The following is a 56,754-nucleotide window of genomic DNA, read 5'->3' as shown; positions in this document are numbered from 1 at the left end:
GCCCTTCACCTGACCCACGCATCCATCAACGGCGGGGAGATATCTGGCCGCCGTTGGGGACACCCTCATGGCCACCAGCGTGTGAACTATCTGGCCGCCAGCGGGGAGAGCTCAAAGGCCATTGACAGGCATCGCTGATTGGTGCGCGAGGATCGGGAAGGGCGGCCAGCGCGGGCCCGATTGGCGGGAAGATCGGCAGGTGCTCGTTCTCTCGGGGGCCGGGATGTGTTGCAGGACGTTGCGATAGCTACCGCTGGCGATGGGTTCCGCGACAGTTCTCTGCTGGTGTTGCTCTTGTGGCTGTTGTTGCAGTTGTAGGCTTCACAGCCTTTGATCAAGGAGTGACGCATGCAGGTGTTTCCGGTCACGCTGCCGTCGGGCGCCCGGTACTGGACTGTTCTGGACGAGTCGATGGCGGTAGTGCCGACGGTGGACGAGTATCTCCGTCACCTGCGATTCGGGAGAGACGCCGCGGAGCTGACGACGAAGACGTACGCTTCCGGGATCTGCTTGTACTTGCGCTGGTGTCAGCGCACGGGTCGTGCGTGGCAGTCCGCCGCCGCCTTCATCGGATTATTCATGACGTGGTTGCAGCATGCACCGGCGACGGCGACGCAGGCTGAATGGGATCCGCGGGGCGGTGAAGTACGGGTCGGGCCCGGCGCTGACCCCGCCCGCGGAGCGCGACGAGTCAACGTGATCCTGTCCGCTGTTCGCGGGTTCTTACTCCACGCCGCCTCATCCGGGGAGGTGCCGCAGGAGGTCCTTGCACAGTTTTATGAGGTGGCGGACGCCCGCGACCTGCCGATCGAGGCGCGCGGGATTGACGCCCGGTTCCGGCTGCGCGCGCGACACCGCATGCGCGAGGCGAGGTCGGCGATCGATCGTGCCACAAACGAGGAGATCGTGGCACTGTTTCGAGCCTGCCACTCTGCCCGCGACCGGCTGATCGTCGCGTTGATGGCGCGCGTCGGCCTGCGTCGTGGACAGCTGACCGGCCTGCGGCGGGAGGATCTCCACTTTCTGCCCGATTCCACCATGCTGGGGTGTCACGTTGCTGGAGCTCACCTGCATGTGGTGCGACGCGATAACGTCAACGGAGCGTGGTCCAAGTCGAGACCCAGCCGTTGCCTGCCCGTCGATTTCCTCGTGGTCCAGGCTCATGACCAATATGTCCTTGAGCGAGCCGCCTGCCCGCAAGCCGAGGATAGCGACTTCGTGCTGGTCAACCTCTTTCGGCCGCCGTTGGGGGTTCCGATGCCTCCGGACGCGATCAACCGCCTGATTACTGACTTGAGTCGTCGCGCCGGCCTGGACCGGCATCTTCACCCTCACATGCTGCGTCATGCCTTCGGAAGCAATCTCGGCGATGCCGGTGCCGCCCTGGATGAGATCCAGGAGCTGATGGGACACGCCTCTCCTACGTCCTCGCAGCGCTATCTTCATCCCGATCCCGACAGGCTGCGTTCGGCGATCATCCGGGTTCCCAGCCCGCGGCTGAAGGCCGAGGGCTGACCGATGCCGCTCAGGCTGGTCGAAGCACGTCCGTGCCCCGAAGGCACCGGCGGCGACCTCATCACCTTCTTCACGTCTTTGACGGTTCCGCAGTTCCTGGCCGAGGTTGGATGGGACGCCGACCGCGTGGTCTTGTCCATCCCGCGCGAGCATCCGCTGTTGGGCTGGCGCGCCTGCCGTATTGAGGGCTGCACGACCGGCACCCGCACCACGCTGGGATTTTGCTCGTCCTGCGCCAACCGATTCCACGCCAGCGGCCTGAGCATGGAGGACTTCCTCGCCATAGGCCGGGTATCGAGGAGGAGCGAGCTGGGCAGGTGTGCCGTCACCGGGTGCGGCCGCCCTTGGAAGACCGCACGGTCGCAGTTGTGCCGCGCGCACGCCCATCAGCAGCAACAGGTGCTTCGGCTCCCGCTGGACGAGTTCCTCGCTCATCCGAGCGTGTTACCGCTGCTCAGCTATGGTCCCTGCGCGGTTGTCGCATGCTTGCGAGACCGGGACGGCAGCCGCGCACTCTACTGCCACGCCCATTACGAGCGCTGGAAGCTGCGGCAGAAGAGCGGTGTCACCGACGAAGAGCATTGGCGCCGCATCGAGCCGGCGATCCCCGAGGGCGGTGAGATCAGCTTGCGTGGCCTGTCGCAGCTCGTGGTCGCCCAGGTGTTGTTCGGTCTCCAGCAGCGCTGCCGGAAGGGCTCCAAGACCCTGGTCACCGACCTGCGTCGAGTCTGTGATTACCTACGGAAACAGCAGGTCGCCTCGATAGCGGACCTGGACATCGCCACCATGCGGCGCACGGCGGCTGCGACCTGGAAGTCGATGACCCGTTTCGTCCTGCTCGCCACGAAAAGCCCGGAAACCGAACGGACGAAACTGGTCTGGGACGCGAGCGTCTTCGGCCGTCGGGGGAATCTCGACTTCACCGCGATCACTCAACCGTGGCTGCGTGAAGCCGTCATGCGCTGGGCTCTGGAAGAGTTGCCGCGCCGCCGCGGCAACGCCGTCACCAACGTCGTCCAGCAACGCATAAGCTCCATGGCCAGGCTCTCAGAAAGCCTGCGCGCCCACCGCAAGGACAACGGCCTGGTCCTGGCCGCGCTCGAACGCCGCGATATCGAGAGCTTCCTCAACCGGCTGGGCTACCTGGAATCAATCGGCACTCTCAGTTCAGATCAACGGCTGAAGATCTGCCGCGCCGTGAGAAACATGCTGGTACGCATGCGGGCGATGGGACTGACCCGTCCCGACGAGCCCCTGGCCGGGCTTCCAGAGGACTTCATCGTCTTGCCGCACGACATTCCCGCTGAGCCCGTGCGGGGGGAACCTGGCCGTGACGTCCCACCGGAAATCCTGCAGCAGCTCTGCGATGCCCTACCTCGCATTGAGGAAACCAGCGTGCGCGAGACCCGCGTCGCAGTCGAGTTGATGATCGACACAGGGCGCCGGCCCGACGAGATCTGCAGCCTGGACTGGGACTGCCTCCATCGTGACGGTGAGGGCCGGCCCTTGCTGATCTACGACAATGATAAGGAGCAGCGTCTTCGCCGAGAGCTCCCCATCGCCGAGGCAACAGCACAGCTCATCATCGAGCAGAAGGAGCACGTCCAGCGGCGCTTTCCCAGGACGCCGTTGTCGGAGCTGAAGCTCTTTCCTTCGCCAGTGGCCAACCCCGCGGGGCGCAAAGCGATCTCTGAGAGCAGCGTCAGTGAGCGTCACCGCGCGTGGGTCAGATCGCTGCCGCCCCTGATCCTGTCCGACGGCAGCACCCTCGACAAATCCAAGGTCGTGCCCTACAGCTATCGGCACAGCTACGCGCAACGACATGCGGATGCCGGCGTCCCGATCGACGTGCTCAGCAAGCTCCTGGACCACGACTCCCTGAGTTCCACTCAGGTCTACTACCGAGTCGGTGAAAAGCGCCGTCGGCAGGCCGTCGAGAAGGTCACCGCCATGCAGTTCGACCGGCATGGGGCGCGCGTCTGGCGTCAGGCGAAGGCCTTCCAAGACGCCGAGCGGCTGCGCCGTGGCGTTGGGGAAGTAGCGGTCGCCTACGGACTATGCACCGAGCCCAGCAACGTCCAGGCCGCCGGAACCAGCTGCCCGCTGCGATTTCGCTGCCTGGGCTGTGACCACTTCAGCACCGACGTGTCCTACCTGCCTGACCTTGAGGCATACCTCGCCGACCTGCTGCGCAGCCGCGAGCGCATCTTGGCCATGGCCACCGCCGACGAATGGGCGAAGGCCGAGGCACTCCCCTCACAAGAAGAGATCACCCGAGTCCGGCGCCTGATCCACCGTGTCAGACAAGATCTCAACGATCTGACCGATGACGAGCGCGAGCAGATCAGCGAAGCGATCAGCATCGTCCGCAAGACCCGCCAGGTCATGCTCGGCATGCCCCGAGTCCGACAACCCCTCGCCGACCTTCGTCCGGAGCGTCCCGCATGACTACCGAAGAAGCACGACCCTCCACGCTGGCAGCGGGCCGTCGAGCCGATTCGGCCCGTCGCCGCCAACGGGTCGTCAAGGCCATCAACGTCGCATCCACTACCGGCCAGGAGATCAGCGTCGCGGCCATCGCCCGCCGAGCGGGCGTCGATCGCAGCTTTCTCTATCGCCACCGCGACCTGCTTGCTCAGATCCATGTGTTGGCAGCCGAGCCACCCACCGCCCCATCGGGAAGCCCGTCCGTCAGCCGAGCCTCCCTCAAGGCCGACCTGGCTAACAGCCGCGAGCAATGCGTCCGGCTGACCAGAAAGGTCCAAGCCCTGGAACAACGTTTGTCGCAAGCACTCGGCGAGGAGATCTGGCGCGAAGCTGGCATCGGCGGCCCGGACGGCTTTCAGGAGTTGCAGCAACGGGTCGTTGCCTTGGAGGAAGAGAACGCCGACCTCCAACTTCGTCTGGAAGAGCGTGAGCAGGAACTGCAGGCGGCACGCGATTCCAACCGCGAGCTGATGTCCGGGCTCAACAGCCGACGATGACTGTCCGCGTACTTGCGTGAGTGCTCCACCGAGTACGCGGATACGTGCACAGCTCAGGCATCGCGCGCGGCAGGCAGGAAGATCGTCTGCTGGTTCTTGGGGGCGGTGCGTGCGGCCGGGATGCGGGCGGCGGTCGTGGCGGGCAGCTTGGTGGCCGCCTCCTCCCAGGGCCAGAACCGAGCAGCGTCGAGCTCGTCAGTCTGCAACCGGATACGGGAAGGATCGGTGATGATCCCGCCGTCGAAGATGAAGTTCATCATCGGCCGCGGACGATCCCCCATCGGGGGCACCCAGTCGACCACGAGCAGCGCGCCGGGGAGGACTTGCAGGCCGAGCTCCGGCGTTCGGCCTGGGTGAGCGGGTGGCGATCGCCTGCCAGGGGGCGCGCGGCCGGCCCGATGAGTACGGCGATGCCGAGGATGGCGCCCGCCAGGGCGATGCCGGCCAGGGTCCAGCGTCCCCAGTCCGGGATGCCCTGGTCGGTCGCCGCAGCAGCGGCCCCGGCGATCCCCACCAGCAGGGGGATGAGCCACAGCAATCGGCGTGTCTACCGCCGCGCCCAGTGTCCGGGGCGCGACGAGCAACGGAACGAAAAGTCTCGGTTTCCGGCCAGCTCGAGCCGATTCAGGTCCCGCACGGCAACTGATCACATGGGTGGAGTCGCTGCGTTGCTTTACCCCCGGCCGCCCGTTGAGAACCTTAGCTGCGCTTTCAACACTGACCCCATGTCCGGGAGTCGTACCGTCACGGCGAGGCCGCCGCCGGTGCGGGGGACGGCATCGATCGTGCCTCCGTGGACGCGTGTGATGGCGGCCACGATCGACAGGCCGAGGCCCGCGCCGGACACCGACTCGGTACGGTCGCTGGTGAGGCGCCGGAACGGCTCGAACAGCGATGACACCACCTCGTGGGCGATCTCCCGCCCGGTGTTCTCCACGGTGAGGACCGCGCCTCCATCGCCCGTTCCGGTCCGGACGGCGATGAACCTACGCTGGTCGTTGTACTTCTCGGCGTTCTCCACGAGATTCGCGATCAACCGCTCCACCAGAACGGGATCGCCGGAGGTGAGGGCCGGTGACAGGTCCACCGTCGCGCCGGGGTGCTCACAGAGGACACGCCGGGCCAGGTCGGCCAGATCGACGGGCTCTGCGTTGGTCAGCGTGTGTTCTGCCGCGGCCAGCATCAGGAGTCCGTCGATGAGCCGATGCTGGCGGCTGTTGGAGGCGAGGAGTTCATCCCGGGCCTCCAGCAGCTCCTCGGGAAGTTCGCCGAACGCCACCTGCAGCAGCGCCCGGTCCAGCGCCAGGGGTGTCTTGAGCTCATGGGAGGCGTTGGCGGCGAACCGGCGCTGAGCATCGGTCGAGCGCTCGAGCCGGTCGAGCATGTCATCGAAGGTGTCGGCGAGCTCCTTGAGCTCATCGTCGGGGCCCTGCATCGCGATCCGCTGATGGAGGTTGGACAGGGACAGCCGGCGGGCCGTGGAGGTGACGCTGCGAATCGGGCGCAGGACGCGTCCGGCCAGCCACCAGCCCAGGATTACGGAGACCACCGTCAGGACAGCGATGATGATCGCGGTGGCGGCCCATTGGTACCTCAGGAGTTCATACTGCAGCTGAAGGTCGCCTTCGAACACCGCTTCCTGGTCGACTTCGCCCCAGGTCGGCGCCCCGGCGGTCGAGGGCTGAGGTGCTCGGCCCGAGACGGAGACGCTCACCCCAAGCGCGCTGCTGAGCAGCAGGTTCACCGCGAGCAGCATGACCACGGCCATGATGAGGAAGGGGCTGGCATAGAGCGCGGTCAGCCGGACCCTGACGGTGCTCCGTGGCCAGGGTCGACGAGACGGTAGCCCGCTCCGATCACGGTTTGAATTACCGGTGGCGGTCCCAGCTTCTTGCGCAGCGTCGCCACCGTTACCCGCACGGAGTTGGTGAAGTAGTCGACGTTCTCGTCCCATGCCTTCTCCAGCAGATCCTCGACACTGACGACGCTTCCGCCCGACCGCATGAAGACCTCCAGCACCGTGAACTCCTTGGGGCTCAGAGCCACGTAGCGCCCGTTGCGATGCACTTCGTGGTAGGCGGGGTCCAGGGTGATGCCCGCCATCTGCAGAACCGGCTGGAGCCGGGTCGGCACCCGCCGTGCCAGGGCTCGGATCCGGGCGACGAGCTCGGGAAAGTCGAAGGGCTTGGCGAGGTAATCGTCAGAACCCAGGCTCAGCCCCTCCACCTTCGACCACAGGTCACCCGCGGCGGTGAGCATGATGATCCGTGCGGGGACCTGCGCCTCCATCAGCCTCCGGCAGACATCGTCACCGTGGATCTCGGGTAAGTCCCGATCGAGCACGATCACGTCGTATTCATTGGTCATCGCCCGTTCCAGGGCCGCGTCCCCGTCATAGACGACGTCCACGGCCATCCGGGCCTTGCGCAGCCCGGTGCCGATGATGTCGGCCAGGCCTTTCTCATCTTCGGCAACCAGCACGCGCATGTTCGATGCTCCCGGATGTCGGTCGTCATGGTACGTCTCAGGCGGACAGGGCCAGCGTCGGCGACATCCGAGCGGCCCGCATCGCCGGGTAGAGTCCGGCGATGGCGCCGACGGCGAGTGTGGCGCCGAGTCCGCCGCCGATCACCCACGTGGGCACGACCGGCGGCAACCCTTGTGTCAGCGCGAACCCGATGGTGCCGACCACTCCCAACAGCGAGCCGGTGAGCCCGCCCGCCCCTGCCAAAATCAGGGATTCGGCGAGAAACTGGATGCGAACCTGGGCGGTGGTGGCCCCGAGCGCGCGACGCAGGCCGATCTCACGACGCCGCTCCAGTACCGAGATGATCATCGTGTTGGCGATGCCGACCCCGCCCACCAGCAGGGCCACGCCGCCGACACCAAGCAACAGGCTGGTGAATGCCCCCGCCACCGCGGCCCTCGCCTCCAGAGCGTCGGAGGGGCGGCTGACCGTGACCTCTTCTGGATGCTCCGGGTTCGCCGCGTGATTCAGCAACGCCCTGACCTCCGTGACCTTCTCCTCAGCGATCTTCGTGTAGACCAAGGTCGGGTGTCCATCGAAACCGAGGAAGGCATCCGCCGCGGCGAAGCCGACCAGCGCGGCCACGTCGACGTCCTCCGCCAGTGGCGATTCGGCCAGGACCCCGATCACCGTCCACCACTGACCGTTGATCCACACCGAGTCTCCGGCGGTGGCGGCGAGCCGTGTGGCGGCCGTAGATCCCAGCACCACGGTGCGTTGCGCCGCGGTGGCCGCATCGTGCCACCTTCCGCTGTGGACAGGGGTCTGCAGGACCTCCAGCAGATCCAGGGATGTGGCGCGGACCTGAAGGCCACCGGTGCGCGTCGAAGGGATGCGATCGTTGCGGTAGATGGCCTTGCCGGTATCACCGGTCTGACCGGCCATGTCGACATGCTCCACGCCCCGGATCATCCGGCCCGCGTTCTTCGGCAGCCTGGCTTTCTTCTCGGAGAACTGCTTGCCGGGGGCGACGGTCAACATGTTCGTCCCCAGCTCATCCAGGGTCTCCATGACGCGAGCCTGGCTGGAGGAGGAGATGCCCAGCACCGCCACCATGGTCGCGATGCCGATGGCGATCCCCAACGCGGACAGCACGGCCCGCGTGGGCCGGGCCCGTAGCCCCGCCACACCCACCCGCGCCACATCCTCCAGGTTCATCCGGGCCGGGGTCAGCCGTGCTTTGCCGATCCGATCCGTCATCGGAGAGCTCCAATCTCGCCGGCCTCGGAGGCCTCATCCGCGACGACCAGGCCGTCACGGATGTGGATCCGGCGTGGCGCGGCGGCCGCGACCTCCAGGTCGTGCGTGATGATCACCACGGTGGCGCCGGCGGCGTTCAGATTCCGCAACGTCGCAAGAACCTCTGCCCCTGATGCGGTGTCAAGGTTGCCGGTCGGCTCATCGGCCAACACCAGCGATGGCTCCCCGACCACGGCGCGGGCCACGGCGACCCGCTGCCGCTCCCCGCCCGACATCTGATTCGATCGGTGCTCCAGCCGATCCGCCAGGCCGACACGCTCCAATGCCTCACCCGCCCGTCGCCGGCGTTCACGCCGCGCCACCCCGGCATATAGCAAACCGTCAGCGACGTTGTCGAGAGCGGAAACTCCGTCCGCGAGGTGGAACTGCTGGAAGATGAACCCGATGTGCTGGGCACGCAGCGCCGACAGCTCGTGATCGCTCAGCTGCGCCACGTCGTAGCCGGCGATGCGCACCTGGCCCTGCGTTGGCCGGTCCAAGGTACCGATCATGTTGAGCAGGGTCGATTTGCCCGACCCGGAAGGGCCGACCATGGCGAACAGCTCTCCGGTATCCACGCGCAAATCCACTCCTCGCAGCGCCAGAACGCCACCGGGAAACTCCTTGGTCACCTTGGTCAGCTCGACGACGGCGGTCATAGCTTGGGAACCTCGACTCTCACGCCCTCCGACAGGCCGGCACCAGAGATCTCGACACGGCTCCCCGTGAACAGGCCCGTCTCGACCGGCACCACCTGCCGGGTCCCGCTCTGCACCACCCGCACACCGTACTGGCCGCCTTCTCGCGCGATCAGTGCCTCGACCGGCACCGACAGCACGTCCTTGCGGCGCCCGGTTCGTAGCTCGACCGTGACCGGCGCCTGATCCAGCCTGCCCAGTTCGCCGCCGACCTTGACACTGACATCGATCGTTGCCGGACTGTCCGCATCCTTCCCGGGCCGTGCGATGGTCCCGACAGAGGAGATCGTTCCAGCGACCTTCTTGCCGTCCGGTAGTTGCACCCTCACCCTGGCGCCCTTTCGAGCGAATTGCTGGTTGGAGGTCTCCAGTTTGATGGTGATAGCCCGTTCGGTCCTGGTTGTTGTCACCACCGAACCTTCAGCGGCATCCCCCGCCTCCTTGGTGTTCTCCGCGATCCGAAGCGCGCCCCTCGAGAAGAACACTTGGCTCACCTCCGCCCTGCCCGTCGCCACCAGCCCCTTATCGCGCTGCCAGGCCCACACCGCCTGGGCGGTCACAGCGGTAAAGGTCTTGTCGACCGTGCCGGGCTTGTATCCCAGCTTGACCAGGTTCAGCTCCAGCTGCTGGACATCCGGGCCTGTGGTGCCGACACCAAGGCGCCGATACATCGGGACGGCGCCATACATCAGGAACACCGGTTTGCCCTCCACCTTGTACAGCCAGCCGCCCCGACGCACCACCGTTCCCTCGGCGCGGGTGGCCGTGACCACCCCGCTGGCGCGGTTCGGCTGGATGCGGCGGCCCGCGTACCCGAGGGTGCCGCTGACCTGTTTGGTGTCCACCATGTCGGAACGCGTGATCGGCACGGACGACGTCTGCGCACCTTTGGGGCTCGACGCCGGCGCTGCCGTACGACCGGGGAGGTTCATGAACCCCACCACAGCCCCGCTTCCGATCACCGCTACGCCGCTCAGCAGCACCGCCGTGCGCCTCACTCGGAGTTCCCAGGAGCCTGCTCCTTGCACGCCTTCTGCGCCTGCTGAACCACCGGCGTGTCCTCGGTCATCCCGTCCGGCAGCTTTACAGCGACACCGCCGTCAGGATCCTGCTTCGGGTCCGGCATGTCGACTCCCGCCTTGCGCATGCACGCGACGTACTGGAGCGCGGTGTCCATCGCCTGCTTCTTGTCCTCGGGCGACACCTCCTCACCGGCCGGGGCGTACTGCTTACAGGCCGACTTGGCCGCGTTGCTCTTCTCCGGGGAGTCCGCCTTGATGTCCAGCCCGTCGCTCCGCTCCGTGACGGTGAGACCCTGATCCCGCAGGCACGCCGCGTACTTCGCCTGATCACCGGAGTCTCCCTGCGCCCCGGGGTCACCGCCGCATGACACGAGGACCACTGAGGTAGCGAGGAAGGCTGCTCCCATCAGGCCAATCTTTATGTTCGCCATGCCCCGCAGCATGCTGGACAAGGGTTTAAAAGAAGCTAACCAGATTTGCTTAACTCATCTTTAACTCAGGCCGCAATCCGAGCTCGACTTTGGCTATCTTCGCGATCTTGAAAAGTCGGCTGTGTGGGCGAGCGTTGCGGGCGCACTGCCAATCAGGGGGAACGGCAGACACGGCTATCTTGCGCATACAAAAGTCTCCTCAGCGCTTATAGCGTTGTTGGCGCGGGGCGACGCTAACAGGTACCGGTATATCGGTGGTATGTCGACTGGCACCTACCCGTAGGAAGCGACTGACTCTCAGGACGAGTGACTCTCAGAGAAGTACACGGGCAGCGACCGGAGAACTCCTCACACCCAGCGATACGTCTGGTCAGTCAAGGCCGGCAGGAGGACGTTACTGGGCGGCGCGTTCGGGCTGGCCAGGGCCGCCAGTGCGCTTCCGAGCGCGGGATACAGCTGCAAGCTGCTGACGGATCGATAATCCACCCAGACGAACTCGCCCGCCTCCACATCGCCGTTCGGCAACTCGTCATGTTCTACCGTCGCCAGCCCGGACCGCACCCTTGAGTCGACATGGACGCGGAAGACAAAGTGAAGCTTGCGCGGGGGCGCGGTCGGGCCAGGCCGGCTGACCATCTGATCCTGCACCCAGCACAACTGGGGCCAGGTCGCACGATCAAGGTCCAGCTTCAGCTCCTCCCCAAGCTCTCTGCGAAGGGCGTCAATCAGGTCTTCCCCGAAGCTGACATTGCCTCCAGGAATCGAGTAATGGTTGCCGCTCGGCCGTGTTCGTCGAATCAGGACCACCTCGTCCTCGCAGAAGACCAAGCACCCGACTCTGATCTTGGTTCGGGAGAACGGCACCTCGTCGCTGACGTCCTGGTTCATGCGCGCACCACGCCAGAGCTGTTCCCTCGTCCCCGGCTCGCCGAACCACTTGCACCACACCCGTCGCGCTCAATAGGATCATGTTCACAGCCCTTGAGCTGAGGCGATGCGAGGAATCTGTTCCCGCAACATCGAGCGACCCGCAGAGAATGCTCGGTCTTGCGGTAGTCGATCCACTCAATGATGCCGAGCTCGTGGCTGCCGTTGGGGAGTTCGTCGTATTCGCGGTCGGCGAGCGTGGCGCGCACCTGCGCGGTGATGTGCAGCCGGTAGATCATGTGGAGCTTGCGCGGCGGCGGGGTCGGGCCAGGGCGTGAGATGCGCTGGTCGACCGTCCACACCAGTTGTGGTGCGCTGGCCTGGCGGAGGTCGAGGTGGAGTTCCTCGGCTAGTTCCCGGCGCAGCGCGGCAGGCAACGGCTCGCCGGGTTCGACGTTCCCGCCGGGCGGCGTGTAGTGGGTGGAGGTGGCCCGGTCGCGGCGGATCAAGGCGACGTCGTTGTCGCAGAACACCAGGGCGCCGGTGCGGATTTTGAGGCGGGAGAAGGGTGCCGGGTTGGCGATGGTGGACATGCTGGCCAGTATCCCCACACGGCGCGTTCCGGCACCCTTCTGGGTTAGATCGTTTCCGGGGCTAGGTCGTCGCGGCCAGTCCCGGCAACGCGTAGCCGACGCGGCCTTGCTCGAGGGTGAGGTGTTCAAGCGCGCCGTCGGGCAGTGTGAGGGTGTGGCTGCGCAGCCGGCAGCCGGTGGCGCGCATGGTGGGGGATAGGTGGCAGGGGTCGAGTTCCTGTACCAGCAGGCTCGGCGTGGTGGTGGCCGGGTTCTTTTTGCCGGTGACGGCGATCGGCAGGCTGCGGGTGCCGGTCAGGGGCAGCGGGGTGATGCGCCAGATGGGGCCGCGGGCGGAGGACAGGCTGGCGTAGCCGAAGCCGCGTTCCTCGCGGGGGGTCATCGGTTCGCCGTTGGTGGCGGCCAGGCCGCGGAACAGGCCTTGTGCGCGGCCTTGGTTGACGATCTGGCCGGTGTCGATGCTGAAGCGAGGGGAGAAGAACGCTCCGGGGGGCAGGCCGGCGAGTTCGAGGGCGTGGGCGTAGGCGGCCACCTGCGGGTAGATCTGCTCGCGCAGGTGCTCGGCGGCCGCGCGGTCGTAGCCGGATAGCGTGTCGGCCTGGGCCAGCAGGGTGTCCAGGACGGCCTGGACGTCGGCTGGGGTGGCGTCGGGGAACTCGTCGCGGCGCTGCAGGCCGCGGGCGTTTTTGTAGGCGAGCAGGGTGTTGAGGTACCAGCGGGTGGCGTCGGTGTAGCCGCTGGCCTTGCGCTGGTCGGTGCGCGGGTACAAGTGCAGGGCGGTGAAACGGCCGTCGGGGTGGAAGTCGGGGTCGGCGGCGTAGTACGGGCCGTCGCCGTTGCTGAAGCGGTGCAGCCGCACGAGCTGGGCTTGGTGGGGCCGGTGCAGGGTGCCGGCGAGGGCGGCGCTGACGAGCTCGGCGAGGGCGGCCGGTTTGTGGCAGGTGATGTGCAGGTAGTGGGCGCCGGACCGGGAGTAGACGGGCTGGGTGCGCTCGTCCAGATGGTCGATGACGGTTTCGGGCAGCGGCTGCTCGCCAGGCTGGCGGGCGATGAGCAGGTGCGGGCCGCAGGCCAGGACGTGCCGGCCGTCGATGTGGGTGTCGAGCAGATCGTGGATGCCGACGAGCGGGGCGAAACGCAGTTCGCAGGCGGCTGTGGCGGCGCCGTGGCCGAGATGCTCCAGCAGCGGCCGGTAGGTGGCCAGGGCGGCGGCCAGGTCCTGGACGTATTCGTGGCGCGACAGCTCGCCGGTGCCGAGGTAGCCGGCCGTGTAGGGGGTGATGGACAGGCGTACGCCGTCGAAGACGTCGGCGTACTCGGTGACCAGCCGCTGGTGCATCGCGGCCAGGTGGGTGGCGTGGCGGGAGTAGCCGACGGTGGAGATGCGCAGTTTGACGCCCAGCTCCTGGCGGGCCAGGGCGGCGTAGGTGTCCAGGTGGGGGTAGGAGCCGATGTCGTTGTCCAGGTAGGGGAAGATCACCCCGGGGCGGTGGATCCGGGCGCCGGCCACGGCCAGGCCGCGCTCGGCGGCGACCTGGGCGACGGCGGTGAGCACACCGTGCAGGCCTTGCGGGGTGAGCTGCCATACGTCGCGGCCGGCGGACTGGGAGCAGAACGCGCACCGGTTGAAGCAGCCCACCGCAGGGGCCAGGTACTGCAGGCGGGTGAAGGCTTCGTCGGGCAGCGCGCGCAGCTGCTCGCGCAGGCCGGCGTAGGCGTCGCCGGGCGCGGCCGCTGTGGTCTGGGCGAGGGTGGACTGGCTGGTGGGGTTGGTCACGGTCACGGGGTCACCTCTCTGGTGGGTTCGGGGGAGAGCTGAGCCGACAGGGCGGTCAGCAGGCTGCGGCCGAAGGCCGACAGCTCGTGCGGTCCGGCGAACGGGGAGCCGGTACCGCAGGTCATTCCTTCGGCGGTGCCGAGTTCGGCGCCGGGCAGCAGGAGCACGTGCTCGGCGGGCAGGTCGGCGAGCAGCACCTCGCCGGCGTCGGTGTCGGCGTCGGCGTCGGCGGGTGTCGCTCCGGCGCGCAGCCAGCGCAGCCCGGCCGCGCTCAGCTGGTAGACGCCCGGTCCGGCCAGCCCGCGCAGCCGAGCCGGGGCGGCGTGGCGGTGGCGCAGCTTGAGGTAGAACGGGCCGGGCCTGCCGCGGGTGGCGGCCTCCAGGGTGGCGGTGTTGGCGGCCTCGGCGCCGGGGAGCCATTGCACCTGGCCGCCGAGCAGCACGGTCAGGTGCGCGACCAGAAAGGTCGGCAGCCCGGCCAGGTGCTGGTTGACGGCGCTGGTCTCGGTGGTGCCCTGCTTGCGGCAGTTGATCTCGTTCAGCAGCACCCGCCCGTCCGGGGTGAGCAACGCGTCCAGGCCGAACAGGCCGGCCAGGCGGTGCCGGCGCCACAGCCATCGGCCGATCTGAACGGCGGCCTCGATCAGGTCGGTGGCCGCGCGGCCGGGCCAGGGCCGGGACCAGTCGTTGCCGGCGCTCTTGGCCGGGCCGATGCCCGCCTCGGCCACGCCGACGGCCTTGTGGGAGGGCCTGTCGACGAAGACGTCTACGCCGCCGCGCCCGTCCGGCACGTTGAGCACGGTGACGTTGGACGCCCAGCCCTCGATGAAGGCGGCCACCCGGTACGGGCTGGCCAGGTCGGCGCCGGCGCGGTCCAGGTCGGCGGCGGTGCTGACGAAGCGAGTGCCGCGCCCGCCGGAGTCGCATCCGGCCTGGATCACCAGTCGCTCAGCGCCGACCGCGCGCTGCAGGTGGACGAGGGCGGGCAGGCGGCCGTCGACACGGAGGGCGGGGATGCGCATCCGGGCGGGCACACCGGCCGCCGCCAGGAGAGCGTCGAAGCGGGCCTTGTCCTCCACCAGGGCGCGTACCCGCCCGTCGACCGCGGCGACCACGCCGCGGGCTCGTCCGGCCCAGGCGCGGAGCCGGTCGTCGGCGTACCAGGCAGCGATCACGGGCGGGGCAGGCAGGTCGGCCAGCAGCGCCCGGGCCCGCCGGTCGAGGGCATGCATCCAGGTCCGGCGCTGGGCGGGGCCGCGCACGCCCGTGTCCTGCTCGGCGGCCGCCTGCATCGCGGGACCGTCTGCGCGGTGGGTCCAGGCCGGGTAGCAGCCCAGCGCCAGCGTCGGGCGCGCGGCGACGACCGGCCGACTGGAGGCGTAGGTGGTGCGGCCGCTGGCGCAAAACCGTTCGGCCGACACCAAGGGCCGTCCGGCCAGCGCCCGACGCAGCGCCTCATCGGCGGCGGCCACCGCGGCCGTCTCCAGCGTCGGCGGGTTGGTCATGCCGCCCGCTCCAGCCCGGCCCGCGCCGCCGTACCGGTCTGCTGCAGCGCCATGTCGGCCACGGTGGTGGCCATCTGCGCCGGGGTGTGCTGCGAGGTGTCGAAGACCAGCAGCCGGCGATGGCGGCGGCCCATGCCGCGGACCAGCATCGCGGTGAAGGTCTCGGCGAAGACGGGATCCTGCACACCGCGGATGTCGACCGCGTCGGGCTTGCTGCGCACGGCCAGCCGCCGGCGGCGCTCCTCGACCGGCGCGTGCAGATACACCGCGACGTCGAAGGCGGCGAACAGGCCCGTCCAGCGCAGCGCGAGCGCGGCGGCCAGGTATGGCCCGCCGGCCATGCCGAACGCGACGGTGCGGTCGACGTAGCCGTCTTGGATGATGACGGCCTGGCGGGGCTCGGGTGGATCCACCGCCACCAGCAGCGCGTCCAGCGCGTATCCGGCCGTCAGGAACGCGGTGGTGATGAAGGCGCTGTCGGGCTGGCGCACTAGCGGCAGCCGCTTCAGCAGCGGCTCCAACGGATGATGCTGAGCCAGCATGCCGCGATGTCGCACCGCCGCATGCCCGCGTTTCTGCAGCTCCTGGGCCAGCGCGGCAACCAGCGTGGTCTTGCCAGACAGGTCGAGACCGTCGATGAGGATCCGCATCCACAATCCTTCTCTACGATGGGGTATGGGCCGCTCACCCACCGTTTCCTGAGTCGGCACGCGCCGAGCCCCGGCGGGTAGAGACGACATGGCCAGCACAGCCGCAGCACCCCGAATGAGGGCAGGGTGAATCCCTCGTCACTCGCGGATCACGCCCTGGACCCTCCACCCCCCTACTCGGGAGATGAGCAAGGTGGATGTCCCTATGGACGGGCAAGCCGATGTCGCCAACGACGTCGCCGTGCAGCAGGCCGTGGCCGCGTTCGCCGCCGAAATCACGAACTGGCGGCAGGTTCGCGGCATGTCTAAGAAGCAACTCGCCCAGCGGATGAGTTTCGATCCCTCCTACATCAGCCACATCGAGTGCGGCCGCGCGCGCCCCAGCGAGGAGTTCGCCCGCCTAGCAGAGGCGATCTTGAACGCGGGCAAGGAGATCTGGCGCCGCTACCAGGATTTCGCCGCCTGCGCTCGCCGCGGCCGTCCCGCGCCCGTCCTCGCCGCACCAGAGCCGTACACGGCCGGGGCCGCGCTCCTGGTCGAGCATGACGAAGCGGCCCTGGACTACGACCAGGGCCGTTATCAGCTCCGCATGCGCCGCAAGATCTGCAACACCGGCAGCGAGCCGGTCACCCGCTACTTGATCCGCATCAGCGTCGATCGCTATCCGGGCGAGCCCGACCGCTCCAACGCCCACTACCGCCGCCATCCGCTGACTTGGGAGGAGCTGGCCTTATCAGCCACCTGCCAGGACGAGCCGATGCACTGGACGGCCAAGCACGACCGCGATGCTTTCAAGGAGGTGTGGCTGCGGTTCGAAAACGACGACGGCCGCTTCCCGCTCTACCCCGGCGAGCAGGCCTGGCTCGAGTACAGCTACACCGTCAGCGACCAAAAGTGGGGCCGCTGGTTCCAGCGGGCCGTCCGGCTGCCCACTCAGTATCTGGCCGTCGAGCTGGCTTTCCCGTCCGCGCTCGACCCTGTGGTCTGGGGAACGGAGACGTCTATGACCTGCGAGGCGATTCCGCTGCGCACCGCACCGTCACAGCATGAGCACCAGGGCCGCCGCGTGTTCTCCTGGAGTACAACGGCACCGCCCCTGAACGCCCGCTACCGGCTGGAATGGCGGTTCAAGGCCAAGCCCTCCGACCATGAGGAGACGACACCTCCATGACCGAGCAGCTTCGCCCCAGTCAGCTCATGCAGGACCTCGGCGTGATCCAGGCCGGCGATGACGTCCTCGCCCGTCCCGCTCGTCCGTTCGACCTGCCCGCCGAGCAGCACACCGCCCAGCACATCCTCGACCGGCTGAATGACGCCCTCGACCGCATCGGCAACGTCCATGACTTCTCCAAGGGCATGGGCCTGGCCGCGCCGCAGCTCGGCATGTCCCGCGCCGCCGCCATAGTGCGGCCACCCGATGCCGGTCCCGTCATCCTGCTCAACCCGCGCGTCACCGCCGCCTCGGCCGACCTCGACGAGCAGTACGAAGGCTGTTTGTCCTTCTTCGACGTGCGCGGGATGGTTCCTCGGTCGCGCCACATCACCGTGCGGCACACCACCCTGGACGGCCTGATCTGCACGAGCGACTTCAATCTGGGTCTGGCCCGGCTGATCGCCCATGAGATCGACCACGTGAATGGGGTGCTCTACACCCAGCGGATGCGCTCGGGTCTGACCCTCATCCCCGTCGCTGAATACCGTGGCACCGGACAGGCTTGGGTCTATTGAGGTGTGGCTGGAGCAGGAACCAAAAGCTGTAAAGCTCCGGGCGGCATCACGCGGCTGGCGACTGCTCACACATAGGGCATGCCGAGGTCACCAACGTGCCCCGCTCCCGGTCGTAATGGATGACGACGCGAGTGTCGAGGCAAAACCGGCAGGCCAAGGATCCCGTCAGCGCATGGTCGCGCCACACCCGATGTTCCCAAGCAGGGGGCTGTCTCGGGGGGCGGGGACGCGGATTCTCCTGCGGATCATCCGGACCGCCGACCGTGCCCCGGCCCTGGCAGAACAGGCACTGGATGTCGTAGGGGCCGATCGGCTCGGTTCCGCGGCCGTGGCACTGAGGGCACGTGATGGGGTCGGTCATTGCCAACCGCTCCCACCGCACGTGGAGCAAGGAACCCACTCATCGTGGGAGTCGGCGTCGCCGTTCTTCTCTATCCACTCGCCGCCGGCGCCGAGACAGGTTCCGCAGCGCTGCCGCTCGCGGTCGTCCTTCTCCTCGGCCATGTCTTCGACGGTACGCGCCAGCGCGCCGGCCTGTCATCGGCTTCGCGCAGACGTACTCCGGCCTACCGGCCGACGTCTCGGCCGCGGTCGATGGTGTCGCGATCGTGTTGTGGCGGCTGTCGGCGAGTTGGTGAGCGGGAGGGCTGGATGCCCCGGCCGGAGTCGGGTTGATTCCGCTCGGAGGTCGCCTGGCGCTCACGCTCGGCGTGTTCAGCGCGGGCGGCTTGCTCAATGTCGCGCCGGTCCGGTGGCAGGTCGGCACGCCTGGACTGCTCGTCCTTGACCGCGGTGAGCTCCTGCTGAAGGCCGGTTTGTGCAGCGCGAACCTCAGCGGCGCGCAGAGCGGCCTGCGTGACGTCGCGGCTTCTGGCGGCGCGCCGGGCTGCGCCGAAGTCGCGCTCCAGGTCGGTGTGGCGGCGTTGTACAAGGGGCCAGGTGACCTGTGGTGGTGCTTGCTCGGCGGCCTGGCGGGCGCGCTGCTCCAGTTCCGTGCCATGATCGAGAACCTGGTCCAGGTGTTCCTGTTCGCGAACTAGGCGTTGCTGAATCGCCGGCAGTTCGGTTTCCAGTTCCCGGCGGCGGGCCCGGTTCCACGGCCGCAGACCGTTGAGCTCGCCGGTGATGGCCTGCTCTCGCTGGCGCAGCTGCTCCACCTGCTGGCGGGTCTCGGTGATGGTCTGGCGCGTTTGCCGGAGCCGGTCGGCCGCCTGGGCTGCTGCCTCGACCAGCCGCACCTGTTCGGCCAGCTGCTCGCGCTTGGCCAACAGCGCCTGCTCGGCGCGGCCGCCGCCTTCCCGGGCGAAGCGGTCCTTGTCCTGGTCCGCGGCCTGGACCCGCGCGCCCGCGGCGGCGATCTGCTCGGTGAGCTCGTGCAGGCGCGCGGCGAGCTCGGCGTTCGACAGCAGGCCCACGCCGTAGCGGGATTGCGACAGGGCCAGCAGGGCGCTGGCGCGGCGTACGGCGGTGCGTGCCTGGTGCTCGGCATCGCCGCGGTCGGCGCCCCCGACGTCTTCGGGAGGGTTGGGGGTGTCCGCGGGCTCGGGCACCTGGTCGTCGAGGTCGCGCTCCAGGTCGCGTTCTGCATCACGCTGGGGTTCGGCGCGTTCGGTGTCGCGGGCTGGCTGCTCGCCGGCCTCGTGCGGTGCGGGGGCGATAGGGGCGGGTTCGGGTGTGAGGAAGGCATCGGCGCGCTCGCCTTCCAAGGTGGCGGCGTAGGCGGCCAGCGCCCGCTGCAGCTCGTGGGCCTCGCCGCGGATGCGGCCGTGGCGGACGCGGTCGGCGTCGGTTTCCAGCAGTTCGCGCGGCAGGTACAGGCGGGCGGTTTCCCGGTCGCGGGTCATCGCCGAGTACAGGGTGTGCGGGTCCAGGCCCATGCCGTAGATGAGCGCGTGCTCGGCAGTCAGACCTTGGGCGGCCGCCACGGTCATGGCGGTGCCGTAGGACAGGCCGCCCTCGGCGATGTAGAAGGGGCTGATCCACTGGCTGGCCAGAGTGGGCCCGTCGGGGCCGGTGTGGCGCCATTCCACCTGGACGCGGCCACGCTCATCGATGGCGGTCACGCGGCCGCGGTAGCCGTTGAGCACGTCCAGGTCGGCTTCGCCGCGGCGGGCCCGGTAGTCGTTGCGGCGGACCCGCACGTGGTCGCCGACGGCCAGGGCGATGCTGCGGCCGCCGGCGATCCGGTAGATGCGGTCGGGGCCGGTGAGCTCGCCCTGCTCCCGCCGGACGGCGCGGGCGGCGAGGTTGAGCCGGTCGACGGCCACGTTGGTGCCGGCCAGCACGAGCACGCCGGCCAGCTCGTCGTGCACGGCCTCGTCGGTGCCGGTGCGGTAGGCCTCCCGGGCGGCGGCCCAGTCGGCGACCAGGCGGGCCATGGTGTCGGCCGCGCCGCGGCCGGCGTGCACGCGGCCACCCTCGCCCCAGGTGCGCAGAGCCTCGTGCCGCTTGTCGGCCCGCCACAGCTCCACCGCTCGGCGCTCGACCGGGTCGCGCTGGCGGCGGTTCTCCCTCAGGGTCTGTCCGGCGATCTGGCGGTGGGCGGCGCGGAAGCCGCCGCCGACGCCGACGGCGCGCAGCTGCACCGGGTCGCCGATGAGCACCATCTTGGTGCCGGTCCGCTCCGCCTCGCCCAGCAGCGCGGCGAGCTCGCGGTCGTCGACCATCGCGGCCTCGTCGACCACCAGCACGTCCACACCGGTCAGGCCGGGCCGCTCGACGTCGGTGATGCGCTGCAGCCAGGTGGCGATGGTGTCGGCCTTAATGCCCGATTCGGCGGTCAGGTTGGCGGCCGCCACCGCGGCGGTGGTCGCGCCGCGCACCACCAGGCCGCGGCTTTCGAACGCGGCGCGGGCGGCGGCCATGAGCGTGGTCTTACCTGCGCCGGCGACGCCGATGACCGCCTCGACGCCGTGCCCGGCGGTAAGGATGCGCTCCAGCGCGGCCCGCTGCTCGCCGGCCAGCTCCAGGCCATGGGTGACCTGGAAGGCGTCGATGGCCAGCCGGATGGCGTCGACGTCCACGACCGCGGCGCCGGTGTCGTAGCGGCGGCGGACGCTGTCCAGGATCGCCTGCTCGGCTTGGAGGATGTCGCTGGAGGTGTAGCGGTCGGCGTTGGTCAGGTGGCTCGCGCCGGCATCGGGCAGCCGGACCGCGGGCGCGCAGGCCAGGACCTCGTCGGTGAGCGCCTCGGCCTCCGCGAGATCGGTCACGCCGTCGGGGAGGGCGTCGATGACGGCCGCGAGCACGTCGGCGCGGGTGACGACCTTGCGATGGGCGGTCAGGCCGTGTTCGGGCCGCCAGATCCACGCGGCGATCTCCTGCGGGCTGGGCCGCTCGGGGAGCACGGCGCGGCCGTGCCGGCACTCGTGCACGAGCGCTGCGGCGTCGACGTCGGCGGCCCGGCATTGGCGGTGCCAGTCCGCGCGCAGGTCCACCTCTTCCTGGCCGGCCGGGCGGGACTGGCGGGACTCGGCGGAGGCCACCTTCCTGGCCTCGCGCGAGGCCTGGCTGTAGGTGGTGCCGAGCTTGGCCAGCAGTTGCCTGACCTGGCCGTCTCGTTTGGAGAATAAGGCGCGCACCCGCTCGGGGATCGTGGCGATCTCCCAGGCGGCGGTGTGCGGGTCACGCGTCCAGGCGATGCCGTACCGCTGCGTCAGCGTGCGGCGGATGCGCGCCTTGAGCAGAGCGTCGGCCGCGTGGGCGTGCCGGTGGATGTCGCGCCCGCCGGCGGCGATCGCCGACCACCGCCGATCGTCGCGGCCGCGCACCATGTTCGCGATCGTCACGTGCGCGTGCAGGTGCGGATCCGGCGCCGAGCTGCCGACCGGCCGGGCGGTGCGGTGCCACATCACCCACCCGAGTAACCCCGTCGAGTCGGCTCGCTCGGCGAGCTGTCCATCGCCTTGATGGCCTCGCTGGCCGTAGGCGGCCCAGGTCTCGACGGCGGCGACCGTCTCGGTGACGGCGGCGGCGAAGACGTCCTCGAGCTCGGCGGCGAACTCGCGGTCCGCGAGCCCGTACAGCACCGACACGCTCTTGACGATGTCCAGGGTGAGGTCGTAGCCGCGGTTGCCGATGCGCACCCGGGCATCGCGCCACTTGCCGGCATAGGCGAGCGCCCGGGCGCTGTACAGCTGGGCCAGGTCGATGCGGGCCGCGCTCGCGAGCTGCTCGATGTCCTTGATGGGCATCAGGTGCGCCTCGCCCTGGCGAGCGATGCCGCGAGCCATCCGGGCGGCGCGCTTGGCCATCGCCGGCCGCTTGGCGAGCAGCTGCTCGATGGTGGTGCCGCGCTCGGCGGCCGCGCTCTCCAGTGCCTCGCCGAGGGGCGCGGCCGGCAGCTTGGCGCGCGGGTCCGTCACGTGCTTGGCCGGCACCAGGACCTCGCCGGTGACCGGATCCAGCCCGCTCATGATGGCTCGGGCGATGTCGTGCTGGGTGGCGGCGAGCGAGGTCTCGGAGTTCAGCCCGAGCTCGCGCAGGCCTTGGCCGACCCACATCAGCCCGCGCTCGTCGGCCAGCCGGTAGGCGATCTGGCCGTCGGCCTCGGGGTGCGCTCCCTCGTGCTCGCCGGCGCGGTGGATGCCGCAGCCGGCGCCGTCCTGCAGCCGGTAGTCGACCTGCTCCATCAAGGGGCCGATCACGCTCACCCACGCCACGTGATCCACCCCCTTTCCAGACCCGTCGTCGAACGGGAACAACGGGCGGCGAAGCCGCCGCGGGCGCAGGCCCGTATCGCAGATACCTTGGTCCATTCCGCGTTTTCGATCTTGTGACGAGATGTACCGACGGGTCAAGAGGAAAAGGGGTAAGCCTGGCATATTGGCGGGCCGCGCGAGTCCCGAGACAAGCAAACCGCCGCCCTTTCCGGAGGGATGGGGCGGCGGGGAGAGGGGCCGTGCGCGCCGACTCGGCGCGCACGCAGAACGCCCCGCGCCGAGTCGGCGCGGGGCTGGAGGGGCGCGGGCGTCTACTTCGAGGACCCGCCCGCGTGTACCAATCTGGTACGCTCAAGCTCTGTACCAGATTGGTACAGAGGAATCGGAGGGGCGTCTTGAAGATCACGACGCGTTCAGAGCGCGGCGATGAGCAGAGCTTCACCATCGCCTATTCGCGCGGCACGGACGACCCTTCCAGCGCGCTGGCCACGCTGATCGCTTCAGGTGGTCTCGAGCGGCTGCTGCACGAGCTCGGAAACCAGGAGTCGATCGATCATCTGCCGGAGTCGGCGGCAGAGATGGAGGCGACGCTGCACGTGGTGCGTGACGCCCTCGACGACCTGGAAACCCGCCGACGCCTGCTCATGACGGCGGCCCGCACCCGCTTCCGCCAAGACTTCCCCTTGCGGGATCTGGCCGAGCATGCGGGCCTGGCCACCATGACCGCGCGGCGCCGGCTGGAGGAGGACCGGGGACGCTGGCCCGGCCTCGGGCGCACGGAGGACACCACGGAGGACAACGAGGTTCAGGTGCTGCTGACCATCGGCGACCAGGCGGAGCTTGTCACGTCGCAGCATCCGGCCTCCGCGCCGCTGCGCATCCCCGCTGCAAGGATCGCCGAACAGGCGGGTCTGCCGGCCAACGAGCTGCCCGGGCGTCGCTTCACGGTCGACCGGCTGACGTCCACGGACGCGGACGGCTTTGCCCTGGTGCACGATCCGCGCCGGTAATCCCGGAACCCCGGCGGCCGGCCTGTCCGGCGCGGGATCAGCGGGTCTTGGGCGGGCGACCGGTCCGGCGGCGTTCCCACCGTTGGTCAAAGGCGACGATGTCGGCCCGCGCCCACAACTTGCCTGCGGCGAGGTGGTAGCGGGGGCGGGGGAAGTCGCGGTGTCCGGTCTCCGGGTCGGCGAGCTGGTGGACGCGCGCCCGGGACACGCCGAGGATCTCCCCGACCTCGACCGCGCCGACGAGATCATGCCGGGCCGGGTCGCGCCGCACCACGTCGCCGAGGGCCAGGAGCAGCATGTCCGCGGCAGGCCGGTGCTGGCCCTCTGCCGCCAGCTCGTGGACGATGTCGGCCAGCTCGGCGGCAGTGATTCCCAGCGCTTGAGCGACGCGCGTGGCTGCGGCGTCCAGCTCGGGATCGATGCGGATCTCGGTGTTCTCCATGGGTCCAGCATGCCATAAGTCCTTGAAGAATCGCAAGCATTTATGGCATAATGGAGGCACCGGCAAGGGGGTCGGAACCCGGAACCGGACGCAGGTTGACAACTCCAGAAGGGACCACGGATGGATTACGAGGACTTTCAGGCTCGCCTCGAAAACCTGGGGGAGATGCTGGAAGGCACCTATACCCTGATCGGCAAGCTGTGCATGCGACTGCCTCTCCCGATCAACCTCCCGCCGATCCCGCTCGACGGGGACCGGGGGCTGCTCGACGGCGAAGGGCTCGCCGTGGCCGAGGTCGTCGAGCGCGCACGGGTCGCACTCCTGGACCTCCCCATGGATGACGTGACCACGGCCGTGTTCAACACGCTGCTGATCGAATGGCTCACCACGCGCGAGTTGTACGCGCTGGCAGACTTCGGGCCTCCGCATGAGTACCTCCCGCCTTCGATGCTGCTGGCCCTGGAGCGGATGGGCCGCATGGTGGATTACCTCGAAGACCGGCTGGATAATCCCGAGACCTGATGATCGACTGCCGCCCCGGATGTCCGGGGCGGCAGTCGTCTTTTCTGAGGTCAACCTGCGATAAGTCCTTGAAGAATCGATAGGACTTATGGCAGAATAGAGGCATCGGCAAGGGGAGTCGGAAACCCCAAACCGGACGCAGGTTGACAACTCCAGAGAGGACACCACGCGGTGAACGCGGAAGAGTACGAAGAGCGGCTCGAAGGGCTAATCGAGATGGTGGTCGATCTCTACGGCATCATCGGCAAACTGTTCGGCCTCCTGCCCATCCCGATCAGCCTCCCGGCCCTCTGGGACGACGACCGGGACGAAGGTCCGGACGTCGCCACCCTCATTGGGGCGCTCACCAGGGCGCGGGCCATGCTCATGGATCTTCCCCTCGATCCCAGGCTCACGGCCCTGCTGAACCTGGCGGTCGTCGAATGGCTGGGCGCGTTCGACATGTGCGCCCTGGCCGACGCCAACCGAACCAGTCCCGAGGCGGACGCCTACCGGCTGGAAGTGATCTGGCTGGCCACGGGACGGATCACCAGTCTGACCGAACTGGCGAGAGATCAGCTCCATCTCGATCTCTGATCACCACACAAGAGGCCGTCCCGGGACATCGCTCCCGGGCGGCCTCTTGTTGCCGTGACGCCCGTGCGGCACGGCGGGCAGACGCGGGCAATCCCTTCCTCCTCTGCACTCCGCACCCAATAAATCCTTGCGATTCTTATAGGACTTATGAGAGAATAGAGGCATCGGCAAGGGGGTCGGAACCCCGAACCGGCGCAGGTTGACAACTCCAGAGAGGTAGCCAATGCGAGAGCTGGAAGAACTGGCCGAACTGCTGCTGGGCGCGTACGCACTCACGGGCAAACTCCTCAGCCTCCTCCCGATCCCGATCCTCCTCCCACCCCTGGAGGAGACGGGCGGGCTCAACGGCGCTCAGGCACTGGAGCGGGCGCGCGTGGCCATACATGATCTTCCCCTGGATCCACACGTCGTCGCGACCCTGGATCACATGATCTTCGAATGGCTGATCGCTCGAGATCTCTGCACCCTTGCGGTCTCGATCAGCCCAGACCCGCACCGCATCCACGGTCTGCGAGCCGCGCTGGCGCGCTTCAGCGAAATCTCCGAACGCGCCGAGCGACTCTTGACCCTTCCGGGCCAAGGTCTGTGATCTGCCGGTCTGCCGCCCTGGAACCTCCGGGGCGGCAGACCAAACAAAAGGACCGGTGAGGCGGAACCCCAAGGGGTTCTCGATCGGAAACCTCACCGGTCCTGCAGGTTGAAAACTCCCGAAGGAGCTACCCCCCATTCTAGCCCGTGCAGGCATTCTCACCTCCTCGACTCGGCGACTCACCCCAAGGCGCACGGCACCGTCGGTGACGATTCACGTGCGCTGTCGACGGGGAGGGTCAGCGTCGCGAACTCGAGGAACCCAGCGATGCCGAGGGCGACCGGAACGGACGCACGGTACCGGACGGTGCGGGCGGGGCGGCCGCCTTGCACCTTTGGGGTGGTGCGCGCCCGCGAGGCGGCCGTCCCGCCCGCCGCGCGGGGGTCTGGGGGCGGCGGAGTCCCCAGCCACCCCGTACCAGAGGCCAGCCAGTCACCCGTGACCACCTGTCGTGGCGCCTCCTGCAACGGGCGAGCGCCGGCCCGGAAGCGGAGCGCCAGCGGAGTCTTCTGGGCCGGCGTGAGCCCCCGCGCACAGGGGCGGACGAAGGACGATCCGTAGGACGCGAGCGCAGCGAGCGCCCTGTGCGCGGAATATGCAGGCCGTCGCCCCAACCGACGGAGAGGGTATCCGCCCGCGTGCAGGGGCTCGAACCAGCGTGGTTCGGTGTGAGCGCCGGCCGGACTGATTCTGCGGGAATCGCCCGCGGCCACCAGACGCCGTGGCGGTCAGCGACTCGGAGCTGGCAGAGCTCCTCGTGCGGAATCCGCGCGACCAGGGAGAGGGCACGACGGGCGGAGGCAAGGATGCTGCTGGTGTGGGCAGCAGCCCGAGCGTTGATCTGCTGCTCACTTCACGGTTTGACGTCCTTGTCGAGCACGGCCTGGGCCCGGGCGGCGGCGATGTGGTCGCGCGCCATCTGCCACGGGACCACCTTGGCGTCGCCGGCGGCCTCCAATCGCGCGGCACGCAGACCGGCGAGGATCTCGCCCATGGACAGCTTGTGGGTGACGCGGTGGCCGAGCTCCATCTCGGCCTGGTGGTAGTCGGCGGCCAGCTGCGACCGCAGCGCCACGGCCAGCAGCAGGTCGTCCATGGAGCCCAGGACGCACAGCGAGCATGGTCGGGCCAGGCCCCAGGAGTAGGCGGCGTGCGGCCGCAGCCCCGATCCTTTGATCTGGTCCCAGACCTGCTTGATGGAGATCGGACTCGAGCACGGCACGGCCAGTCGCCGAATTGTTCTTATGAGGGATCAATGGTCCAGTCCCGGGCTCGGAGGAGCAAGGCGTAAGGGGTGCCAAACTGGCAGAAACGGGCCGTGGGGCTCGCGCAGATGGGAGATTCGGCTCGAACATGACGGGATAAGTCCCGGCGATAACGCGATCGTCGCTGTTTCCGCAGGTCGTGCTGCTCGGTAAGAGTCTTATGTCAACCCTCCGCCTCCCCGGCCGGTTCAGGTCCCGGCTCCGCCGCCCCGCCGCCCGCCTGGGGCCCCACCAGGCGCAGCGTCTGCCACCCGTCCGTGCCCGCCTCCACCTGCCAGGTGGGCGGCCACACCCGCCGCACGCCCGCAGCCGCCGGCGCCACCCGCACGCCGCCCAGCACCGCCACCTCCAGCCCCGTCGCCCCGTCGAACTCGGCGTTGCCGTTGAAGGTCGTCCCGTCGAACCAGGCGTAACCGGAGAAGGCCGCCCCGTCGAACTCGGCGTTGCCGTTGAAGGTTGCCCTGTTGAACCAGACGCCGCCGGTGAAGGTCGCTTCGCCGAACCCGGCGTTGCCGGTGAAGGTCGCTTCGCCGAACCCGACTTTGCCGGTGAAGGTCGCCTCGGCGAACCCGGCGTGGCTGGTGAAGATCGCCTCGGCGAACCAGGCGTAACCGGAGAAGGCCGCCCCCTCGAACCCGGCGTTGCCGGTGAAGGTCGCCTTGGCAAACCCGGCGCCGCGAGTAAAGGTCGCCCCCTCGAACGCGACAAGGTGGGTGAAGGTCGCCCCGAAGAACTCGGCGTGGCTGGTGAAGGTCACCTTGGCGAACGAGGCGTCGCCGTGGAAGGCAGCCTCGCGGAACGCGGCGTAGCCGGTGAAGGTCGTCCCGCCGAACCCGGCGCCGCGAGTGAAGGTCGCTCCCTCGAACCTGGCGCCGCGAGTGAAGGTCGTCCCGCCGAACCCGGCGTCGCCGGTGAAGGTCGTCTCGCCGAACCTGGCGTCGCCGTGGAAGGCCGCCCGGCCGAACGCGGCGTCGCCGACGCGGCAGACGCTCAGGTCGAAGTCGAGCAGGGTGGCGCCGGTGAGGTCAAGGCGGATGCCAGCCCAGTGCCGGGCGTTGAGGTCGGCGCTACGGGGCTGCCACCAGCGACGGGCGGGCGGATCTAGGTAGCGCAGATGCGCGGTGAGGATGCGCTGGGCGGTCAGGCGGACCTGACGCTCCTCGTGCGGATCTCGGCCCAGTGGTGCGGAGACGCCGCCATCGGCGATGCGCGGCTCGGCAGGCGCGGCCGGGCCGGCCTCGTCTGGGGGCGGGGTGTATGGCATGCGCAAGTACGCGCAGATCACATCCACGATGGTCTGCCGCAGCGCCGCACTGGGATTGTCCTGGCCCAGCTGGTCGAGCGCGTACAGGCCGCCCAGGCGGACCGGGGCCTGGGTGCTGCCGAGCTGCTCGACGGCCTTGCCGTAGCGGTCGGTGACATGGCCGCGTTCGCCAAGCTGGAAAGTGCGCCTGGCGGTGTTGGCGTTGCGCGCGGTGTAGAGCACCGCAACCAGCGCGGCCAAGCCCGTAGCGATGGCCAGCATGTTGCCACGAACCCCCGCCACCGCCGACGCCCAATCCTTGGCAGCCAGCTCGTTCGGATCCGCTGACGGTGTCGCCGGTGGCATGGTCGGTGACGGAGCTATCGCTGGCGCGAAACCATCGTCCTGGGTTACGCCGTCCACGTTCTCCAGCACCCATACTGCGCCCGGCCCCAGCACCAGCACGGCAACCGACAGCAGTCCAAGCACCAGAACGACGATCGAGACAGGCTTCACACCACCCACGGTGACCCGAATCGACGTCCACGGCCAGTGATATGCCTACGGCCCCGTTTCTGCCCCTGCCAGTGTGGCACCCCGCATACGTCCGACCCGGCGATGTGACAGGGAATGCTGGAAGTCACGCCACGACCGGGGGACGCAACGACCGTGTGACGGACCCCAGCGAACCACTGAAGACGGTCTCCGCCGCAGCGAGCAGTTTCCCCAGGTCCCGGGGGTCCATGGTCACGCTTACGCCGGGGAGGTCGATGGTGGTCAGGCTGCCTTCGGGTTGGATCGGCCCTTGGTCCCCCTCGGGACGTCCGCCGAAGCGGTTGAGGATGAACATGATCAGTACAGCTGCCCCATAGGCCGGCGCCGGGTTGCCGCCGCTTCCTACGGTCGCCGCTGCCGCGAGCAGGCCGATGACCAAGATGACCAGCAGGAGGAGCCAGTTGTCCGCAACCCACTGGGTGATGCCGCGCAGGACCTCGTCAGCCTGGCGGGCGAGCTCGGTTAGCTGCTCCTTGCGGCGCTTTATCTCGGCGCGTAGCCACAGGTACAGAAGCAGGGACAGCTCGGCGTAGTCGACCAGTTGCGGTCCGCTGAAAACGGCGTAGAGGACGAGCCCGCTCAGCATGGGAAGCGTCATGGGAACGGCGATGGCCGGATATCCCATCTGAGCCGACACATCGATTCTCGAGCACAGTCTCGATTCCCAGGTTCCGCCGGGCAGCATCGTCCCGAGTGTTCCCCGGAGCCTGGGATTCTCCTCGGCCCAAACGGCGGCCACATAGTTGTAGGAAACCCGGTACCACGTGTCTTGCAGAACGCCCACCGGAGCACCGAGAAATGGTTTGACCTCCCAGTGGGCCATCCGGCCGAGGTCCGCGATATCGGCTCTGCGGTTCGACACCCACGGCCGTTTGCCGCCGTAATTGGGATTGAGCCAGGCGTTGTAGCAGCAGGCGAGCCGCGGGTCCCGCCCAGCAACCTCGGAGAGGCGCTCACCTCCGAACCGGACCGGGAAGCCGCCGTAGACGCGCCGGTCTGCGACCGTGAGGTTGACCCCGTAGTGCTCCCGGTAGTTCTCGGCGAGCCTCCGGTGGACCTCGTTGCCGACCCTTGCGGTCGAGCGTATTCCGGGCATGGCCGCCGCGGCGCCGGCGACCGTACTGGCCAGGGCCAGTTTGACCGGCAACGCGGCCAGGTCAGGCGCCGCCACCCGGCCGAGACGTGTCAGCGCCCGCACGAGCTCGCTCGGCGTCCAGTCGGTAGGGGGTTGGAAGCCCTGCCCCTGGCCCGGCGGCGGCAGCGATCCCACCGCTACCCCCAAGGAGGGAAGGGCCGCGCCCGGAAGCGCTGCCACCGAAGTCGTCGCGGCTTGGAGAATGGCCGTCAGCCGCTCGGCGGACAGTCTTCCCAGCAGCTCGCCCGTGGGCGCCTCCTGGCCAAGGCCCATGGTCCTGGCCAGCAGAGAGTCGAAGGGGATGTTCACTCGCAGTGCCGAGCACGCGAGTTCGTGGGCGCGCAGGAGGCTCGGCGCCAGAAGCCCGGTGAGCGTCTCGCTGATCAGGGTCGCGCCCGGCCAGCGTTGCAGTCCCTGGTCGAGCACTGTCCTGGTCAGAACCTCGGCCGTGGTCGCCACCCGGCCTCCCTTCCTGGGGAACGCGGTGGTCCGTCATACGGGCGGCGGGTTGAGGTTGGAGTCCCGCTGCAGGTAGACCAGGTTCGTCGGTGTCCTGACTGGCCAAGTCTCGCCCTGGAGCACACCTCCCTGGTCGGCCCGGTCCGCGGCGAGTATCTCGCTCGCGATCGACACGTACAGCGGGTCGGAGCCGCTGATGGGCGGCGGGGAACCGCCGGACCAGACCTGGCCTGTGGCCAGGAACCACAGCGCGACCTGTTCGAAGCCGGGCCGGACCGGGACGACCGTTCTGGCGAGGCCCGCCTTGAGGAAGGCATCGTGGTCGGGGTCCACGCCGTCCAAGGTGAAGGCGTTCTGCCAGCTGGAGCGGCGTCCCCAGAAGTACGGGTAGAGGGAGTAGATCATGTTCTCCCACTCGAAGGCCTGCTCGTAGAAGGAGACCACCGCCGATTGGCCCACGGCGGCGGGCGCGTCCATGACCGGCTCGTCGGCCGCGGCACCCTGGCGGATCGCGCCGAACCGGTCGAGGGGCGATCCGGATAGCAGGCCGATGACCATCTTCTTCAGCTCGGAGCGCTCCCTCCGCCGGTTGAGCGCCGGGTTTGTCCCGGTGATGACACCGGAGGAGACGATGTCGGCCGCGCGGCCCCGTTCCTCCCAGGCCGCGTGGCGATCGGCGTAGGCCTGCATGATGGCGGTGAACGTCTGCACCTGCCAGCGTTCTAGGGATCGCTGGGTGCGCTGGCAGACGATCTCCAGCGTGTAGGCGTATCCCCAGGCGTTGTGGATCGTGAACGCCACCGGCACCATTCCCGTCTCGCCTGCGAGTTGTAGGTCGAAGGTGAGCGGCATCGCGCCATCGCCCGAGGTGTCGCGGAAGTTCGCGGCGCCCACGGAGAGGTAGCAGTCGAACTTCCAGGCACTGGCGTACAGGACGCCCGCGGCGCGTACCGCGGTATAGCCGTCTGGTACCTGGAGGCGTTCCTCTGAGCGGTAGAACAGGAAAGCGGCGGTGGCGGCGTCGGGCGTGTTCTGCGTGTACTCCTGCTTTCCCGCCATCGCGACCGTCTGGAAGAGCAGCGGCGGCGGTTCGACGACCGCGCCTTGCGGACCGGCGACGGCCAGGTAGTTGGACGGATCAAGCTGGCCGGGGTCGCTGAGGCGGGCACCACTGGGTAGGGAGGGCGGCGGAGGCTCCGGATCGGAGCCGTCGGCCGGCTCCGTGGTGATCCACCGCAGGAAGACGCCCGGCTCGGGGACATGGGCCTCGACCATGAGCCGCAGGCCGTACGCGTAGACCCCTACATCCTGTTCATCATCTACGAATCGGTAGATACCGGCCCGGTTGGGGACGTTGCCGGGGTTGGTCAGCTCGTGCCGGTTGGTCTCCTCGATCTCCCGGATCGTGATGCGCTGCCTGCGCTCGAGCGTTCGCTCTGTGATGCGCTTCAGCGCCCGGTCGACGGTTTCGCGCGCCGTAGTCGTGGACGTGCGTGCGGCCTCGGTGGACGCCGAGGAGCTGGTGAAGCCGAAGCTCGCCGAGGCTTGGACGGTGCCGTAGCTCCCCGACACCTGGGCTCCCGCCTGGAGCTGGGTCTGCGCGCTGATCTCCCGCGACGTCTCGGCCACCAGGTCGAACCGTTCGGTGCTCTGAAGGTCGCGTTCGTCCACCACGGTGTTTTCGGTCTCGGTGAACGTCGTGTCCTCGGTGCGGTCCTGACGGCGGTGGGTGCGTTCTCGGGTCTCGCCGGCCATCACGTTCTCGATGTAGGTGATTGGCCCGGGCACATAGGCCGTGTGCTCCCGGCGTACGACGAGGAGTTCGCCGATGCCCGGCGGGCGCACGAGACCCGCCACGGGGGGACGCAGCGCGCCATAGCCAAGGGGGAACCCGCCGGTCGGATCGATGGCCTCGGCGGCTTTGGCCGCGAGGGGCAGGGGCGCCCAGAGCCTGGCGCGCTCCAGCGTGTTGACGGCGTTCAGCAGGTCGGCCTCGCCAGGAGCCAGTTCATCGAGGACGGCCCGTGTCTCTTCGGATATCCGCTCGAGGACCGCCCCCCTCAGCATGGCACGCGGTGGGCGGACGGCCATCTCCCGCAAGGGCCGCAGCTTTGGTGAGGCCTCATCCGGCGGCTCCTCCTGCGGAGCGGGCCGGACCTCGGATTCGATCTCCGGGTCTGCGGCCAGGGCAACCAGCTCCGCCAGCGCGGCGGCACGGCGGCGGGACCCATTCTCCCGATCCGGCGGGACCGGTTCCGGCTCGAGATCACGCAGGACGGGCCCGATTTCGCGCTCCGCGACAGGGAAGTCCAGTGCCTGTGGCATCGGCTGCGGCTCCTCCTCCAAACGGGGGATCAGCAGCTGGCTGACCTGGCCGGGAAGTACAGCAGCGCCTCGATCGAGAAGGTCGCGCAGCGCCTGGTCGAGGGCTTCGCCGTCGCCACCGTCGCGGTCGCCCGCCCAGCGCAGCACCCTTTGCCCCGCGACGGCGAGGATCACCATGCGGTGCACAGCATTACGCACCGCTGACGACGTCTCAGGGACCAGCAACGAGGCCATCAGAGCGTCCTGCGCTCTGGCGCGGGCGTTCTCAAGGACCTCGGCGCTGTCCAGGTACCGCACCACGAGCCTTTGGAACCGGGCCACGGTCATGACGCCGACGGATCCGGTGATCGCCGTGTCCAGCCGCCGCAGCGAGACAAGGAGCTCTTCGTCGCCCGCCTCCGCCAGCCATTCCCGTGCCACCGTGGCCGGGTCTTCGGCCTCGACGACCCGGTTCTGGAACTCGCTCGGCGGCTCGGACCACGCGTTGATCAGTAGACCGCCTCCAGGCTCCGCCGGAACCGCGCCGCGCAACTGGATGAAACGGTAGAGCTCGTCGGCCATTATCGACTCCGATGTTCAAAAGGAGTGGGAACCGCTACTGCATCATCGCCCCGAAATTCGAGCAGCATCCGAAATGGCCGGAAGAGGCCAGGAACTTCAAGGTTGAAATCGGGATAGCGGAACGGCCGAAATATGCCCCGGCTCGCGCAGCCAAATTGCACGGAGGAAAGGTCGGTGGGCATTTGCTTTCCAAATGCGACGGAACGAGAAACGGCCCGCCTTCGGAAGGAGGCGGGCCGGGACACGGGTGGATCAGAACGGGGAGGCGAACCCGGTGCCGTGGCAGTGCTCGCAGTGGCCGTTGCCGCCGGGCCGGGCGTTGCGGTGGGTGGCCAGTTCCGTGGCGATCAGGCGGTGCAGCCACGTGGTACGGCCAGGCCCGAGAGGGATGACGTAGCGGCGGATCTCGGCGCTGTCGTCGATGATGAGCTCGTCGGCGGGGTCGAAGATGCCGTCGATCGGGAAGGTCGGCAGGCCCTGGAGCAGGGCTCGCACCAGGACGTCGGCGTGCTCGGCTTCGGCCTGGCAGACGGAGGGGCGCGTACGCCAGGCGCGGCCGAGCAGTGCCGCCAGCCTGTACGGCCACGAGCGTGTGGCGGGACGAGGGTGGATGAGGTCGCTGAAGTCCATGGCCGCTTCCTTTGCTGTGCGGGGTGCCCTTGGCCTGGGCCCCCTGTCCGGTGTTCCGATGAGGGAGGGCCCGCGGCCGGAGGGAGGGAGCGCAACCCGGGGACCCCGCCGCAGACAAGATGTTTTGGCGCAGGTCTCCCCCCGGGGGACAGCGAGAGCCGTGGCATAGCGCCAAAAGATCTATGGCGGAGGCGGGCGAGCCGGGTTGCGTGGACGAGCCCGGCTGCGAGGCTTGCCCGAGTTGGAACACCGAGGGCGGCCGACGGTCGGGTGCGTCAGCAGAGGGCACCGGGCGGGACGGGGCTGGATTGCCAGTCGACACGTGCCCGAGGGGCAAGACGTAGCGCGCCCTTCAAGCGGCGAGATTCCCAGCGCTACTAGTAGCCGCACTAGTAGTGTGACCACTATGCCGACTACTATCGCGAGTATGGGTACGACAAGGAACGGTTCCTACAGCCTGAGCGAGATCGCGCACGGCTTCATCGAGGCCGGCGCCGAACGCGACCGGCTCAGCAAGTCGGCCTACGTCGAGCAGGCCGTCATCTACTACGCCATCGCCACAGGAGCGCCAACCGCCGACGCCGACAAGGCGTTCGCCGAAGCGCTCGTCGACGAGCAGGAAGCCGCCGCGGCTGACGATGAGTTCCGGGAGCGGGGCGCCGCGTGATCCCACTCACCGCGGGCGGGGTCTACCTCTACAGTCCGAAGGGCATCGATCGTGAGCGCTTGATGCTCGTCACGTCCGCAGCAGCCGTACTCGAGTCCCGCCGCCGGTTCATCATCGGCCTGACGGTCATGTCCTCCCATGACGGCGACACCCTGACGGTGCCGATCACCGTGAACGGCGCCCGCCGCTACGTCAACTGCACCCAGCCGATGCGGCTGATCCGCGACTGGTTCTTGGAGCACCACGACTCCATCTCCCCTCAGGAGTTGGAGGCCGTGCGGGCGTACCGCCGACTGTCGGAAGACCTGTGAAGCGCTGAGAGGCCCAGGAGCCCCCGCACCGCTCCTGGATCTCTTGACGGAGCCCACGGCCGCCGCATGCTGCCTCGCCGTGTGGGTTTCGTTGAGGGATCACCGGGCGACCCGCCACAACCGAACTTCCCTCCGGTTTCCGGCCAGCCCAGAGCGGGACTCTTCGTAACCAAAGATAGCGCCTCGTGATTCTCATAAATGATCAGTTGTGACAGTTCTGAGAACGAGCCAAAACGCGCCCGGTTTGCCCGGATTCTCGTTCGCAGAACACCTCTCAAAACTTCCGGAATTTGAGAGACACTTCTGAGAGACTGTGGGGCATGGACTTGACCCCCGCCGGCGCCGCAGATGCGATCGAACGCCGCGACTGCCCCAAATGTGAGGCACCGGCCGGCAGCGCCTGCCGCACCCGCGGCGGCAAGACCGCGACCAAGTACCACACCGCGCGTTTCATCCTCGTGCCCCCTCTCCGGGAAGAACTCGAGGTGCCGGTGCCCGACGACCGCGGGCCCGGGCGGCCGTGGCGGCAAGGACCACCGATCGAGGCACGCCCCGAAACCAGCCTCGCCGCCAAGCCGATCCGCATCGGCTACGCCCGCTGCTCGACCGCCCAGCAGGAACTGCAAAGCCAGCTGGATGCCCTGGAGGCCGCGCAGTGCAAGCGGATCTTCTCCGAGAAGATCAGCACCCGCGTCAAGGTACGGCCCGAGCTGGAAAAGGCACTCAAACTCGCGCATGACATCAAGCAGGCCGCGCCTGACCAGCCGGTCATCCTCACCGTGCATGAGCTCAAGCGCCTGGCCCGCAACGCGGCCGAGCTGATGACCCTCTCGGCCACCCTGCAGACCGGCGACATCCAACTCGAACTCCTCACCGGCCCGCTCACTGGCATCTACGACCCCAGCGGCATGGGCTCCATGCTGTTCGCCGTGCTGGCCGTGGCCGCCCAGCTCGACCGCAACTACATCCGGGAGAAGACTCTGGAGGGCCAGATGGCCGCCGCGGCCAAGGGCAACCACGGCGGGCGGCCGAAGGTCATCGACGACGACATGCTGCTATTCGCCCGCGCGCTGAAGGACAACGGCACCCCGGTGCCGGAGATCGCCAAGAAGCTGACCATCAAGACCGGCAAGAACGCGGGCAAGCACCCCTCGGTGGCCTCGCTGTACCGGGCCTTGGCCGAAGCCGAACACACCGAACCCGCAGGCCACGCGTGATGATCGCGCGCCCGGCGAGCGTGAGGGTTCCTGCCGACCATCTGCCCGACCAGAACAGGAGAAGCCCGATGACCGTATCCCAGGTGCGTCTGCACGCCGAGCAGGACGGCCGCCGCTACGACCTGACCGTGCAGGCCGTCGACGGCGGCCACCAGGTGGAGCTGATCGGCAGCGACGCCGACGGCCAGTTGCTGGCCGAGTGGCGCGGCACGCTGCCCGCCGCCACCGACCTGACGGCGATCGCCCAGCTGCTGTCCTGCGGCGTCGCGGAGCTGACCGGTACGCCGGCGCCGCGCCCGGCCACCACCGTGGAGCAGCAGCGGGCTAAGCACGCCAACGCCGCCCGGCCGTGGAGTGCCGATGACGATGTACGCCTGGCCGAGCTGGCCGCCTCGCCCGAGGTCACCATCGAGGATCTGATGCGCGAGCTCGGGCGCAGCCGCGGCGCCGTCCGGTCCCGACTGGAGAAGAAGGTGCCTGGCAGCCCGCTACTCCTGCGCCGGGCCCCGGCCGTCACGCCTTGACTCGTCGGGCGTGACGAACAGGGAGATCTCGGTGAACCACGCGGCGGGGCTCCAGATGTAGGGGTCGAGGTCGCAGCTGCTGGCCAGCAGGCTCCGGCCGGTGACGACGCCGTCGCCATCCTGGCAGCCCTCCCACTGGGTGAACAGGTCCCAGCCGTCGGCAGCCCGGCGGACGCCGTAGACGCCGTACAGCTCGTACCCGCCCGGGCGCCGGTTGGTGATCTTCGCCCGGCCGATGCGCTGGTAGACGCTGTAGGACCAACCGGTGCCGCCGGGCTGCGGCTCGACCGCAAACAGCTCGCCAGCGAGCGGATCATCCTGGCCCGCCGGCGAGCCAGGTTCCGCGGTCACGGGGCGACGCCTTGCCCGTCGCGGGCCTGCAGCATGGAGGAGTAGCGGTCAAGGACGAGCTCGATGTGGCGCCAGCGCTGCTCGGCAGGCGTGATGGTCATGGTGATCTCCCATGCGATGGTGATGGACATCAATGGATCCGCGCGGTGCGCGGGGCCTTCAGCCGCACTGAGTTGCCCGGGCTAAGACGCCGGCGTGTCACAGGCGGCGGCAGGAGTTCAGCGGGGCGGCCGCTCCCGGACCTGGGAGCGGCCGCCGGCTGGGTGGGCTAGAACTCCGGGGCGGGGTCGTAAGCTCCGGCTCCGGCCATGGCGGGCGCCGACTCGCTGACGGCCGGGCCGGTGTCCTGGCCTTCAGCGGGCATGCCGTCCCAGGGGTTCTGCGGGGGAGTGTTGACGGTGCGGCTGCCGCGTACCTTGACCACCTTGGCGGTGGCGTGGCGCATGGACGGGCCGATCTCGTCGACCTCGATCTCGTAGACGGTGCGCTTGTCGCCCTCCTTGGTCTCGTAGGTGCGCTGCTTGAGCCGGCCCTGCAGGATGACGCGCATGCCGCGCTGGAGGCTCTCGGCGGCGTTCTCTCCCATCTGCCGCCACACGTTGCAGGTCAGGAAGAGGCTGTCGCCGTCCTTCCACTCGTTCGTCGAGCGGTCCATGAAGCGCGGGGTGGACGCGAGGCGGAAGCGGGCCACCGCCTGGCCGGTCGGGGTGAAGCGCAGCTCCGGGTCGTCGACGAGGTTGCCGATGAGGGTGATGACGGTGTCGCCTGCTGCCATGGTGTCCTCCAAGGACGTCGATGGGATGAGCGGTTGCCGAAGCGGGACGGGAACGGAGCGGGCGGGGGGCCGGCGGCCCCCGCCGAGCAGGACCTAGAAGGGGATCTCGCGGTCGGCGACCGTCGTCAGCCGGTACGCCTCGACCTGCTCGCCCACGCACCCCAGGCAGATGCGGCCGCCGTCCGTGGTCGGCCAGCTGTGCTCGAGGGTGACCCCGTTGGCGCACCTGCTGCAGGCGGTGATGTCCGTGCGGTAGAGGGGGAGGCCGAGCTTGAGGGTCATGGTGTGGCTCCTTCCGTACGGTGCCCCTGCTGGGTGTCCGTTCCGTGTTTCGGTGAGGGAGGACACGCAGGCGGAAGCGACGAAAGGCAACGCGGCGGCCCCGGCCAACAAGATGTTTTGGCGCCCCGACCGGCGCTGGTGAACACCCGCTCGCGCCAAAAGATCTTGGCTGAGCGGGGTGAGCGCAGCGAAAGCCGGGTTGCCTGAAGGAGCGTGCCTGCGAGGCTGACTGAGCCGGAATGCGGGGCGGGTCCACCAGCAGGGAATTACGGCAGGTGGCCCGCCTGAGCCGCACGCTCCGACCGTACAATCAGCACAACCCCGGCATCCGGTCCGATGCGGCGACGAGGTTCCTGCGCGCGTGCGGCGCGACCGCCGTACGACACCCTCGCGTCGAAAGAGCGTGGCTGCGGTGGCGCGCCCCGTGTACGCCGCCGGTGCGCGGACCTCTGACCGCGTACCGTCACGGTCGTGACCGTCGCCATCAGAAACGCAAGGCTCGAACATAAACCAATGCGTGCAAGCGGCTAGCTTGGCATGCATTTGGTGGTGGGCGCGGCCAGCGTGATGCAGAGTGGAGTTAACCCCATATATCCATATTCGTCCGAATTGGACGCTAATGATGGAATTGCGTTTGTGTCGCCAGAGACGCGATACCGAAACGGACTCCAAGGAGGACAAGCGAGAAAGGGCCCGGCTATCCATGCGGAGGTCAACCACATGGACAGCGTTCCGAGAACACGGCATCTGAGCGCGATACTAAAGAGGGCACTGCTCGTCATCGCTCTGGGGCCGCTCCCGTTGATCGGGCTCTCACCCCATGCCCAGGCGAACGCAAAGGACGATGACCTTTCCGGAAACTGGACCGGCACCTGCACGAAGATCTCAACAGGGGACACCTGGGATGCTCACGTGACTATTCGCGACGCTGGTACGTATACCTGGACGACTACATCCCCTTGGACTGCCAGTTCCACCGGCAGGGTCGACCGTGCGTCCGGGCAACTGATCGATAGTAACGGCAAGGCTTCCGCCTACTCGGTAGACGGCAGGCACATGAGCACTGTTTCATCCAATGGGATGACACGATGCTCGCTCACACGATAGTCAGCAGCCCTTCACGGGCACCGTCTGGCAGCGTTGCCAGGGAAGTGAGCCCCAGGTTCCGCGCTTTTAAGGTCCGGCTATCCATACGGAGGTCAACCACATGGACAGCATTCCGAAAACACGGCATCCGATCGCAACGCTAAAGAGAGCACTGCTCGTCGCCGCTCTGGGGCCGCTCCCGCTGATCGGGCTCTCACCCCATGCCCAGGCGAACGCAAAAGACAATGACCTTTCCGGAAACTGGACCGGTACCTGCACGAAGTACGCAACAGGGTCCACCTGGGACGTTTACCTCACCATTCGCGACGACGGTACGTATAGCTGGACGAGCAAATTCCCGGCTACGAAAGATGAGCCGGCGCGGACCGTCAGTGCTACCGGCAGGGTTGACCGTACGTCTAGGCAACTGATCCGACCTGATGGCAGCGAGATGAGCACCTTCCACCTGGTGGACAGCAGGCACATGCGCGTTGATCCAGCCCATGGGCTGTCACGATGCTCGCTCGCACGATAAGTCAGCAGCCCTTCACGGCCACCATCCGGCAGCGTATTGGGATGCGAGGGCTACCTAGCCGGTAAATACGGAACAACGGAGCTCGACGGTCCTGGTGGCCAAAGAGCCCACGCGGCCAAGGGCGTCGTCCAGGCGCCGCGGGCCCCTGGAGTCGTTCCTAGTGCTGTGCCGGACTCAAATAGAAGGGGGAGTTGACCTGCCGTTTCCGCGCAGGGTTGCGGTGAACATCTCGCCGTGTAGTGCCGGGCTGACAACCTCGATGGACCGAGCCAGGCGAACCAGGCGAAGCCCTTCCTCGCGGTAGACAGCGAGCACCGCCTCGACAGCATCCGGTGAAAGGCTGCGAAGGTCGCCGGCGGCATGCCGGTAAGCGGCCCTGGCTCCCTCGACGGCCGCATTGACGTTGAGAAGGGCCATCCGAGCCAGGGCGATGGGGTGACGTTTCAGCACCTCATACGCCCTGTACTCCGGTGGCACCGTATCGAGAAGCCATGCCACCGCCGACAGCTCCCACTCGGGTTCGCTTGGTGAGTGAACCTCGGGCGGCCACTCGGGCGGAAGGTACATATCGCCACCGTACTCACGCTCGACGTGCTGCTTGATGGGGCTGTGCGAGGCGTCGGCCTGGCCAGCTGGCAGCTTGGGGATGACGTCTTGGGTGAGTTCAACAGCCCCGTAGTCGACGTTAGGTAGGAAGTGCACGCGCTCCAGCGGGAGCCAGTCCTCACGGGGGACCAGACCGCCCCGCGGCCCCGGGGTGATCTCCGTCCAGGCCACCAGCGCTTCTTCGCGCCCGTCCGCGAGGGTGCGCCTCTTGAGCAGGTAGCCGGCGCCGTCGGGTGGGAGCTTGACGACTGGCGGATCAGACATGGCCACAGGCCATGATATCGAACAAGTGTGCGGCGAACGCGAGGGTTGACCGGGCTATGAGCAATCGAGCGGGTCAACCGCGCGTTCAGCTGCCCGGTGGCGCAGGCAGGGGCATCATCGCGGCTCAAGGCCTATGTGGCGCCCAGGAAGGCGGGCAAGGTGGACGCCGACGACCGGCGAAAGCGGTCGCCGTAGAATCGCCACGCACCACACCACCCGGGGGGAAACCAACGTCTGACGAGCAGATACCCGTTAAGGCGATCGAAGCGCAGCAAGCCTATGACGCGGCCGACGAGGAAGTGCGGCGGCTCACCGCTTTGATGCCGTCGAGCGTTGCTGTGGCCGCTGGCGAGGTGTCTGTGCCGGAGGGGTCGTGGGACGAGCTTGCGAAGGCGCGGCAGGCGCGCCTGGATGCGCTGGGTGTGCTGCAACCGACGAAACGGTGGGAGGACGACGGCGGCCCCATCGCGGCGGAGGCAGCGTTGAGGAAGGCGGCCAGGGCGGGCGGTGACGGGCCGCCGGACGCGGCGTAACGGCCGTTTCCCGGAGGTGGTCTCTACTCCGGCGCATCATGAGGTGCTTGTGCTGGCCACCGATCCACACCGCGGCCGCGGTCCTCGGGGGTAGGTGCTGTCGATGGTTGATCGCTCCTCACAGGCGGTTGGATTTTTTGGAACCCCTGCCCCGTCAGCCCTTCGCCGACCCTGCGGCATCGAGGTAGACGGTCAGGGACCGCTGCAGATGCTGCAGCCATTCCTGTCGGGGCGGCCCCATGAAGAGATCCAGCTCGGCCGGCAGGGGTAGGCGCACTCGAAGCGTCTCGGGATGCGCGCCGACGTGCAGCGCCAGTTTCAGCAGCTGCGCCATCGAGTAGAAGGGACTGACCGCCAGGACTTCAGCGACAGCACGTTTGGCGACGTCGAGCTCGCCTTGGCACCAGGCGGCCAAGGCCCGAAGGGAGCCGACCGGGGCCAGGAACGCGGGCTGGGTGCGCCTGGCCACGTCGAGCAGCATCGTCGTCATGGCGGCCGGCTCGGCTTGCACGGCCAGCCAGGCTTCGTCGCGGATGCGTACGATCTGCAGGTCCATGGCGAGCCGGATGGCGGTGGCGTCGTCTATGGCTGTGCCGTGGCGATACGTGCTGATGGTCTGGCGCAGCCGGGCGAGGCCTCCGCCGACGATCTGCTCGACTGGTGGGCGAGGGTGGATGCGCAGCTGGTCGGCGAGGTGGCCGGCGAGCTGGCGGGTCAGCTTCCGCAGCGGGTCGGTGTGCTCTTGTGCGGTCAGCGGGGTGGGCAGGTCGGGCGTGTCCATGGCGATCTCCTTGCGGGTGGTCGGCGCTGCCCCGGGAGGCGGGCGAGGGTCCACCACTCGCCGCCGACGGGGGGAGTCGGGCTGCCTAGGGCCGGGGCGGCGGACGTACGACCGTCCGCCGCCCCGGCCTTGGCCATCACTTACGCGGTCGCTGGCAGGTCCTCCTGGGCTCGCTGCGCGTCCTTGGCCTTGGCCTCGGCACTGGCGAGGATGCCCGGGAGGTGCTTCTTGACAACGATGCGTACGCGGCGCTCATTCATGCCGGAGCAGCTCACGACCTCGCTCACCAGCGGCTCGATGTCCGCCAGGTCCGGGGTCGGCGCAGGCAGGACGCCGGCCTTTTCCGCGCGCCTGAACAGGCGCCTGTACTCGCCGCACCAGGCCTGGCGATCGCCGAACTCCTCCATCTCCTCACGGCTCATCGGCAGGGCTTTCAGCACGGCTTCCGCGTGCTCGGGGTAAGACTTCACTTCCGGATCGGTGGCCAGAAATCGCACCAGCGGGTCCTCGGACGCGATCAGCTTCTGGTACGCCTCGGCCTGCTTCTTCTTGTGCGCCTGCGCCAGCTCGCGCAAGGCGGCATTGTGCTTGTCCTCCGCCTCGAAGTAGGCAGCGATCTGGTCGGGAGACACGGTGTGGTCCCATGCCGGAACCGGATGTGCTCTGTACACGCGGTCGGTTTCGGTGCGGTGGTTCCGGCTGTCGATGGCGTCGAAGTACGCCTTCACCTCAGGCAGCATGGGGAGCTTTCCTTCCTGTGCTGGTGGACGGGCTGCCGGAAGAGGCCTGGTGGTGGTTAGGGCCCGGGCCGCGGAGGCGGGGCTTCCCCCCTTCCGGCGATGAGCCGTCAGCGGCACGGCGAAGCGCCCCGCAACCGTCCGTTTCTGCCTGTTCCAAGATGTTTTGCGCCAGCAAAAGATCTTGGAACAGGCAGAACTCGCCCACCAGGCACTGCGGAGCGGGGCGAGAGGACGGTTGCAGGGGCGCGCCGCCGTGCCGCAGGCTGCGAAGCCGGAAAGGGGGACACACCGCACTGGCCCGAGTGCCGCACCCCAGCGCCTGTGGTGGGGCTGCCGTGTCAGCGGCAGAGCGCGACAGTGGCGTGCGGCATCAGTCGCTCCGGTGAGGTGGGAAGGGCGGGCCGCGACCGGGCACGTGCGCCGGATGCCGTCAGGCGGAGCGGTGCGCAGCCGGTGTTCGTGCCGGCGTTCCTGGTGCTGCCGTACGGCGGCGTGAGGCAGAGGAGGGCGCGCGCCGGTCGCGGCGGGGGTAGGGGCGGATGATCGGCGTGCCAATCGTGATGCGGGATCGCTGGTGGCGCGGCCCGATCGTCCAGGCGAACTTGTGGTTGCCGCCATGGCGGATCTTGGCCGCGCCGACCTCTTCGAGGGTGTGCGTTACCCAGTCACGCCGGGACTGGTCAGGCCTGCGCGGCGTCGCCCCGGCGGTGAGGAGCCTGCGGACGGTGTGCTCGGCAGACGGTTCGCCGGCGCGGACCTTTTGCAGGCTCCGCTCGGGGATCGTGGTGGCGTCCGGCATCAGCCACATCGCCCGCGTGGCAGTGCGGCCGAGATAGAGGGCGTTGCAGGAGCGGTAGCCGACGCCATCGTGACCGGGCATGATGACCGTGCCATCGGCGGCGACCCTCGCCACGGGATCGGCGTAGGCCAATATGGCCCTCAATCCGAGGCTGGCCGCCAGGCGGAGCGTCTCGGCGATGGCCCAGCTCTCCTGGTGGAGTGTATGGATTCGTAGATGACGAATTCGCGTGTGCCGATCATGAACTGTTGGGGTGGAAGCATGCTACGCCTTCGGAGGCGGCGCCCTTCCTCATGTTCCGTGGCGAGAAGAGGACAGCGTCTTTCCATCTTCGGGTTGTCCGGCAAAGCTGGGACTGGGTGAGCAGCCGCCACGCCAGCGGGCCGGGAGGTGGAGCATGCCGAGGAGGGTTCGGAGCATTCTGACCGTGTCCCTCGGCCTCCTCATGCTCACGCTTGCTCTCACCCCGGTGACGGAGCCCGTCGGCATATCGGGGCGAGGTCCGCGCGAAGCTGCGGCCTTGGGTACGGCAGAGCCGCCTGCCACGGTTGAGGGAGCCGCCGAGCAGGTTTCTCCCATCGGTTCCTTCACGTATTCGCTCCCCATCCGGGTGCCCGCCTTCCATGGGCTGGAGCCCAGCGTTGCCCTGGACTACGACTCGGCCCGGGGCAACGGTGAGGTCGGGGTTGGCTGGCGGCTACGCGCGGGCTCGTCGATCGTCCGATCTGGCGCCGGAGGCGCTCTGCCGCGCTATGACGACGGCGACATGTTCCTCCTCGATGGGCAGGAACTGGTGCGCTGCACGCCGGGCTGCGCCACAGGGGGAACACACGAGACGAGGGTGCAGTCACATGAGCGCTTCGTCTTCGACGGCGAAAGCTGGAGCAGATGGAGCCGCGACGGGGTTCGCATCCGCTACACGGCGCAACCCGACGGCCCAGGGGCTGAGGCGTTCCAGTGGTCTGTGGTCGACCAGACCGATCCGCACGGCAATGTGGTGCGCTTCGAATGGGACTGCCCGAACGAGTGCCTTGTGACGCTGATCACGTATGCGGCGCAGACCGAGAACTGCGGAGGAGCAGGTCAGGACCCCTGTAAGAGCGGCGCGGCAATACGGTTCCACTATGAGCTCCGACCCGACGTCGTCTCCTACCCGACCGGGCGGGCCACGCGCCAGATCCGGCAGCGGCTGCGCACTATCGAGGTGCGCATGGACGATGAGCTCGTCGCTGCCCACAGGCTCGGCTACGAGATCAGCCCGACCACCGGCAACTCACTGCTTCGCACCGTCCAGCACTTTCCTTCCGACGCCACGGTCTCGGCGGACGGTGTGGTGACTGCCGGGAGCACACCGCCGCTTCCGCCGATCACGTTCACCACGGGGAGCGCCGGCCAGCCGGCCCCGAAGTGGACAGCGGGCACGATTCCGGCGGCGACGACCCTCAGCACCCTGCCTGGCGCCGCATCCTATCCGGAGACGTCGTCGACCCTGCCTGGCAACATCCGCAAGGTGCCACCGGATTTCGGCCCGGAAGACCTGCGGACCAGCCCGATCTACGGTGACTTCGACGGCGACTATCGCATGGACGCCGCATCCTGGCTGGTTCTCCTGTCGGGTTGCTCCACCGTCCACGTCAGGCTGGCGGCCCATACTTCGGCGGACACGGTGAAGACACCCGGTGCCGGTTGTGAACCGGGCGGGATCGTCACCGATCTCAACGGCGACGGAGCCGATGACCTGGTCACCCTGACGAAGACCGGCGCGGTCCGGCGGCTTCTGTCCGACCGGGACGGCACCTTCACCGAGCAGCCGCCGGGCACTGACCCGCCGTGGACCGGCGAGGACGTTCCTCGCCGGTGCGCCGCCGGCGACGTCAACGCCGACCACCTGGGGGACATCGTCTGTCTCTACGGGACGGCGACGACCGGGCAACGAGTGGGCATCATGCGCTCCGCTCCGGACGGCGGCTACGGGACCACTGACGCTCCGCTTCCGGCGCAGGTACCCTCGCTCACCTTCGCGGCGCTCGCGCTGGGCGATGTGGACAACAGCCGCACCAGCGACGTGATGCTGGCCTTCAGCTCGCCAGGGTTGTCCGGGCCTTTCGTATTGCTCACCGGCTTCACCGGTGCCGACGGGGCCGTGGGTTCGTGGGAGGCGACCCCGACCACATGGAGCACGTTCCCCGGAGTCAACGCCTGGGATCTTGTTCCAGCCGACGTCGACGGCGATGCCCGCGCGGACTATGTGCTGGTGGATGAGCAGGCGGTCCTCGTCGGGCTCTCGAGGAAGGGGGCGGCCCCCCCTGTCGTTCCGCTCGCGCAGGTAACTCCCGCAGGTAAGAACGTGGTCGTCGCGGACGCGGACGGGGACGGGCGTGCCGACCTGCTGACCGGCGAGCCCCCTCGGGTGCAGAGATCGAACGGCGATGGCACCTTCGCCGAGGCCAAGGAGGTGTCCGCGACGCCGGTGGCGTCCTGCGCCACGACTCAGGGCTGCGTCACCTCGGCCGCCGACGCCAACGGGGACGGCCAGGCGGATCTGCTGTTCGCAACGGTCGAGCTCCAGGCCGGCAGGCCGTCCAGCTTCAAGCTGCGAGTGCAACCGTCTCCCGTGGCCCCGCCCGCGCACCATCGCTGGTCGTCGTTCGACCACAACGGCGACGGCCGGCAGGACTTGTTCGCCGTGCACTATCGCAACCCCGGCTACCAGCTGTACGTGCTCACGGCGAAGCCAGGTGGCGGCTACCAGCCGGAGATCCCTTTCTCGATCCTTCCCGAGGTGAACGGACCGGCGCTGGACAACCCAGACGCGGGCGGATGGCTGGCCATGGACGTCACCGGCGCCCAGGGTGCTCCTGACGGCCGCAGCGACCTCGTGCTCGCGGACCGTGCCAGTGACGCCCTTCAGATCGTCACGCTGGTGGCCACAGACTCCGGCTGGGTGGTCCAGTCCTGCACCGGGACGGCCTGTCTGACGGGCAACGACGTGCCTGACGCCACCGACCTCCGGGCATGGCGTCCAGGGCGCCTCGACGGCGATGACAGGGCGGATCTGGTCAGATTCGTGCCGCTCGGCTCGGGGGTGCGTGTGGAGTACCTGCTCGCCCGCGCCGATGGCTGGTCGGCGGGGCGCCACGACTACTTCACCTCCGGCACGGCCTCGGACGGCGGCCCGTTGACACGCACCGACACACGGACCTTCCGCACCGCGGATCTCAACCGGGACGGCCGGGACGACTTCGTGCATGTGGAAACGGGCGGCACCGCGACCGCGCCGCGCTACATCATCCGCTCACTGCTGTCCGCCGGTGCGGCCACCTGGCACGAGGAACAACACCGCAGGCTGCGGTCACTGGCCTCCGCCGCTGCGCATGGGCTGCGTGCCATCGACCTGGACGGCGACGGTGTCACCGATCTCGGCCGGAGCGAGCTGTGGAACGGGTGCCTTGTGGTAACCGGGTTCCTCCGCCAGGGCGAGGAGTGGACCAGCGTGGACAGCGTGCCCGCTGCAGCGCCATGCCAGCCGGCCGCCGGATTAGCGGACCTCGGCAACGTCCGCCTCGACGATGTGAACGGCGACGGCCGCACGGACGCTCTCCACCTCTCCCGAATGGGGCTCGGTGCATCGGCCACGACGGAGGTGACCACGCTGCTGAATCCCGGTGATCTCAACCGGCCCTGGCGACGGCCCGCGAACGAACCCTCGCTGGCCGTAGCCGGCCCGGACGCCTGGGCCTGGCAACAGCTCGACGCGGATTCCGACGGATCCGGCGACCTGGTCCGCGCGGAGCCGGGAATCCTGCGAACTCTCCGCTTCGGCTCCGGCGCCGACCGTCTCACCAGCCTGGACAACGGCCAGGGAGCCGCCACGTCGGTGACCTACGAGGCGGTTCCGGGAGCCCGGTCCTACCTACCGGCCGGCATGCTGCCGGTGGTGGTCAAGAGCATCACCGTCACCGATGGCGCATATGTACCGCCGATGCGGGCCGAGGTCCGCTTCACCTATGACGGTGCGCGCTGGTCGCAGGCGCGGCGGCAGTTCGCAGGCTTCACCGAGATCCGGGCTTCCCGACCGGAGGCGACGACGGTAATCGCCAGCGAGATCGGCGACGCATGCGGCACCCGCGCGGCGAGCGTGAGGGTCGAACATCCGGATGGTGGTGTGATGAGGAAGGTCACCACCACCTACGACCCCCCAGGCGCCGCTGCGCCCTACGTATGCCGTCCGAGCTCTATCACCACCGCACGATGCGAACGATCCACGGCCTGTCTGGAGAAGACGGACACCTATACCTACGACGCATACGGCAACGCCGAACTGGTGGAACAGTCGAGCGGCCCCATCAAGCGACGCATCCGAGCCAGGGTGCGCCCGAACGTCGCCGACTACATCGTCAACCGGCCATACGAGCGGACGATCTTAGTGCCTGACCCCGCAGCACCCTCGGGCTGGATGACCAAGGCGCAGAGCCTGCTCGGCTATGACGAGCACAACTGGCAGCTTCCGCCGGGACAGCACGACGACCTGACCTCTGTAACCGAGATCAGCGATCTGGGGAAGGGAGAGGAGAACACGACCACCTACGGCTACGACGTCGTCGGCAACGCCCTCTGGCGCCGGAGCCCGACCGGCGTGACTGCGTGGGCGAATTTCGACCCGAAACGCTCGCTGTTCCAGACGCAAACCTGTGACGCGCACGCCTGCGCCACGAGCAAGTGGGACGAAAGCCTCGGTGTGATCACCACGGCCGTCGACGCCAATAACCAGACGACCCAGTTCGATCACGACGCCTACGGGCGGCCCACCCTCGTGACGAACCCGGACGGCGGCACCGTGGCAACCCGCTATCTCAACCTGGGCACGGTCTCTGGCCCGGACACGGCACGTCAGCGGATCCGCACCGAGGTCAGCGACGGCAGCCCGGACGATGGTATCCACTGGCGCGAAGATCTCTTCGACGGGCTGGGCCGAACCTATCGAACCCGCGCCGAGGGTGTCATCCCCGACCCTGAGGCATCCTTGATCACCGAGACGAGATACGCCGGGCCTTCCGACAGGGCGGCCGCCACCGCCGCGCCCAGGAGAGCGGACGAACCCGCTCGATGGACCACCCTCACCTACGACTCCCTGCATCGCCCCCTACGGATAACTCATCCGGGTTCGCCCGCGAGCGGTCTGTCCCGCTCCTACACAGTCGGCACCGTGGAAGAGCGCGACGAGGCCGAGCGCCTGCTCGTCTGGAAGCACGACGGCTTCGGCCGCACGGTCACCGTGGACGAACGCGTGCGACCGTGCCCAGACTGCGAGGCAGAGGTCCAGCGCACGGCCTACACCTACGACGAATCCGACCGGCTGCTCACGATCACCAACGCGGCCGGCATGGTCACCACCATCGCCCGGGACGACGCCGGTCGCGAGATCTCCATGACCGATCCCGACCGGGGAAACCGAACGATGACCTGGTATCCGGACGGGAGCCTCAAGACGCAGACCGACGCCAACGGCCTCCACGAGTGGACCTACGACACCCTGGGCCGCCCGCAGGCCCGCACCGACACGCATCCGATCACCGGTACGGCTAAGGCCAGCTGGGCCTACGACACCGACCCCGCGACCGGCCAACCCCAGGGATTCAGCATGCACCGGCCGACCCTGACCACCTACATCACGGGCAACGTCGTCAGCGGTTCCGACCGGTTCTGGTACGACAAGATGGGACGGGTGCAGCGCGACCGGCATTGTGTGGACACGGTCTGCCAGGAGATGTGGTACGGCTACGATCGGGCGGGCCGCCTGGATTATCTCCACTACCCGGTGCCGGGCAACCCCGACGGCGAGCTCGTGAAGCACACCTACGACCCGGCTGGACGGCTGAGGTCCGTCGGCGGGTATGTCACGGGAATCGAGCACGACGCCGGTGGAGCGACAACCCATCAGACCTATGGCAACGGCCTGCATGAACAGCGCGTCTACAACCCTGACCGGGGATGGCTGGACAGCCAGTCACTGGCCAAGGACCCTAGCCAGAAGCAGCTCATCTACAGCGCGACCTACCAGCACGGCGTGGACGCGAGAGTCATCGGCGCGCAGACCATGAATCCGAGTCTCGGCGGGCCGCCTGTCACCTTTGAGACGTTCCACTACGACGACCTCGGCCGCCTCGACAGCTACACCACAAACGACCCGTCCTCCCTGCTCCCGCAGAAGTTCACCTATGACGCGCTCGGCCGCATCACGGCCTCCCCGAACGGAGGCACGCACCACTACGACGACCCTCGCCATCCGCATGCGGTCACCTCGACATCTGCAGGCCATATCCGCGCCTACGACGAGGCAGGCAACCTGCGCCTCCTGTCCAATCCCGGAGGAAAGCAAACGGCCATCGAGTGGATGCCGCTCGGCATGCCGCAGACCATCACCACCGCCTCCGCCACGACGACGATGGCCTACAACGCCGACAACCAGCGGGTCCGCCGCACCACCCCCGCAGATACGACCTACTACCTGAGCCGCTACCTCGAGCAGTCAGGCACCGGTCTGACCCGCTACTACTGGGCCGGTGACGAACTCGTCGCCCGGCGCGATCCGAGCGGGAAGGTCACCTACCCCCTCCAGGACCGCCTGGGCTCGGTCCGCCTGGTGACCGACAGCACCGGTGCTGTGGCCGCGCGGTACAACTACCACCCTTACGGCGCCGAGCACCCCGGCAACCGGGCGGACGACACGAGCCGGCGATGGCTCGGCCAGCACAGCGAGGAGGAGAACGGGCTGATCTACCTCAGCGCCCGGTTCTACGACCCCGAGCTTGGCTCCTTCACCGCACCCGACAGCGTTGTAGCTGATGTGAACCGTCCCCAAGCCCTCAACCGCTACCTCTATGGCGAGGGTGATCCTGTCAATACCATCGACCCTTCCGGTCACGTTCCCATCCGGGTGGAGCTGAAAAAGGAGCAGGACGCGCGCAGCATGATCACCTCCCAGTGGATGTACATGCATAGCGACGGGTGCGGCGACTACTTCGTGCAGTGCTACCGAGCCACCCCGGGCTCGTTCGCCCCCACGAGTTGGCCGGGGGAGAGGGCAACCTACGCCGCTGGCAGCGTCAGCGCCAAGGACTGCACCAGCTGCATCATGGAGGACAACAACATCGCCGCCGTCTCGTCAGATCCCAGCGAGTGGCAGTCATGGCCTGGCCAATTGTCAGATCCACCACTTATTGAGGCGAAAGGCCAGGTGATCGAGATGGACCCAATCGAGATCCAAGGAAAAATCACCAAGGCACCGGATCAGGCAGAAGCGGCCACCAATAATCGCACCAAGCATGCGAATCCTTCGAAATTCAACCCTGAGGCCTTCCTGTGGGCAAGTGGGACTCTCCCGCTTATCCATTTTGGGCCAGCGGAGATTGAAACAGAGGTCATCGTTATTGCTGGCATAAACACTGAAGGGCCTTACTATGGGGCTATTGTTGCTGGTGGCGGAGGAGTGAAAGGAGGAGGGGTTCACGGTACTGCCTTCTACGGAGTAGAGACGATAGCTCAATACAGCTGGTTCGGGCCAGGCTTCACGAGTGAAGACACACATATTGTTCTAGCGGAGGTTAGTGGCGCGGGATTCGTTGGCGGCCTTTACGGCCAAAATCTGACATCAGCCGGGAGCGGCGTGTATCTCGGAGGAGAGCGTGACGATGTTGCTGCTGGTGTCGGCTTCAACTTTGACTGGATTCAAATGGTGGGACAGTTCGCATCCCTGAGGACGTCTGTCTGGCCGCACTGAGACTGACCCGACGTCGGGCCAAGCCGGAAGTTGGACGAGATAATCGGGGGGCAAGGATCGGGCGGCTGTGGGACCGCGAGCATCAGGCGCGGGTCACAGCCGAATCTTGCCCCGTGACTACCGCCCGCGCAGCCCCACGTACGAACTGCGGTCCGCGCCGACGGCTTTGGACCAGCTCGACGCCCTGGACAGGGATAGCCCGAGCTGTTCGGCCAGAAGCGCAGGGGGAAGTTGCGAGGCCAGCGCGGCCAGAGCACCGTTTCGGGCCTCAAGTACCCGGCTCAGCCCCACCTGCTGGATGCGCTGTGCCAGCCGTTCCGACGACAGCGGGTGATCTGCTCCCTGACTGCTGGGGAAAAGCCACCTTGAGCCGCGGCGGCGGGCGGCGTCCACAATCTGCAGGGCCAGGCCGGCCAGCGGTTCGCGCAGGCGGACGGGAGTGTCGGAAAGAGCCAGGGTGACCCGCCCGTCATCCTCGAGGGTGACGGCGTTCACGTCAAGCCGGACCAGGCGAGAGACCCGCTGACCGAACAGCAGGACCAGCACAGCGGCAAGACGTGCCGGTGGATCTTTCGTCTCCACGCGCAAAAGTCGCTGCACGAGCTCGAGGCGTTCGACGTCGTCCATTGACGCGCGAAGATCCCGGCTGTTCGCGCGCGGGACGTCCAGGCCAGATGCCATGTAGCCGTGATCGACGGCCCACCTGACGAAAGCACGCAGTTCCGCCCGTCGGCCGGGCAGCTCCATCACCCACGCGTCCAACTGGGACTGGCATACTTGCGCCAGCGTCATGCCTTGAGCGATCACCGCGGTGGCGAACCTCGCCGCCATCTTGACCCGCCGTAAGGGCCAGCTCGCCAGCTCGGGCGTGACAATGGCTCCGTCGCTCACCTTGCGCTGCAATGGGTGAGTCACCGCCCAACGGATATAGCGGCGGACAACAAGCTGGGCCTGCGGCGGCACGGAGGCGAGCAGGAGCTCGACACGTTCGTGGTAGCTGTTGAGCGACGTCTCGCGCCGCGGCCCGACGTCGCTGGCGATGCATCGGCGGCATCGGTTCCCGCGTAAGGGGCGGGCAAAGCGGTCGCAGTCGCTGCACTGGTAGCCGAAGCGCAGGCCGGCGCACGGCGGGCAGGTCGCCGGCGCTCCGGCAGGGGAGACGTTAGGCCGGTTTTTCTGGCAGGAGGAGCACGGCACAGGGCTGGCCAGGGTGACCTCCACGCATGGCCAGCAGACCGGGCCAGCTAGCCAGCGAAGAGCCACCAGCGCCACCTGCCCGCAGCCCGTACATGGCTGTTCCTGAGCACGCCAGCAGGATGCGCACTGCGGGCTGCCCTGCGCATCGCGCGTCTGGTGCATCCCCTCGCGGCCGCATCCACCGCAGGTAAGCCGAGCCTGGCGACGCGGGTTGCAAGAGTGGCACAGCGGCAACCCGGAGGACGTCCTGGCGACGATGCGCCTCGTGCGGCCGCAGTCGGCGCACGCTGCCTGGTACGTGGCCGACCAGCACCGCCCACATCGGGCTGAGCCGTCGGAGGCTCGGGCGATGACTGGCCCGGTGCGCCCGCACCCACCGCACGTCACCGGCGTTCTTCGCTTGGCGCCGCAGTTCGAGCAGAGATAGCCTTCACCGCTCGTGGAGTGTGGCTGCCGCAGCTGGCCGCAGCCCTCACAGATGATCTTCTCGCGCCGGTTGCGGGCGCACCACTTACACAGGTGCCGTCCCTGCTCGTCGCGGCCCCCCGGTTGCCGCCGCGCACCGCATCCCGCGCACTCGATCGCGGGCCGCAATGCCGTCCAGCACGCGCCGCAGAGCGCGGGCTGACTTGCGCGGTTGACCTGGGCCTTGACGAGGCCGCACCTGGTGCAGGTGACCTGGTTGCGCACCCCCCAGCAGCGGCTGCACACCGCTCCCTGGTCGACGTTCTTGGCAGGACGGCGCTTCTCGCCGCAGTCGGCGCATGTGATCAGCGGCCGGGATCGGTCGTAGCAGGAGCCGCACAGGCCCTTTGCCGTGATCTTCTTGGTCTGTCCGCAGTCGCCGCACGGTCCGTCCACCGGGCTACCTCCGGTCGAAGAACGACTTCGGCACCGCCGTCGGCGGCAGCGACGCCGTATCGCCGACCACCTGCTTGCGGGCGGGCCTCTTCCTGGGGCGCTGCTGCGCAGCGTCCACCGGCACGGCCAGATCAGTCAACCCACAGCCCAGAATGTCGCACAGCGCCAGCAGCAGCGGGATGGTCACCCGCTCCGGGGTCTCGGCGACCAGACGATAGACCTGCGATCGTGACAGTTCGATGCCCCGCTCGGCGAGGGGAGCGATCAGGTCGGTGGTGCGGAACATCTGCCGCATCGCCATCAGCTCGCGCAGCTTCCACTCAAAGGCCGGCCCGCTCACCGCGCTCCTCCCGCAGGATTGTGGTCATCCCAGCTCATGCCGAGACTGTCGTATAGCACCCGGTCCTTGAAATCGTCGGACAAGGCCGTGTAGACGGCCGTGGTCGCCACGTGTGTATGCCCCAACTGATCTTGCACCAGAGCCATCGGCCAGCCCATCTCGAAACTGGTAGAGGTATACGAGTGGCGCAGGCAGTGCGGGTTGAGGTAGTTCGGTAAGCCCGCCTCGTCCCGGATCGCCGCGAAACGCAGGTTGATCTGCCGAGGGGTGATCCGCCTCAGCCGTTCCGTCGGGAACAGCACCTTGCTCTCCACCTCCGGATAGCAGGCGGACCGCACCCGTTCCACCCAGTCCTGAACGGCTTGGGCCGCCCAGGGGAAGGCGGTCAGGACACTGCGCCGGCGCGGCGGCCCTCCAGGGAAGCTCTTGGCGTTGCGCACCACCAGCACGCCGTACTGCCCGAACTGCGGGCTCTTGGCGTTCCGGCGGAAGTCGTCCACGTCCAGGCAGGCGGTCTCGGTCCGCCGGGTGCCCCAGCCGAGCATCGTCAAGAACATGACCGCGTCGCGGTGGGCCGTCGCAGCACCTTTGCGATGCAGCCGCGCGGCGGTTTCTGCGCGGGCGTTCACGGTACTGAAGAAGGTGTCCAGTTCAGCCCTGGCCAGAGGGCGGTTGGCTTCTGGACGGCCCTCGTAGTCGCCCTTATGCCGGATCAGGTTCAGATCATGCGTCACCTGCGCCGGCACCATACCGAACAGCCGCTCGCACACCTCGCCCCACCGGTAGCGAGGATCGGCGATGAACGCACAGAACGCGACGATCGCGTTCTGGTAGCCCCGTAAGGTGGCCTTCGTGCGCCCCTGGCGCAGGTGAGCGGCACTCCAGGCGTCGAAGTGGCTCGGCAGCCACTCCCAGGGCCAGGCGTCGGAGGAAGCACGCAATTGCCGGACCAGTCGCTCGCGGCCCCGTCGCGTGTCCACCGCCAGCCCTCGTGCCGCCTGCTGGCGATCGAACTCCTCCAGCATCGCCTCGAACACGGCTTGCGGCAGATTCAGGTGAACGAGGGACGCCTCCAGGAATGCCGCCGCTCCCAGCGGGGTCTGCAGTGCCCGCCGGGCACGCTCCATCGTTAACGACGAAGGGGTTCGGCCCATGGACCGCATCATTGTCGCGTCGCATGCAACCGTCAAGCGGCTTCCTCAGCGATGGGCCGGGACTTACTCTGTCTACCTCGGCTCTCATTGAGATCAGAACGGGACGACAAGTTGTTGCAGGCGGCGCAACACCGCCCACTCTCGCCGTTGAGCGGCACGTCGTCCAGGAGCACGAACCGGCCGAGCACAAGACTCTGCGCCCCCACCTCCAGCCCGGGGAAGGCGTTGGTGAGGCTGGCGTTGCTGGTCGGGTAGGACAGCGCGGCCACCCCGACGAGCCGCGGCTGACCGGGCTCGGCGTGGTCGAACATGCCCATCTGATGGATCACGGCAGGCCACGAGCCGCTGTAGTGGTGGCGCACCACGAACTCCTTGGCGGGCTTGCGGTCGATCAGTTCGACGCTGTAGCGGTCCGCCTCGAACACGCACCGCTGCAGCTGCCAGGAGAACGCGCGGTCTCGCCAGCGCTGGCCACGCTCAGTGGAGAAGGGCGTGAGCTCCAGGACCTGCTGGACGTAGCGGGTCACGTGTAAGCCCCCATCTGCCCGGCCTGGTGCAGTTCGTGGGCCAAGGCCTTCAACTGCTCCGAACTCAGCAGCTCGTAGACGGGTACGACGCCCTCAACTTCCTGAGGGTGGTACCGGACGTAGATGTGGCCGCCGTCGGTTCGGTAGGTGGAGGTGCCGCCGTTGACCCGGCCGTAGGCGATGGCGTTGTTCAGCTCGTGCACCACGGCGCACGCCGCCGGGCTGGCAAAGGTGTGCCTGTTCAAGACCTGACGGCGGTGGCCGCCCTCGATGAAGAAGATCCGGCCATCGGTGTCGTGCTGGTAGTGGATCGACTGCGTATCGGTCATCGGGCGCCCTGCCCGGGTGCGCTCAGCTGATCAAGAGCCGCCTGGATGGCGGACTCGATCGTGTCGTAGCGCGGGCCGGTAGAAACCTTGCCGGTCAGCCACTCACCGCGCGGGTAGAAGCCGCTCTCGCGGAGCGCCTTGCACACCTGGCCGTACTTGCCGTCGAGGGTGCAGAACTCGGCATGGATGACGTCGCGGTTGTAGACGGAGAAGAGCGGGCTGGGAAGGAAGCGGAGCACCCCCAGATCTTGGTCCGTGAGCGGCTGAGCCGAGTCACGCAGTGTCGTGGGCAGGTGCTCGGAAAGAGACAGCATCGAGGTCCTTTCAACAGTGCCAGGGGCAAAAGGGCTCGCCAGCGCCGAGGGCGCCGCCGAGGTCGAGCGTGGTAAGCGGGTGGCCAGGGGAACCGGTAAGGCGGTGCCGCGTGGGGTGAGCTTCGGGGTCACCCCGCTCGGGCCCACATCGTCCAAAAGCCAGGCCTGCGCTTCTCCGGCCCGACGTGGGGAGCGGCAACGTAGAACTCCTCCCGCGTGGGCAGGTCAGGGCTGCGCCGGCCGCTCTTGCCCCAGGTGCGGCCGGTCTTGTCCTTGATGCCGGCCAGACAGGCCGCGCGGTGGTTGCCCGCCTCGGCCAGGGGATACCAGCCGCACCGCAGATCGGTATCGTGCTCTTGGTCCTTAGCGATCCTTTTGGCCTCGCGCACCTCGGACCCGATCAGGTGCAGGGAGCGGCGGCCGCGGGTCACCCGCTGCTCGCGCACCTCATCCAACGGGGTGCCCTTCAGGACCTGGTCACCTACCGGCCCCTGCTGGAACGCCTGGGCCGCTGGCCGATCTTCGCGCGCGGGCTGGCCATATACGACCTCGGCCGGTGGATCCTCCCGGGCCGAGAGGCGGCCCGCCCAGCACCAAGCTGCATAGTGGACCATGGACGCGCAATGCCGAAGAGCACCGGGCCAACGGGTAATTGTGCGCTGCTTATGCGAGGCATCAGGGCGACTCTGCGAGGACAGGGAACCGTGCTCCCCGCAGATCGGGGAGGTCCCCACGCGCCCACTACTCAGAAAAGGGCAGCATGCAATCTCATAAGCTGATCGCCGGATTAGCCCTAGCCGTGGGCCTGGTAGCGCCGCTGGCTGTGACCGCGAGCCCGGCCGCCGCCATGGCCACGTCGTGCCGTGTGGAGCTTTTCGACATCGACTCGTTGAACGCCGCGGAACGGGACGGGCGCGATGAGCTCCGCTTCCTGGTCGGCGGGAACCTGTTCCCCAGGTTCAACGACAACTACTTCCCGATGGTGACCGGCGGCGACGGAGACCCCGCCGACTTCGAGTTCCCGACCACGATCGTCGGAACCGTCGGCAGCGTGGGCTTCGACCTGCGCGAGGTCACGCCCCCAGCCGCTGGCACGGGCGTCAGCCTGGGCGTGGCGATCGCGAACGGCCTCACGTGCTTTGGGCTGGCCAGGGGCGGGGTGGCCATCGAGGAGACTTTCGTCGACGGGACCGATGAGACCTTCTACTCCTACCAGGTCAGGCTCAAGCTGACCGGGCTATAGGTCAATCCGATTTCCGGCCTCGCCGCGCG

General features: G+C 68.2%; 52 protein-coding genes. 16 read left to right on the top strand and 36 right to left on the bottom strand.

The features are described 5' to 3' along the window. Positions 1-348 precede the first annotated feature (348 nt). The 3 genes from Q9G87_RS51060 to Q9G87_RS51050 are packed head-to-tail and all read left to right on the top strand — an operon-like array spanning position 349 to position 4,499. Positions 349-1,515, top strand: a complete 1,167-nt coding sequence (locus tag Q9G87_RS51060) for a tyrosine-type recombinase/integrase (RefSeq protein ID WP_305923944.1) — start codon at positions 349-351, stop codon at positions 1,513-1,515. 3 nt (positions 1,516-1,518) lie between these two features. After that, positions 1,519-3,963: a tyrosine-type recombinase/integrase gene (locus Q9G87_RS51055; protein ID WP_305923943.1), complete on the top strand. Its 2,445-nt coding sequence runs from the start codon at positions 1,519-1,521 to the stop codon at positions 3,961-3,963. After that, entirely contained in the window at positions 3,960-4,499 is a 540-nt protein-coding gene (locus Q9G87_RS51050) for a DUF6262 family protein (RefSeq protein ID WP_305923942.1), read from the top strand. The genes Q9G87_RS51055 and Q9G87_RS51050 overlap by 4 nt, the downstream gene beginning before the upstream one ends. Before the next feature lie 53 nt (positions 4,500-4,552). On the opposite strand, the gene Q9G87_RS51045 is transcribed toward Q9G87_RS51050, so the two are convergent. From Q9G87_RS51045 to Q9G87_RS50985, 13 genes are all read right to left on the bottom strand, one after another. After that, positions 4,553-4,759 carry an NUDIX hydrolase gene (locus Q9G87_RS51045; protein WP_305923941.1) on the bottom strand — a complete coding sequence of 69 codons (207 nt, stop codon included), beginning with the start codon at positions 4,757-4,759 and terminating at the stop codon, positions 4,553-4,555. Next, positions 4,756-5,037, bottom strand: a complete 282-nt coding sequence (locus Q9G87_RS51040) for a hypothetical protein (protein WP_305923940.1) — start codon at positions 5,035-5,037, stop codon at positions 4,756-4,758. Before Q9G87_RS51040 ends, Q9G87_RS51045 begins: the two co-directional genes overlap by 4 nt. A 135-nt stretch (positions 5,038-5,172) precedes the next feature. Continuing rightward, the gene (locus Q9G87_RS51035) at positions 5,173-6,267 is read right to left on the bottom strand and encodes a sensor histidine kinase (RefSeq protein WP_305923939.1); all 1,095 of its coding nucleotides are present in this window, start codon (positions 6,265-6,267) and stop codon (positions 5,173-5,175) included. A gap of 29 nt (positions 6,268-6,296) precedes the next feature. After that, positions 6,297-6,986, bottom strand: a complete 690-nt coding sequence (locus Q9G87_RS51030) for a response regulator transcription factor (protein WP_138671535.1) — start codon at positions 6,984-6,986, stop codon at positions 6,297-6,299. A 37-nt stretch (positions 6,987-7,023) separates the two neighbouring features. After that, positions 7,024-8,226: an ABC transporter permease gene (locus Q9G87_RS51025; RefSeq protein ID WP_305923938.1), complete on the bottom strand. Its 1,203-nt coding sequence runs from the start codon at positions 8,224-8,226 to the stop codon at positions 7,024-7,026. After that, complete coding sequence (locus Q9G87_RS51020; protein WP_305923937.1) at positions 8,223-8,924, bottom strand: ABC transporter ATP-binding protein; 702 nt, start codon at positions 8,922-8,924, stop codon at positions 8,223-8,225. Before Q9G87_RS51020 ends, Q9G87_RS51025 begins: the two co-directional genes overlap by 4 nt. After that, positions 8,921-9,832 carry a peptidoglycan-binding protein gene (locus tag Q9G87_RS51015; RefSeq protein ID WP_305923936.1) on the bottom strand — a complete coding sequence of 304 codons (912 nt, stop codon included), beginning with the start codon at positions 9,830-9,832 and terminating at the stop codon, positions 8,921-8,923. Before Q9G87_RS51015 ends, Q9G87_RS51020 begins: the two co-directional genes overlap by 4 nt. A 125-nt stretch (positions 9,833-9,957) precedes the next feature. Then, positions 9,958-10,416 (bottom strand): hypothetical protein, encoded by a 459-nt coding sequence (locus tag Q9G87_RS51010; RefSeq protein WP_305923935.1) that lies wholly within the window; start codon positions 10,414-10,416, stop codon positions 9,958-9,960. A 348-nt stretch (positions 10,417-10,764) separates the two neighbouring features. Further along, complete coding sequence (locus tag Q9G87_RS51005; protein ID WP_305923934.1) at positions 10,765-11,304, bottom strand: NUDIX hydrolase; 540 nt, start codon at positions 11,302-11,304, stop codon at positions 10,765-10,767. Further along, positions 11,301-11,876: an NUDIX hydrolase gene (locus Q9G87_RS51000; RefSeq protein ID WP_305923933.1), complete on the bottom strand. Its 576-nt coding sequence runs from the start codon at positions 11,874-11,876 to the stop codon at positions 11,301-11,303. Before Q9G87_RS51000 ends, Q9G87_RS51005 begins: the two co-directional genes overlap by 4 nt. Before the next feature lie 61 nt (positions 11,877-11,937). Further along, positions 11,938-13,659, bottom strand: a complete 1,722-nt coding sequence (locus Q9G87_RS50995; RefSeq protein ID WP_305923932.1) for a hypothetical protein — start codon at positions 13,657-13,659, stop codon at positions 11,938-11,940. Next, positions 13,656-15,158 (bottom strand): hypothetical protein, encoded by a 1,503-nt coding sequence (locus Q9G87_RS50990; protein ID WP_305923931.1) that lies wholly within the window; start codon positions 15,156-15,158, stop codon positions 13,656-13,658. Before Q9G87_RS50990 ends, Q9G87_RS50995 begins: the two co-directional genes overlap by 4 nt. After that, on the bottom strand, positions 15,155-15,808 hold the full coding sequence (locus tag Q9G87_RS50985; protein WP_305923930.1) for a nucleoside/nucleotide kinase family protein: 654 nt from the start codon (positions 15,806-15,808) through the stop codon (positions 15,155-15,157). Before Q9G87_RS50985 ends, Q9G87_RS50990 begins: the two co-directional genes overlap by 4 nt. 205 nt (positions 15,809-16,013) lie before the next feature. Here Q9G87_RS50985 and Q9G87_RS50980 point away from each other — a divergent pair, with 205 nt between their 5' ends. Then, a complete protein-coding gene (locus Q9G87_RS50980) occupies positions 16,014-16,979 on the top strand; it encodes a helix-turn-helix domain-containing protein (protein WP_305923929.1) in 966 nt (321 codons plus the stop codon). Continuing rightward, positions 16,976-17,536 (top strand): peptide deformylase, encoded by a 561-nt coding sequence (locus Q9G87_RS50975; RefSeq protein ID WP_305923928.1) that lies wholly within the window; start codon positions 16,976-16,978, stop codon positions 17,534-17,536. The genes Q9G87_RS50980 and Q9G87_RS50975 overlap by 4 nt, the downstream gene beginning before the upstream one ends. 357 nt (positions 17,537-17,893) lie before the next feature. Here Q9G87_RS50975 and Q9G87_RS50970 read toward each other — a convergent pair whose 3' ends face one another. Both Q9G87_RS50970 and mobF read right to left on the bottom strand, forming a co-directional pair. Next, entirely contained in the window at positions 17,894-18,040 is a 147-nt protein-coding gene (locus tag Q9G87_RS50970) for a hypothetical protein (protein WP_305923927.1), read from the bottom strand. Positions 18,041-18,102: 62 nt separating this feature from the next. Next, the gene (mobF, locus tag Q9G87_RS50965; protein ID WP_305923926.1) at positions 18,103-22,197 is read right to left on the bottom strand and encodes a MobF family relaxase; all 4,095 of its coding nucleotides are present in this window, start codon (positions 22,195-22,197) and stop codon (positions 18,103-18,105) included. 395 nt (positions 22,198-22,592) lie between these two features. On the opposite strand from mobF, the gene Q9G87_RS50960 reads away from it, so the two are divergent. After that, entirely contained in the window at positions 22,593-23,207 is a 615-nt protein-coding gene (locus Q9G87_RS50960) for a sigma-70 RNA polymerase sigma factor region 4 domain-containing protein (protein ID WP_305923925.1), read from the top strand. 37 nt (positions 23,208-23,244) lie between these two features. Here the strand turns inward: Q9G87_RS50960 and Q9G87_RS50955 are convergent, their stop codons facing one another. Further along, a complete protein-coding gene (locus Q9G87_RS50955; protein ID WP_305923924.1) occupies positions 23,245-23,649 on the bottom strand; it encodes a hypothetical protein in 405 nt (134 codons plus the stop codon). Positions 23,650-23,769: 120 nt separating this feature from the next. On the opposite strand from Q9G87_RS50955, the gene Q9G87_RS50950 reads away from it, so the two are divergent. From Q9G87_RS50950 to Q9G87_RS50940, 3 genes are all read left to right on the top strand, one after another. Then, positions 23,770-24,171: a hypothetical protein gene (locus Q9G87_RS50950; protein ID WP_305923923.1), complete on the top strand. Its 402-nt coding sequence runs from the start codon at positions 23,770-23,772 to the stop codon at positions 24,169-24,171. Positions 24,172-24,342: 171 nt separating this feature from the next. After that, positions 24,343-24,747 carry a hypothetical protein gene (locus Q9G87_RS50945; RefSeq protein ID WP_305923922.1) on the top strand — a complete coding sequence of 135 codons (405 nt, stop codon included), beginning with the start codon at positions 24,343-24,345 and terminating at the stop codon, positions 24,745-24,747. 223 nt (positions 24,748-24,970) lie between these two features. Next, the gene (locus Q9G87_RS50940) at positions 24,971-25,336 is read left to right on the top strand and encodes a hypothetical protein (RefSeq protein ID WP_305923921.1); all 366 of its coding nucleotides are present in this window, start codon (positions 24,971-24,973) and stop codon (positions 25,334-25,336) included. A gap of 853 nt (positions 25,337-26,189) precedes the next feature. Here the strand turns inward: Q9G87_RS50940 and Q9G87_RS50935 are convergent. The 5 genes from Q9G87_RS50935 to Q9G87_RS50915 form a co-directional block, all read right to left on the bottom strand. Beyond that, on the bottom strand, positions 26,190-26,558 hold the full coding sequence (locus Q9G87_RS50935; protein ID WP_305923920.1) for a hypothetical protein: 369 nt from the start codon (positions 26,556-26,558) through the stop codon (positions 26,190-26,192). A 206-nt stretch (positions 26,559-26,764) separates the two neighbouring features. Further along, entirely contained in the window at positions 26,765-28,360 is a 1,596-nt protein-coding gene (locus Q9G87_RS50930) for a pentapeptide repeat-containing protein (protein WP_305923919.1), read from the bottom strand. Positions 28,361-28,484: 124 nt separating this feature from the next. After that, positions 28,485-29,993 carry a hypothetical protein gene (locus tag Q9G87_RS50925; protein ID WP_305923918.1) on the bottom strand — a complete coding sequence of 503 codons (1,509 nt, stop codon included), beginning with the start codon at positions 29,991-29,993 and terminating at the stop codon, positions 28,485-28,487. A gap of 33 nt (positions 29,994-30,026) precedes the next feature. Then, positions 30,027-32,879, bottom strand: a complete 2,853-nt coding sequence (locus tag Q9G87_RS50920; protein WP_305923917.1) for a hypothetical protein — start codon at positions 32,877-32,879, stop codon at positions 30,027-30,029. A 252-nt stretch (positions 32,880-33,131) separates the two neighbouring features. After that, the gene (locus tag Q9G87_RS50915) at positions 33,132-33,509 is read right to left on the bottom strand and encodes a hypothetical protein (RefSeq protein WP_305923916.1); all 378 of its coding nucleotides are present in this window, start codon (positions 33,507-33,509) and stop codon (positions 33,132-33,134) included. 427 nt (positions 33,510-33,936) lie between these two features. Between Q9G87_RS50915 and Q9G87_RS50910 the strand changes: the two genes are divergently transcribed. The 4 genes from Q9G87_RS50910 (at position 33,937) to Q9G87_RS50895 (ending at position 36,228) form a co-directional block, all read left to right on the top strand. Further along, a complete protein-coding gene (locus Q9G87_RS50910; protein ID WP_305923915.1) occupies positions 33,937-34,176 on the top strand; it encodes a hypothetical protein in 240 nt (79 codons plus the stop codon). Further along, positions 34,173-34,487, top strand: coding sequence for a hypothetical protein (locus Q9G87_RS50905; RefSeq protein WP_305923914.1), 315 nt, complete (start codon positions 34,173-34,175; stop codon positions 34,485-34,487). Before Q9G87_RS50910 ends, Q9G87_RS50905 begins: the two co-directional genes overlap by 4 nt. A 320-nt stretch (positions 34,488-34,807) precedes the next feature. Continuing rightward, complete coding sequence (locus Q9G87_RS50900) at positions 34,808-35,704, top strand: recombinase family protein (protein ID WP_305923913.1); 897 nt, start codon at positions 34,808-34,810, stop codon at positions 35,702-35,704. 68 nt (positions 35,705-35,772) lie between these two features. Next, on the top strand, positions 35,773-36,228 hold the full coding sequence (locus tag Q9G87_RS50895; protein WP_305923912.1) for a hypothetical protein: 456 nt from the start codon (positions 35,773-35,775) through the stop codon (positions 36,226-36,228). On the opposite strand, the gene Q9G87_RS50890 is transcribed toward Q9G87_RS50895, so the two are convergent. From Q9G87_RS50890 to Q9G87_RS50870, 5 genes are all read right to left on the bottom strand, one after another. Next, the gene (locus tag Q9G87_RS50890; RefSeq protein WP_305923911.1) at positions 36,193-36,579 is read right to left on the bottom strand and encodes a hypothetical protein; all 387 of its coding nucleotides are present in this window, start codon (positions 36,577-36,579) and stop codon (positions 36,193-36,195) included. The genes Q9G87_RS50895 and Q9G87_RS50890 overlap by 36 nt on opposite strands. Next, on the bottom strand, positions 36,576-36,710 hold the full coding sequence (locus tag Q9G87_RS50885) for a hypothetical protein (protein ID WP_305923910.1): 135 nt from the start codon (positions 36,708-36,710) through the stop codon (positions 36,576-36,578). The genes Q9G87_RS50890 and Q9G87_RS50885 overlap by 4 nt, the downstream gene beginning before the upstream one ends. Positions 36,711-36,847: 137 nt before the next feature. Further along, a complete protein-coding gene (locus Q9G87_RS50880; protein ID WP_305923909.1) occupies positions 36,848-37,354 on the bottom strand; it encodes a single-stranded DNA-binding protein in 507 nt (168 codons plus the stop codon). A gap of 93 nt (positions 37,355-37,447) precedes the next feature. Continuing rightward, a complete protein-coding gene (locus Q9G87_RS50875) occupies positions 37,448-37,636 on the bottom strand; it encodes a hypothetical protein (protein WP_305923908.1) in 189 nt (62 codons plus the stop codon). Between the two features lie 1,795 nt (positions 37,637-39,431). After that, a complete protein-coding gene (locus tag Q9G87_RS50870; protein ID WP_305923907.1) occupies positions 39,432-40,127 on the bottom strand; it encodes a hypothetical protein in 696 nt (231 codons plus the stop codon). A 359-nt stretch (positions 40,128-40,486) separates the two neighbouring features. On the opposite strand from Q9G87_RS50870, the gene Q9G87_RS50865 reads away from it, so the two are divergent. After that, on the top strand, positions 40,487-40,660 hold the full coding sequence (locus Q9G87_RS50865) for a hypothetical protein (RefSeq protein WP_305923906.1): 174 nt from the start codon (positions 40,487-40,489) through the stop codon (positions 40,658-40,660). A gap of 154 nt (positions 40,661-40,814) precedes the next feature. On the opposite strand, the gene Q9G87_RS50860 is transcribed toward Q9G87_RS50865, so the two are convergent. From Q9G87_RS50860 to Q9G87_RS50850, 3 genes are all read right to left on the bottom strand, one after another. Beyond that, positions 40,815-41,441 carry a DUF4192 family protein gene (locus tag Q9G87_RS50860; RefSeq protein WP_305923905.1) on the bottom strand — a complete coding sequence of 209 codons (627 nt, stop codon included), beginning with the start codon at positions 41,439-41,441 and terminating at the stop codon, positions 40,815-40,817. A 140-nt stretch (positions 41,442-41,581) separates the two neighbouring features. Next, entirely contained in the window at positions 41,582-42,181 is a 600-nt protein-coding gene (locus Q9G87_RS50855; RefSeq protein WP_305923904.1) for a hypothetical protein, read from the bottom strand. A 430-nt stretch (positions 42,182-42,611) separates the two neighbouring features. Next, a complete protein-coding gene (locus tag Q9G87_RS50850; RefSeq protein ID WP_305923903.1) occupies positions 42,612-43,094 on the bottom strand; it encodes a hypothetical protein in 483 nt (160 codons plus the stop codon). Positions 43,095-43,407: 313 nt separating this feature from the next. Here Q9G87_RS50850 and Q9G87_RS50845 point away from each other — a divergent pair, with 313 nt between their 5' ends. Beyond that, complete coding sequence (locus tag Q9G87_RS50845; protein ID WP_305923902.1) at positions 43,408-50,760, top strand: FG-GAP-like repeat-containing protein; 7,353 nt, start codon at positions 43,408-43,410, stop codon at positions 50,758-50,760. A gap of 117 nt (positions 50,761-50,877) precedes the next feature. On the opposite strand, the gene Q9G87_RS50840 is transcribed toward Q9G87_RS50845, so the two are convergent. The 7 genes from Q9G87_RS50840 to Q9G87_RS50810 all read right to left on the bottom strand — a co-directional run bounded on the left by Q9G87_RS50840 (position 50,878) and on the right by Q9G87_RS50810 (position 56,096). Continuing rightward, on the bottom strand, positions 50,878-51,981 hold the full coding sequence (locus tag Q9G87_RS50840; RefSeq protein WP_305923901.1) for a hypothetical protein: 1,104 nt from the start codon (positions 51,979-51,981) through the stop codon (positions 50,878-50,880). Between the two features lie 841 nt (positions 51,982-52,822). Beyond that, entirely contained in the window at positions 52,823-53,158 is a 336-nt protein-coding gene (locus Q9G87_RS50835; protein ID WP_305923900.1) for a helix-turn-helix domain-containing protein, read from the bottom strand. Further along, the gene (locus Q9G87_RS50830) at positions 53,155-54,285 is read right to left on the bottom strand and encodes a tyrosine-type recombinase/integrase (protein ID WP_305923899.1); all 1,131 of its coding nucleotides are present in this window, start codon (positions 54,283-54,285) and stop codon (positions 53,155-53,157) included. Before Q9G87_RS50830 ends, Q9G87_RS50835 begins: the two co-directional genes overlap by 4 nt. A 59-nt stretch (positions 54,286-54,344) precedes the next feature. After that, a complete protein-coding gene (locus tag Q9G87_RS50825; protein WP_305923898.1) occupies positions 54,345-54,839 on the bottom strand; it encodes a Mom family adenine methylcarbamoylation protein in 495 nt (164 codons plus the stop codon). Next, complete coding sequence (locus Q9G87_RS50820) at positions 54,836-55,168, bottom strand: hypothetical protein (RefSeq protein WP_305923897.1); 333 nt, start codon at positions 55,166-55,168, stop codon at positions 54,836-54,838. Before Q9G87_RS50820 ends, Q9G87_RS50825 begins: the two co-directional genes overlap by 4 nt. Further along, positions 55,165-55,482, bottom strand: a complete 318-nt coding sequence (locus Q9G87_RS50815) for a hypothetical protein (protein ID WP_305923896.1) — start codon at positions 55,480-55,482, stop codon at positions 55,165-55,167. Before Q9G87_RS50815 ends, Q9G87_RS50820 begins: the two co-directional genes overlap by 4 nt. A 128-nt stretch (positions 55,483-55,610) precedes the next feature. Further along, the gene (locus tag Q9G87_RS50810) at positions 55,611-56,096 is read right to left on the bottom strand and encodes a hypothetical protein (RefSeq protein WP_305923895.1); all 486 of its coding nucleotides are present in this window, start codon (positions 56,094-56,096) and stop codon (positions 55,611-55,613) included. A 146-nt stretch (positions 56,097-56,242) separates the two neighbouring features. On the opposite strand from Q9G87_RS50810, the gene Q9G87_RS50805 reads away from it, so the two are divergent. Next, positions 56,243-56,725, top strand: coding sequence for a hypothetical protein (locus Q9G87_RS50805; RefSeq protein ID WP_305923894.1), 483 nt, complete (start codon positions 56,243-56,245; stop codon positions 56,723-56,725). Positions 56,726-56,754 lie beyond the last annotated feature (29 nt).

Origin of the sequence: Nonomuraea turcica (genome assembly GCF_030718205.1) — a bacterium.
Classification (GTDB): Bacteria; Actinomycetota; Actinomycetes; order Streptosporangiales; family Streptosporangiaceae; genus Nonomuraea.
This window is presented reverse-complemented; position numbering and strand designations above follow the sequence as displayed.

Bases quoted from the DNA above. Each gene is read 5' to 3' on its own strand.
- Q9G87_RS51010 (WP_305923935.1), bottom strand. From the start codon at position 10,416: ATGGCGAACATAAAGATTGGCCTGATGGGAGCAGCCTTCCTCGCTACC.
- Q9G87_RS50950 (WP_305923923.1), top strand. From the start codon at position 23,770: ATGGATTACGAGGACTTTCAGGCTCGCCTCGAAAACCTGGGGGAGATG.
- Q9G87_RS50920 (WP_305923917.1), bottom strand. From the start codon at position 32,879: ATGGCCGACGAGCTCTACCGTTTCATCCAGTTGCGCGGCGCGGTTCCG.
- Q9G87_RS50955 (WP_305923924.1), bottom strand. From the start codon at position 23,649: ATGGAGAACACCGAGATCCGCATCGATCCCGAGCTGGACGCCGCAGCC.
- Q9G87_RS51005 (WP_305923934.1), bottom strand. From the start codon at position 11,304: ATGAACCAGGACGTCAGCGACGAGGTGCCGTTCTCCCGAACCAAGATC.
- Q9G87_RS50915 (WP_305923916.1), bottom strand. From the start codon at position 33,509: ATGGACTTCAGCGACCTCATCCACCCTCGTCCCGCCACACGCTCGTGG.
- Q9G87_RS50910 (WP_305923915.1), top strand. From the start codon at position 33,937: ATGGGTACGACAAGGAACGGTTCCTACAGCCTGAGCGAGATCGCGCAC.
- Q9G87_RS50885 (WP_305923910.1), bottom strand. From the start codon at position 36,710: ATGTCCATCACCATCGCATGGGAGATCACCATGACCATCACGCCTGCC.
- Q9G87_RS50895 (WP_305923912.1), top strand. From the start codon at position 35,773: ATGACCGTATCCCAGGTGCGTCTGCACGCCGAGCAGGACGGCCGCCGC.
- Q9G87_RS51035 (WP_305923939.1), bottom strand. From the start codon at position 6,267: ATGGCCGTGGTCATGCTGCTCGCGGTGAACCTGCTGCTCAGCAGCGCG.
- Q9G87_RS51000 (WP_305923933.1), bottom strand. From the start codon at position 11,876: ATGTCCACCATCGCCAACCCGGCACCCTTCTCCCGCCTCAAAATCCGC.
- Q9G87_RS50810 (WP_305923895.1), bottom strand. From the start codon at position 56,096: ATGGTCCACTATGCAGCTTGGTGCTGGGCGGGCCGCCTCTCGGCCCGG.
- Q9G87_RS50820 (WP_305923897.1), bottom strand. From the start codon at position 55,168: ATGACCGATACGCAGTCGATCCACTACCAGCACGACACCGATGGCCGG.
- Q9G87_RS51050 (WP_305923942.1), top strand. From the start codon at position 3,960: ATGACTACCGAAGAAGCACGACCCTCCACGCTGGCAGCGGGCCGTCGA.
- Q9G87_RS50990 (WP_305923931.1), bottom strand. From the start codon at position 15,158: ATGACCAACCCGCCGACGCTGGAGACGGCCGCGGTGGCCGCCGCCGAT.
- Q9G87_RS50940 (WP_305923921.1), top strand. From the start codon at position 24,971: ATGCGAGAGCTGGAAGAACTGGCCGAACTGCTGCTGGGCGCGTACGCA.
- Q9G87_RS50830 (WP_305923899.1), bottom strand. From the start codon at position 54,285: ATGGAGCGTGCCCGGCGGGCACTGCAGACCCCGCTGGGAGCGGCGGCA.
- Q9G87_RS50900 (WP_305923913.1), top strand. From the start codon at position 34,808: ATGGACTTGACCCCCGCCGGCGCCGCAGATGCGATCGAACGCCGCGAC.
- Q9G87_RS50875 (WP_305923908.1), bottom strand. From the start codon at position 37,636: ATGACCCTCAAGCTCGGCCTCCCCCTCTACCGCACGGACATCACCGCC.
- Q9G87_RS51020 (WP_305923937.1), bottom strand. From the start codon at position 8,924: ATGACCGCCGTCGTCGAGCTGACCAAGGTGACCAAGGAGTTTCCCGGT.
- Q9G87_RS50855 (WP_305923904.1), bottom strand. From the start codon at position 42,181: ATGCTGCCTGAGGTGAAGGCGTACTTCGACGCCATCGACAGCCGGAAC.
- Q9G87_RS50980 (WP_305923929.1), top strand. From the start codon at position 16,014: ATGGACGGGCAAGCCGATGTCGCCAACGACGTCGCCGTGCAGCAGGCC.
- Q9G87_RS51025 (WP_305923938.1), bottom strand. From the start codon at position 8,226: ATGACGGATCGGATCGGCAAAGCACGGCTGACCCCGGCCCGGATGAAC.
- Q9G87_RS50860 (WP_305923905.1), bottom strand. From the start codon at position 41,441: ATGGACACGCCCGACCTGCCCACCCCGCTGACCGCACAAGAGCACACC.
- Q9G87_RS51045 (WP_305923941.1), bottom strand. From the start codon at position 4,759: ATGATGAACTTCATCTTCGACGGCGGGATCATCACCGATCCTTCCCGT.
- Q9G87_RS50970 (WP_305923927.1), bottom strand. From the start codon at position 18,040: ATGGCCGAGGAGAAGGACGACCGCGAGCGGCAGCGCTGCGGAACCTGT.
- Q9G87_RS50985 (WP_305923930.1), bottom strand. From the start codon at position 15,808: ATGCGGATCCTCATCGACGGTCTCGACCTGTCTGGCAAGACCACGCTG.
- Q9G87_RS51030 (WP_138671535.1), bottom strand. From the start codon at position 6,986: ATGCGCGTGCTGGTTGCCGAAGATGAGAAAGGCCTGGCCGACATCATC.
- Q9G87_RS50805 (WP_305923894.1), top strand. From the start codon at position 56,243: ATGCAATCTCATAAGCTGATCGCCGGATTAGCCCTAGCCGTGGGCCTG.
- Q9G87_RS50880 (WP_305923909.1), bottom strand. From the start codon at position 37,354: ATGGCAGCAGGCGACACCGTCATCACCCTCATCGGCAACCTCGTCGAC.
- Q9G87_RS50870 (WP_305923907.1), bottom strand. From the start codon at position 40,127: ATGTCTGATCCGCCAGTCGTCAAGCTCCCACCCGACGGCGCCGGCTAC.
- Q9G87_RS50975 (WP_305923928.1), top strand. From the start codon at position 16,976: ATGACCGAGCAGCTTCGCCCCAGTCAGCTCATGCAGGACCTCGGCGTG.
- Q9G87_RS51060 (WP_305923944.1), top strand. From the start codon at position 349: ATGCAGGTGTTTCCGGTCACGCTGCCGTCGGGCGCCCGGTACTGGACT.
- Q9G87_RS51055 (WP_305923943.1), top strand. From the start codon at position 1,519: ATGCCGCTCAGGCTGGTCGAAGCACGTCCGTGCCCCGAAGGCACCGGC.
- Q9G87_RS50815 (WP_305923896.1), bottom strand. From the start codon at position 55,482: ATGCTGTCTCTTTCCGAGCACCTGCCCACGACACTGCGTGACTCGGCT.